This is a genomic window from Novosphingobium sp. 18050, from assembly GCF_902706195.1.
In the GTDB taxonomy this organism is placed as follows: Bacteria; Pseudomonadota; Alphaproteobacteria; order Sphingomonadales; family Sphingomonadaceae; genus Novosphingobium.
Genome location: NZ_CACSJO010000015.1, coordinates 57,672 through 115,342 on the forward strand (window position 1 = coordinate 57,672; position 57,671 = coordinate 115,342).

Sequence of the window (57,671 nt, forward strand, 5' to 3'; positions counted from 1 at the left end):
ACCGCCAGCCAGGCGATGCCGAACAGGCCGGTTACGAAGAAGGCCATGCGCCAGTCGAACCACAACACCAGCAGCGGCACCAGCAGCGGGGTGATGATGGCGCCGACGTTGGCCCCGGCGTTGAATACGCCGATGGCGAAAGCGCGCTCCTTCTGGGGGAACCAGTCGGTCACGGCGCGGATGCCGGCAGGGAAGTTACCCGATTCGCCGATACCCAGGCCAAAGCGCGCCAGTGCGAACGACACCATGCCGGTGGCGAAGCCGTGCGCCATATGGCTGACGGTCCAGATCACGATGGCGATCGTGTAACCCAGTCTTGCGCCCAGCGCGTCGACCACCTTGCCGAATGACAGGTACCCGATCGCGTAGGCGACCTGGAACCAAAACACGATGCCCGCAAAGTCGGTTTCGGACCAATGGAACTCGGCGGCGAGCGTGGGCTTCAGAACGCCGATCATCTGGCGGTCGATATAGTTGATCGCGGTGGCCGCAAACAGCAGTGCCACGACCACCCAGCGATAGCGGCCTACCTTGACCCCGGCTTTAATCGCGCCGCCTGTTTCCGCATCCATTTCCCAACTCCCGTAACGGCGGCCTTGTTATCCTGCCGTGCTCGTATCTTCTCAGGCAGGCATTGCCGCCACGATGCCGCAAGCGACGGTCCCCTGCCCCTCGAAAGTGGCGAGCACCTGCTCTCCCGGCACCACCGGGTGGACCCCCGTGACCGCACCTGTGGATACCCATGTTCCCCCCGTGCAGTCGATGCCGCGGGCAGCAAGATTGCCGAGCAGGAATCGTACCGCGCCCAGCGGCCCGTCGAGCATGGCGGCGGTGGTGTTCTCCCCCGCGACAGTCCCGTCGATCTCGAGGCGAACGACGACACTGGCAAAGTCGATTGTCTCCCAGCCGGTGAGCGCCGGCCCGACAACCATCCCGTAGTTGTTGCCATAGTCCGATACCGTCACCGGCGGCCCATCGGCGTTGATGTTCGGATAGGGTGAACTGGCAACTTCGATGCCCAGGTGTACCGCATCAAGAACGGCGCGCGTGGCGTCATCGTCCTGCGGAACGGTGCCGTCCCACCCGGCAGCGACGTGCAACAGGAATTCCGCCTCTGCGGCCGCAAAGCCTTCTGCGAAAACCGGCATCGCAGGCGCTTCACCCACGCTTACCGTCACCACGCTGTCCGTGAAAATTGGCCCCGCGAGGCGGTTGCTGGCCAAGCGCTCATCGTCAGGCGGGTTGATCTTGCCGACCTTCCATCCCGCGATCTCGCGGCCGTCCAGGGCGATGGCGAAGTCCTGGATCGTATAGCCACCGCCCAGATCGGCGGGTGCCTCGCCGGGGTAGGACGCCAGCGCACGCTTTTCGCGGCGGGCCGCTACGAAAGCCTCGGCCACTGCTCTTGCCTTATCAGTCAAACCAATCCCCATACTCAACCGCATCGGCGTTCCGCCCTGCTCCTGCGTCCGCTATGGACACCGGTGTCAAAACAGAACCCGATCGCTTCCCGCAAAACTTTCAGAGATCGCTCTCCGGATGGATCACCGCAGGCGAAGCTCGCCGGACTATCCCGAAGGCGGGAATCGGGTCTATTGCTGGACCCGATACATGCACGCCCCAAAGAATGGTAACCGGTGTCATCTTGCCTTTTGCCTCCCCCGAAGGCAAGCCGGAAAATCGCGGACGACGCGAGGTCAAAAGGACGCCGTATGGCAAAAGGGCAGAAACCTACCATCAACGACGTCGCGCGCCTTTCGGGTGTGTCGAAGAAGACGGTGAGCCGGGTCATCAACAAATCGCCGCTGCTAAACCAGGCCACGCGCGAGAAGGTCGAATCGGTCATTGCCGAACTGGAATACGTTCCCAACCCTCAGGCCCGCGCGCTGGCTCTGCGGCGCAATTTCCTGATCGGCCTGATCCACGACAACCCGAACGCCCAGATGGTGCTCGGGGTGCAGGAGGGCATTCTCGACACCATTCGCAACACCGAATTCGCGTTGGTCGTTCGTCCGGTGGACCGCCATTCGCCTTCGATGGTCGAGGATATTCGGGGCTTTATCGAGCAGCAGCGGCTCTACGGCGTGATGCTGCTGCCGCCGATTTCCGAGAACGACGAACTGGCGCAGGCCTGCCGCGATCTGGGCTGCACAGTGGTACGCATGGGCTCGGCCCGCCTCGATGACGACGCCCATCTAGTGGCCTCGAATGACCGGCAGGCGGTTAGCGACGCCGTCGCCTGGCTGGCGGAGATGGGGCACAAGCGCATCGGCTTCGTCGCGGGGCCTGAGGGGTTCCTCTCGGCCCGCGAACGCGAACTCGGCTTTGCCGAGGGCATGGCGCGCGCCGGACTGAAGCCCGACGCGAAAATCGCGGCACGCGGCAACTACCGTTTCGAATCGGGCCTCGCCGCCGGGCAGAAACTGCTCTCGGCCAAGTCCCCGCCCTCCGCGATCTTCTCCAGCAACGATGAAATGGCCGCCGGCGTGCTTCACGCTGCGCGCGAACGGGGCATGAGCGTGCCCGAAGACCTGTCGATCATCGGCTTCGACGATACCGCGATTGCTGCGCATATCTGGCCTCCCCTGACCACCGTACGCTGGCCGATCCGCGCCATGGCAGCCACGGCCGCCGCCAAGCTGACGCGCCCGGAAACGGCAGCGTCCGAACCTTCGTTCTTCCTCTCGGATCTCGTCCGCCGCGCCTCCGCCATCGAATACCTGCCCTGAATCCTTGTCCCGTCAGGCAAAGAAAGCCGATCACCATCCAGAGCGTTGACACCGGTTACCTAATGCGGATACCAAGACCGCCGAGAGCTTAACGGGAGAGTTCCAAGTGTTCTGCAAGACCTATCACGCCACCCATCCGGACATGATGGAATGCGTCTCCAACGAGGAACTGCGCGACCGCTACCTCGTCACAGGCATGTTCAAGGACGGTGAAGTCAACCTCAACTACTCGCACAACGAGCGTTTCATCATCGGCGGCGCGGTTCCGGGTGCGACCCCGCTCCCCCTGCCGCTGCAGACCGTTCCGAAGAGCGCGGAGGGCAAGTCCTTCTTCGAGCGCCGGGAAGCTGGCATCACCAACATCGGCGGACCGGGCGCGATCACCGTCGACGGCCAGCGCTTCGAGATGAAGAACAAGGAATGCCTCTACGTGCCGATGGGCACTAATGAGGTAATTTTCGAAGGCCAGGGCGCACGTTTCTACATCGCATCGGTCCCCGCTCACAAGGCGCTGCCGATCAAGCACATCACGCTGGACCAGGCCAACCCGCTGGCGCGCGGCGACCTTGCCAATTCGAACCAGCGCACGATCTACCAGCTGGTCATCCCCGGCGTCTGCGAAAGCGCCCAGCTTCTGCTCGGCCTGACCGTGCTGGAAGAAGGCTCGGTATGGAACACCATGCCCCCGCACCTTCACGATCGTCGCAGCGAGATCTACCTCTACTTCGAACTGCCCGAAGAGAACGACCGTATCTTCCACTATATGGGAGAGCCGGACCAGATGCGCCACATCATCATCGCCAACGAAGAGGCCGTCATCAGCCCGCCGTGGTCGATCCACATGGGTTCGGGCACCAAGAAGTACGCGTTCATCTGGGCCATGGGCGGGGAAAACCTCGACTATACCGACATGAACGTCCTCGACATCTGCCAGCTGCAGTAGTTCGATGGCAATCTCCTTCAGCCTCGAAGGCAAGTCTGCCCTGGTCACCGGTGCCAACACCGGGATCGGGCAGGCCATTGCCGTGGCGCTCGCACAGGCAGGCGCCGACGTTGCGGTAGCCGGCCGGTCCGAGCCGACCGAAACGCTCGACCTGATCGCGCAGACCGGCCGCAAGGCCGTCAACATCAAGGCCGACTTCTCCAGCATCGAACCCGTTCAGCGCGTCATCGAAGAGGCCGTCGCCGGTCTCGGCAAGCTGGACGTACTCGTCAATAACGCCGGCATCATCCGGCGCGACGATTTGCTCCAGTTCTCCGAAGAGGACTGGGACGCGGTAATGGACACCAACCTCAAGACGCTGTTCTTCCTGAGCCAGGCCGCCGCAAAGGGCATGGTCGAACAGGGCTGCGGCAAAATCGTCAACATCGCCTCGCTGCTCACCTTTCAGGGCGGCATCCGGGTGCCCAGCTATGCCGCGGCCAAGTCCGGCGTCAGCGGCGTAACCAAGGCGATGGCCAACGAACTCGCGCCCAGGGGCGTGCAGGTCAACGCAATCGCGCCGGGCTATATCTCGACCAACAACACGGCCGCGCTGCAAGGCGACGAAACGCGCAATCGCCAGATTCTGGAGCGTATCCCGACCGGGCGCTGGGGCAACCCGGATGACATCGCCGGCGCGGCGGTGTTCCTGGCCTCCCCCGCCTCAAACTACGTGACGGGCCACGTTCTGGCCGTCGACGGCGGCTGGCTGGCGCGCTGAGATGACCGGGCATGTCCTGTGCTTCGGCGAAGTGCTGCTCCGCTTCGCCACCCCCGCCGCCCGCCTCACCGTACAGTGCGATGCACTGGACATGGTGGTGGGCGGCGCCGAAGCGAATGTCGGCGCGGGCCTCGCCTCGCTCGGGCACGACGTCAGGATGCTGACCCGGCTGCCGTCCAGCCCGCTCGGCGACAAGGCCCGCGCGGCGCTGGGCGCAGCCGGTGTGGATACCGCCCACATCGGCCGCGCGGCAGGCCGCATGGGGCTCTACTTTCTGGAGAGCGGCGCAGGGCTCAGGCCATCGTCGATCACCTATGATCGCGCGGGCAGCGTGTTCGCAAATTCCGCGCCGGAGGATTTCGACTTCGCCTCCGCGCTTGAGGGCGCCCGGCTGCTGCACCTTTCCGGCATCACCCCGGCGCTCGGTCCCGGCGGCGTGGCGCTCGCGCAGGCCGCCGTTGCTGCGGCCAATGCTGCAGGCGTACCGATCTGCTTCGACGGCAATTACCGCGCACTGTTATGGGATGCGTGGGACAGCGATCCACGCAACATCCTGACCGACCTGATGCAATCGGCCACGGTCATGATCGGCAACCACCGCGACATATCGCTGCTCTTGGGCAAGGCTTTCTCCGGCGACGGTTCCGACCGCCGCCGCGAAGCTGCACTGGCGGCTTTCGAGGCTTTCCCCAAGCTACAACTGATCGCCTCGACCGCACGGCATATCGTCAATGCGGGGCATCACAGCATTGCCGCGCGGATCGACGCACGGGATGCAGCCCACCAGACCGCCGAAGTCGACGTGACCGGTATCGTCGACCGCATAGGCACCGGTGATGCTTTTGCTGCAGGCGTGCTGCACAAGTGGCTCGAAGGTGCGGACATCGTTTCGACGGCGCAGGCGGGGCTCGCATACACGGTTCTCAAACATACCCAACCCGGCGACATGTGTCTGATTGGGCTTGTAGAACTGGAAGCCTTTTCCGCCAGCGGAGGCGACGTAAGACGATAGGTGCCAAGGGCAGAATGCCCACTCCCTACCCCTTGTCGCAAGCGGAAGGGTAGCAGGATTTGGCACCTTGCCGTCTCGCCGCAGCCGGCTGGGTTTTCGAGCACCGCACTCGAATGGGAGGAGAGTACCATGAACGGCACCGACGCCAGGATCACCCGGCGCGCCCTCGTCAAATCCGCTGCCGCGCTGGCCGCCGCCGCGCCGGTGCCGCTCATGGCGCGCAGCGCCAAACTGCCGCGCGTCGGCCGCTACACCGGCACCGCCGAACACGGCGTCCACGCCTTCAAGGGCATCCGCTACGGCCGCGCAGCACGGTTCGCCCGTCCTGTGGCCGAGCCATGGGACGGCCCTTCTCTCAACGCCGACAAGTTCGGTGCGATCTGTCCGCAGCGCAGCATGGGCGAGGAAGCGCAATCGGAACACTGCCTGTTCCTCAACGTCTGGACAACCGACGCTAACCCGCGCGCGGGCCGGGCGGTGATGGTCTATTTCCACGGCGGCGCCTACACCACCGGATCGGTCACCGACCCGCTGACCCACGGCGCGAACCTCGCCGCCGAAGGCGATGTGGTGGTCGTGACGGTCAACCACCGACTCAATGCGCTGGGCTATGCTTGGCTCAAGCCTTTCGGCGCGCGCTATGCCGATAGCGGGAACCTCGGCCAACTGGACCTGATCCTGGCCCTGCAATGGGTGCGCGATCACATTGCAGCATTCGGCGGCGATCCCGCGCGGGTCATGGTCTTTGGTCAGTCGGGCGGCGGTGCCAAGATCGCCACCTTGATGGCCATGCCCGCCGCAAAGGGCCTGTTTCATTCCGCCGCGACGATGAGCGGGCAGCAGGTGCAGGCGAGCGGCCCGGCCCATGCATGGAGCCGCACGCAGGCATTGATGGCCGCGCTCAAACTGAAGCGGGACGATGTCGAAGGTTTGCGCACCATGTCGGTCGATCGCCTGATGGAAGGCTTGGACGCAAGCGATCCGGTGATGGGCGGCGGGCTCTATTTTGGCCCCGTTCTCGACATGACCAACCTGCCACGGCATCCCTTCTGGCCGGATGCTGCGCAGCAATCCTTGGCTGTTCCAATGATCCTGGGCAACGTGCGTGAAGAGACCCGCGCCTTCCTGAACCCGCGCGGGCCCAAACTGCAGGGACTTTCGTGGGAGAACCTTGCTTCCCGCGTCTTGCCCGAGATCAAGATCGACCTCGATCCCGTCTGGGTGATTGAGCAATATCGTAGCCACGAACCAAATTGGTCACCTGAGCAGATTTACTACGCCGCAACCACCGCCGGTCGTTCGTGGCCAGGACAAGTTATAGAAGCGGACGAACGCGCTGCTGCGGGGGCTTCAGCTACGTGGGTCTATCAGCTCGACCGCAGTTCGCCATTGGACGCTTTGCGGGGGGCTGCGCACACCGATGACATTCCCTATGTCTTCGGCACACTGGATGCGCCGGGCAGTTTTTCCGGGGTGGACGAGGCAGCGCGAAAGCTCAGTGGGGCGATGATGCGGGCCTTCACCGGCCTTGCAAAAACTGGACGACCCGGCCTGCCCGAATGGTCCGCCTATTGCCTGCCCGACCGCGCGACGATGGTGTTCGACGATACCGTGCGCGTCGAAAATGACCCCCGCCGCTGGCAGCGCGAGCTTTGGGCGACGGCACCCTACGTCCAGCCGGGAACCTGACTTTCTGGCTGACGCGAAGCGACGAGAGCAACCGGGCGCGAAGAATTGCCCGCTGGCGAGTGCGGGGTAACGCCAAGGAAAAACGCGTAAGCCGAAAGGATCATCGGGTCGGCGTCGGGGCGTCCTGTGCAAGGACGCGAGGGGGGTGGCCTTTGATGCGAACGGCCGGATAGCGGCTACGACAGCCCGGCTCGGTCCTGACGGATCGGTTCGAAACGGCAACGCGGACTCGCAAAAGCCGCCGCTTCGAAAAGGGCATCCGCGAAGCCCCCTCTTCGTGGGAGGCGGGCCAATTGCGGAAGACCTGAGTGATTTCCCCAATGAAGGGGAATCGAAGAACCGATCCGGTCGGACGCTGGTGGCGTGGTCCACGGCTTGCGCTCGCGTCCGGCCCACGGCGCCGACCCGATACACCGCCAACCCTTGTACGTCAGATCAGCGGATGGTGCGTCATATAACCTATACGGTTATATTTGTCAAGCCCACCGCTCATTCACTTCACCTTGGGCGGGTTGGGGTAAGCGATCATCAGCGCCAGTGGCTCCGCCCCTTTTTGCCAGATGCCGACTACCGCACCGCGATAGAGATAAGCCGCCATCCCCGGCCGGAGCGCGGCACGCTGGCCATCCGAGACGACTTCCCCCTCCCCGGCCGTGACGTAATAAATCTCGTCATGGTCGATGGGATGTTCGCCGATTGCCGCGCCCTTGTGCAGGACGCGGCGGCGAAATTCCATTGCGCGCGGTGCAGGCGCAGCATCGGAGATGCGATAGGCGGTGCTCATGCCGATCTCACCATGCGGAGGCGCTTCCTCGCGCACGGTGTCACGCTCGTCGATCACCGCCATCGGCGGGGCAGGTACCGCCGCCAACGGGGCCGGCGCTGCCGCCGCGAGCAACAGCACCGCGATCACTTCGCCGTCTCCTGCCGCATGGCCTTGTCGCGCTCGGAAAGTTTTTCCTGCGCGCCGGCCTTCTGGCCCGGATAACGACCAGACTTCGGCGTCATCGCCGCCATGTTCCAGTCCTTCTCGACAAAGGCCGCCCGGGTCGCTGCGGGGTGCGGATAACCGCCGACGACCTTCTCATCGTCGATAATCGCGCCGCGTCCTTCGGCCACGAAAAACAGCACGCGGATATCGTCGGGCGCACGGTCCCATGGCCGCGCGCCGACCGAAGCCATCAGGTCGGTTTCGAGATCGGCGGCGGGCCGGATGGCGAACCCGTCCAGCGATGCGAGCGGTGCGGTTTTCTCGATCAATTTCGCCTTGGTAACCCCGTAACGGCCGAACATCGGCCCCGGATTGCCCCATTTGTCGACCGCGATATTATCCCGCCCGTAATAGGCAAGGTCCCCGTCGCCGCCCAGCGCCAGGAACGGCAGGCCCGGCGCAGTGGAATTGCCCGCGCGCATCACATTGCCAACCGCCGTGATCTCGCCGGTGACGTAATCGTGCCCTGCCCATTCTAGGCTCATGAGGTTGTAGTGCACCGCGCGTTCGCCCGGATCGTAGATCATGTTGTTGATCATCAGCGCCTGCGCCCCGCCCTTTATCAGCGGCGAACGCTCCATATTGTGCGCCCAGAGGTTGCGGTAGAAAGTGATGGCGGTGGCGTTGTCGTGGATCAGCGAACCCTTGGAATGCTCACCTTTGGGGTGGCTCGCGTCGGCGAGGCCTTCTGCGAGCAGGTTTTCGCGGAACAGCACGTCGTGGCTGGTGGCCTGGCGCCAATCCTTGACCGTCTTGCCTTCGAAGCGAGGGCCCGAGGCGGACATGTTCTCGTCGATCGCCCAGAAGAAACTGCAATGATCGATCAGCACGTTGTGCGCGGCGACGGTGGAAAAGGCATCGGCCTCCCAGCCCGAAAGCTTGGGCTGCCCGTCCACCCCGGTCATCACCCGCAAGTGGCTGATGATGACGTCGTGGCCCTTCAGGTCGATGCCGCCGCGAATGATCGTCACGCCCGGCGAAGGCGCTGTCTGGCCGGCGATCGTGAGGTAAGGTTCGGATATTTCCAGCACCGACCGCTCAAGGTCGATCACGCCGCCCACCTCGAAGACGACGATGCGCTTGCCCTTGGCCTCGATAGCTTCCTTGAACGAGCCGGGACCGTCCTTCGCCAGAGTGGTGACGCGAATGATTCGCCCCCCTTCGCCGCCGCGAGTCGGCTCGACTGAAGCGGTGGCGGCGACCGCCGCCGGCGCAGCAAATGCTGCGTGCGGCACGGCCGAGAACATGAGAACTGTAGGAAGGAACTGGCCTGCCAGCCTGCGAATTTTCACTTTGCATCTCCCAATGGCAGTGGTTCTTGACAGGGCGTTCTCCCTGCGGCAACTATTCATGACACCGGTTACCAAAGCTCGCAAGGATGAACTTGGGAACGGTCGGGCGATCTTGGAGGGTCGTCCGCGATGCCCCGCAAGGGGCAAGGGAGTTGTGTTGCCGGATAGGATGCGTAGCCATTGCGCGCATCATTGACACCGGTATCATTCGGTCCGTAGAGGCCGTGGAGGGGATGTTACGATGCGCCATACCATTTCTAGAATTTCGCTTGTGAAGATTGCCCTGTTCGCAGGCAGCGCGCTGGCAATGCCGCAAGTCGGCTTCGCACAGGACTCCGCTGAAACCACCGCCGCGGAGACCCCCTCGGAAGCCACGCCGCAGGACATCATCGTCACCGGCTTTCGCCAGTCGCTGGAGGCCGCGCTCAACGTGAAGCGCACTTCGGTCGCGGCGGTCGATGCGATCGTGGCCGAGGACATGGCGAAGTTCCCCGACCAGAACCTCGCGGAATCGCTCCAGCGCATTCCCGGTATCTCGATCCAGAAGGACGGCGGCGAAGGCCGCTCGATCACCGTGCGCGGCCTGGGTGCGCAGTTCACCCGCGTGCGCGTGAACGGGCTGGAGACGATCGCCACCAGCTCGGACGGCGCTTCGGCCAACCGCGACCGCTCGTTCGATTTCAACGTCTTCGCCTCGGAACTGTTCAGCAGCCTGGTGGTCCACAAGACCGCCGAGGCCACGCTGGACGAGGGGTCGCTGGGCGCGGTGGTAGACCTCAACACCGGCAACCCGCTGGCGGGCAAGACCGGCCTCAGCGCCGTTCTCAACGTCCAGGGTTCGTATAACGACCTGTCCGACAACGTCGGCCCGCGCATTGCCGGCCTGCTTTCGTGGAAGAACGATGCGGGCACGCTGGGCGTCAACGTCTCGGCCGCCTATTCGCACACCGATACGATCGAGAACGGCAACAACTCGGTGCGCTGGTCGCAGGCCTACTTCAACTCGGTCGGCGGCACGCCCTGCTTCTATTCCAACGTCGGTGCGACCGGCGGTACTCCGGTCAGTTCGGGCGGCGGTTACCGTCCGTCCGAGGCGTGCGACGCGGCCTCGCTTTCCTTCCACCCGCGCATCCCGCGCTATGGCGTGATCGAGCATGACCGCCGTCGCCTGGGGCTGACCGGCTCGATCCAGTTCGAACCCACCGACCGTACCAAGATCTCTGTCGACGGCCTGTTCTCCTCGTTCAAGGAAGACCGCGCCGAGCAGTGGCTCGAAGTCCTTTCCCGCTCGAACGAGCGCCGCTTCGATGTCGTCAACCCGACCTATGACGACAAGGGCAACATGGTCAGCGCGACCTTCAACAATGCCTACGTGCGTACCGAAAGCTACTTGCGCAAATCCGAGACCAAGTTCCACCAGATCGGCGCGACCTGGGATCAGGAAGTGGGCGATACTTTCCGCTTCACCGTGCTGGGCGGCATGTCGCAGTCGAAGGCCGACATCCCGGTCGAAACGACCATCGCCTATGACAACCGCAACGCGAACGGATTCAGCTACGACTATTCGAACATGAAGTCGCCAGTGCTCAGCTATGATCTGGACGTGACCAACCCGGCGAACTTCCAGCTTGCCGAAATCCGCGACCGTCCGTCCTATGTGCGCAACCGCTTCAAGACCGGGCAACTGCGTACCGAGTGGGACCTGACGGAAGGATTCACCGTCAAGGCCGGCGCGATGTGGCGTCGCTACGATTTCCGCACCCAGCTTTTCCAGCGTGACACCGCCGCCTGCGGCGCCAACGGTACGCGCGACCTGATCCTGGGCGCGGTCACCTGCTCGTCCAGCGTATACGGTCTGCCGGTGACTTCGGGCATTTCCGATCTGGTCAACCTTGGCGATGCCGGGCAGTCGGGCGGCACCACCAGTTCGTGGATCGTGGGCAACATCGCCAACGCTGCGGACTATACCAATCTTTACGGGCGTACTGCGGTCGAAGACCTCGGCTCCAACCGCAAAGTGCGCGAGACGACTTCGGGCGGCTATGTGCAGTTCGACGTCAAGGGTGATATCTTCGGCCTCGAATATGCGGGCAATGCCGGTATGCGCTATGCGCACACCAAGCAGTCCTCAACCGGTTACACCGCCGGTATAGCCGCAACTGTCGAGCGCAGCTACGACGACTGGCTGCCTTCAATGAACCTGGCGTTCTATCCGCGCCACGACGTGATCCTGCGCGGAGCGGTGGCCAAGGTCATCACCCGTCCTTCGCTGGGCAACCTCAATCCGGGCGGTTCGGTCGACGGGTTCAACTACCGCGTCACCTTCGGCAACCCGTTCCTCGATCCCTATCGCGCGACCAACTTCGACGTCTCGGCCGAGTGGTACTTCGCCCCGCAGTCGCTGTTCTCGGTGGCAGGGTTCATCAAGAAGATCGATAGCTTCCCGGTCGCCGGCACTTATGTCGCCACGCTGCCTCAGCTTGGACTCGACCGTTCGGTTCTCGGCGCAAGTACTCCGGCCTACATCAATTACGATCCCAACCAGGAATACGTGGTATCCTCTCAGGTCAATGGACAGGGCGCCACGCTCAAGGGTGTCGAAGTGGCCTTGCAGCTGCCGTTCACCTTCCTGCCCGGCCTACTCAGCCACACCGGCTTCCAGGGTAACGCCACCTTCATCAAGAGCGACGCCGACTATACGATTACCGGCCCCGCGACTTCGGCCTGCACCCGCAATGCCACGACCGGCGCCTGCGCCCTCACCGGCGTTACGGCGGTTTACAACCAGACGCTGCTAGGCGTGTCGAAGAAGGCCTGGAACGCGACGCTCTACTACGATGACGGCAAGTTCAGCATTCGCGGTTCGGTAAGCTATCGCGGGCCCTTCGTGGACGGCACCAGCGCCACCGGCAACGTCTTCGAAGGCTACGGCTCGTATACCAGCGTCGATGCGGCGATCCGCTACAAGGCGACGGAATGGCTGGAACTGTCGATCGACGGCAACAACCTGACCGACGAGTATCGCTATCGCTTCAACGATGCCGACGCGACCCGTAACTACGAGAACAACCACTTCGGCCGCACCATCCTGTTCGGTGCGCGCGCGAAGATCTGAGTAAGCGGCAACGCGGGAGACGGCCTTGGATTTCGATCGCAGAACCCTGATCGCCGGCTCCCTTGCTGCCGGAGCCCTGAGCAAGGGGCTCATCACGAGCGCGGCGGCGCAGACAGCGCCGCCAGGCAGCCCCGGGGCCCTCCCCCCGGGGCTGCCACAGCCTACCGAGACGATCGACCTGTGGCCCAAAGGGGCGCCGGGCATGCCGCGTGCCACACTTACGGAGAAGGTGAACGAGCGCTCCACCGACGCGCTAGTCACTGACCGCGCGGTCTACGGCGTTACCCGCCCACGTATGGCAGTATTCCGTCCCGACCGGCCCAACGGCGCCGCAGTGATGATCACGCCGGGCGGCGGCTACAAATGGATCGTGGTAGACAAGGAAGGCTATGAAATCGCCCGTTGGCTGGCGGCGCGCGGCTTCACCGCTTTCGTCCTGTTCTACCGCCTGCCCGGCGAAGGCTGGGCCAGCGGTCCCGACACGCCACTGGCGGACGCGCAGCGCGCCATGCGCCTGATCCGCCACCGCGCCCGCGAATTCGCCATCGATCCGGAACGCGTCGCGGCGATGGGCTTTTCCGCCGGGGGACACGTCTGCGCCGACCTTGGCGCGCGCTTTGCGGCGAACGTCTATGCCCCCGTCGACGCAGCGGATAAGCTCTCCGCCAAGCCGGTCTGCGCCGCGCCGATATACCCGGTGGTCAGCATGGACCCGGCCATTGCCCATCCCGGCTCGCGTATATTGCTGCTCGGCCCCTCGCCCACCCCGGCGCTGGAAGCCGCGCACTCGCCTGAACGCAATGTACCGGCAGACGCACCGCCGCATTTCCTCGTCCATGCCGAGGACGACGACGTGGTTCCCGCCGAGAATACCTTGCGCCTGCGCGCCGCGCTCAGCGCGCGCGGTCTGCCGGTGGAAACGCATCTTTTCGCCAACGGCGGCCACGGCTTCGGTCTTCGCCGCGCCATCGGCAAACCGGCTGAGGTCTGGCCGGACTTATGGCGTAACTGGGCCCGGACGGTAGGGCTGGGATAGAACTTCGCCGGGAACCTTCGGGCCAGACAGGGCCGGTCCGGTTCAAACAGTACAGATGCCCGTTTCCGCTACGATCGCGTCGAATTCACCCGGCCACGCGGCGCGCCATTCCGCGCGCTGGGCCTCGCTGGCCCATGACCCGTCGATGCCGTTGAGCATCATGGCGCGAAGGTCCGCCACGCCGAACCCAAGGTGCGTGTACATCAGTTCCCACGCGCCCGCGGGGCTGACGTGGTGCAGCGTCGGATCGTCGGTATTGGGGTGCATTTTCAGCCCCAGTTCGGCCATCCGGCGGATCGGATGGTCGAGCGCCCAGCGATCCGGGTCGAGCGTGCGCAAGTAATACGAATTGGTCGGGACGATGGTGAACAGCAGTTCGCGCTGCGCATAGCTGCGGGCAAGGTCGGGATTGTCGACGATGGTATAGCCGTGGTCCACCCGGTCCACCCCGATGTCGTCTACGACCGTGGCCACATTGGTCCAGGGCATACCGAATTCACCCGCATGGGCGGTGGCGCGCAAGCCGTGCCGCTTGGCAAGGGCATAGGCCGGGGCGAACATCTCGGGCGGGCCGTCCGGCTCGCGGTAGTCGATGCCGATGCCGGCCACCAGCGGATCGCGATGGGCGACCACCTGCTCTACCATCGCCAGTGCATCGGCGGCGGGGGCCTCCCGGTCGATGGAGGGGATCAGCAGCGAGCCGATGCCGAAATCAGCCAGTGCCGCGCGCATGCCGGAGAGGATGCCGGCAACCGCCGCATCATAAGGCAGCCCGGCGTCGCGGATCGTCGCCGTGGGGTTCCAGAAGAACTCGGTGTGGCGGATGCCTCCGGCGGCGGCGTCCTCCAGATATTCGTAGGCGATCCTGTGGAAGTCCTCGGGCTCCAGCAGCAGATGCGCTTCCAGTGCCCGCAGTACGCGCAGGACGCCGACCGGCTTGGAGCCGCGGTGGTAGAACCCCTCCACATCCTCGCGGCTCAGCGGCGCGGCGTGCTTCTCTGCCAGATCGAGGAAGGTATCCCGGCGCACCGCGCCCAGCAGGTGGCAGTGAAGCTCCACTTTGGGAATGCGCTCGAAGAAACTGCGCTGGCTATCCGTCAACGTCCGGGCAAGCGGGGACGACGGAACATATCCAATGGAGACTGGTCCAATGGAAGCTGGGGTCTGGTCTGACATAAAAGTCCTGGAAAGATCGCGCGCGCCGCGCTCAATGCGCGGTGGCGGCGCCGTAGAAATAGTAGCCGAGTGGCAGGGTCAGGATGAACAGGCCCAGCGGAATCTCCCGCCAGCGGCCCGCCAGCACCTGAACGATCACGTGAACAAGCAGACCGCCCGCGATGCCGGTGCCGAAGCTGTTCGAGATCAGCGTCAGCAGCATCATCGCCATCGCCGGGAACAGGTCGACGATATCGTCGCCTTTGGCATTGCGGATCGTGCCGAGCATGGAAATGCCGATGAGGATCAGCGCGGGCGCGGTCGCCTCGCGCGGGATCGCCATCGCCAGCGGCATCAGCAGCAGGGTCAGCAGGAACAGTCCGGCGGCAGTCAGCGGCGTCAGGCCGGTACGTCCGCCCGCTTCCACACCGGCTGCGGATTCCACCAGCGCGGTTCCGCCCGGCACGCCGACCAGCGGGCCCAGCGTGGCGGCCAGCGAGTCCACCAGGAACGGACGCTCGATGCCGGGAAGGTTGCCCTGATCGTCGGTCAGCCCGGCCTTGGCACCGATCGCCAGCGTGGTGCCGAGGGTGGAAAAGAACTCCGCTGCGAAGAAAGTGAACATGTAGGGCAGCGCCACCAGGGTGAACGCGCCCAGCAGGTCGACCTTGCCTGTCACCGGCATGGGAGAATGCGGCAGCGACAGGCCGCCGGTAAAGCTGGTGATGCCAAGCGGCACGCCGACCAGCGCCGCCACGACGATCCCGACCAGCACTGCGCCGGGCACACGCCGGGCCTGCAGGGCGATGGCGACGGCAAGGCCGATAAGGGCCACGACCGGCCCCGGCTGGCTGAAATCACCCAGCGCCAGCGCATGGCGCTTCACGTCCACCGACACCAGCCCCGCATCGCGGCAGCCGAGCATGGCGATGAACAGCCCGATCGAGGCGCCAAGGCCCAGCTTGATCTGCGGCGGGATCATGCGCACGACCATCTCGCGCGCGCCCGTCAGGGTGAGGATGACAAAAGCGATCCCCGACATCATCGCGATGCCAAGGCCCGTCTGCCAGGGGATATGCTCTACCTGCGCCAGCGTGACACCCAGGATCGCCGATCCACCGATCCCGGGGCCGACGATGAACGGTAGGTTGGCGTAAAGCGCCATGGCAATGCTGCCCACCGCCATCACAATGATAACCCCGGCAGTGACGGCCGCGCGGTCCATGCCGCCGCTGGCCAGCAGCGAAGGGATGACGACGATGAGATAAGCGGCCGCCAGGAACGTGGTCATGCCCGCGATCATCTCGCGCGGGATGCTCGTCCCCCGTGCGTAGATCGCGAAGCGGCGTTCCAGCAGGCTTTGCGTCGGAACGGTCACTTTCGCGCCTGCGCCACGAAGCCGGCGAGGAAGCGTTCCTCATCGATGGCGCGCACGATGTGGACGGGGCGTTCGCCTGCCTTGGGCGCCATTTCCTCGGTCCAGACCTGCGGTTCGCCGTAGTGCATGCCCGGCATCGTATCGACGTCCATCCGCACGACGAGGTCTTCGGTGACCAGCGAACGGTCGATGGCGACGGCAACGGTCACCTCGTCCCAGAACGGCTGGCCGAGGCGGGCATAGGTCTTCAGGTATTTCGCCACCGGGGTTCCGGCGCTGGCGATGCTGTCGACCACCTCGGGCGTTGCCTTGACCTTCGAGCTGACGTTGCCGACCAGCGTGATCGACTTCCACGGCGCAGTCAGGACGATGTGCGCCGCTTCGGGATCGAACAGGAAGTTGAAGTCCGTCGAATAGTCGGTGTTGGAAGTGGTGCGGGCGAAGGCCGTGTCCAGTTTTCCTGGTTCTATCACGATTTCCTTCGCCAGCTGCGCTATGTCCGGTGCGACCCGAAGAGCCAGCGCAATATTGGTGAGCGGCCCGGCAGAGACGATCGTCACTTTGCCGGGATGGGCGCGAACCGCCGCGATCAACGCGTCGACCGCGCCGTTGGGACGAGCCGAGATGCGCGGCGTGCCTTCGGGCATCGGCGGCACAAGGTCAGGCTCATCGGGATGATAGGTACGGCCCGGGCGCGGCGCATTCCACGCACCCTTGAACGGAATGCGGCCGTAGCGCGCCTCCCAGTTCGCCATTTCCGCCTGCGTGCGCAGCAGCGGCATCGAGGCGCCCTTGTGCACCGGAACGTCGGGGCGCCCTGCGATTTCGAGGAAGCGCAGCAGGTGCTGCGTCTCTTCGGTCATCCAGGCATCGCCGGTGACGACGCCGACGCCGATCAGGTTAACCCGCTTGTCCCGCAGCAGCGGGATCATCGACTGGATATTGCTCTGCCCCGGGCCGAGGAAATCGTTGTCAAAAAAGATCATGACCCGATCGTCTTCGGCGGCCAGCGCCTCGGGCACCGATCCCAGCAACGCCGCGCCTGCAAGCAGTATGGTCAGCAGTTTTTTCATGCGCGAACGTTCCCTAGTTTCCCGGTTTTCCGCTGGAACGGAGGCGATCCGCAAGGGACCGCCTCCATCGTCCAAGATCAGAGCTTGGCGGTCACGCTGGCGAAAAGATAGCGACCAAGCGAATCGTACATCCCGGCATAGAATGCGCCGTTCGACGTCTGCCCGCTGGTGCTGGCAGTGATCGGGGGATCGCGGTCGAAGACGTTGCTGACGCCAAGGCGCAGCGTGTACGAACCGGACACATCGAACGAAGCGGCCAGATCGAAGTAATTCACCGCCTTCAGCTTGTAGTCGTAGGGCTGATAGGTGCCGGCGAGGAACGTCGCGCTGCTCGACTTGTCGTTGTGGGTGCTGCCAATGTAGCGCCAGGTGCCGGCAAGGTGGACATTGCCGCCGGGCGAAGTCCAGTTGACTTCGGCGCGGTGGCGCCAGGTCGGGATCGGCTGTCCGCAGGTGACGCCGAAGTAGCCGTCGCAGCGATAGGCCTGGGTGCCCGGCACGATCTGCACTTCATACTTGTTGGTGCGCGTGCCCGAGAAGTTGAAGCCCACGGTGCCCAGATCCGCCTTCACAAGATCGCCAAGGTCCTGCTTCGCGCTGGCCGAGAAGTCGATGCCAGTGGTCTGGAGGTAACCGGCGTTGAGGTTCGTGGTCAGAACGTAGCCGCTGGTCACCAGCGAACCGGTGGCCGGATTGCGCTGGATCTGGTCGCAGAAGGTGCCCGCATTGATGCACTGGCTCAGCGTGATCGTGGCCGGCAAGGTGGTGATGAGATCGTCCACCTTGATGTCGAAATAATCGACCGACAGCGTCAGGCCGCGCAGGAACGGCGGGGCGATCTGCACGCCGAACGACTTGGTGTTCGACTTTTCCGGCTTCAGGTTAGGGTTGCCGCCAACCAGCGCACCGGAAAGCTGCCCTGCCGCAGGCTCGATCGCGCCGTACTGCGTGGCGGTGACGCCGGACTGGGCGCACTGCGTGAACGTCGCGGTCGGGCTGGCGCCTTCGCACGGATCGGTCAGGCGCGCGGTGGTGACGCGCTGCGGACCGAACAGCTCGACCAGGTTGGGCGCGCGGACGGAGTGCTGGAAACTGCCCCGGAAGCGGATCGCGTCGACCGGCGACCACTCGGCCCCCGCCTTCCAAGCGAAGGTGTCGCCAGCAGTGCTGTAATGCGAATAACGCGCGCCGCCTTCAACGGCGAGGCTCTTGAAGAAAGGACGATCCTCGACCAGCGGCACGCGGACTTCGCCATAAAGTTCCTTGACGTCGAACGAGCCCGAGATCGGGTATTCGCCGCCCGAGTTACCCGCCACGTCGCGGCTCGAGTAGTGGGTATCCGGCGTGAAACCGATCCGCTCCTTGCGGTATTCGGTGCCCAGCGCGACGCTGATCGGGTTGCTGGCGAAGGGGCTGGACACGCCGATATCGCCGGTGACCGATCCGCTCACGATCGTTTCTTCGGTAAAACCGGTGCGGGTGAAAGTGCCCTGTACGTAGTTCAGCGCATCGGCGGTGACGCCGGTGGTCGAGAAGATGTTGAGCGGGACGCAGCCGTCCGCCGCGTTCTCGCAGACGATCTGGCCGCTGCTGTTGGTCACTGCACGCAGCGAATTGGCGAAGCTGGCGAGCGAAATGTCGCCGGTCAGGCGCGAGCTGTAGTTGGTGCGGCCATACTGTGCATAGGCGTCGTAGCGCCAGCCGGGCGCGATCTCGCCGCGCACGCCGCCCACCGCGCGGTAGGAGGTGTGCTTGGTGTAGTCATGGCGCGAACCGCCGGGCGCATTGCGCAGCGACACGTTGACGGTGGCGCTCTGCGCGTCGGTCAGGCCGACCGAGGTGCACATGAGATTCTTCTGCTGGGCCGACAGGAACGGGTTCGAGCAGTTGATGCTCTCCGGCACAGTGAACACGCCGGTGGGCGACAGGCGGATATCGGCCTTGTCGCGCATGTACATCAGTTCGCCGTAGAGTTCGACGGCCGGGGAAACCTCGAAATGGGCAAGCAGGTCGGCGTTGATACGCTCGTCCGGCGCCTGCAGGTCGTAGGTGTTGCCGTTGTTGAAGCCGTCCGACGTGCGGTAGGTGCGGAAGGTGTTACCGGTGGTGGGATCCAGCGTATAGCTGCCGCGCGTCGCGCCGGTCGCGGGGTTGGTCAGCTGGAACTGCGCCGGATAAGTCGTCGAGGACAGCGAGCAGGAATAGCCTGCCGCCGTAGCATTGAGGTTGCAGGTCGAAAAATCACGCTCAGACGTGCCGACGCCCTCGATGTGGCGATAGTTCACGAAAGCAGTGACGTTGCCCCGGCCATCGGCGAAGTTGTGGCCGGCGGTGACGGAGAAGCTCTGCTGCAGGCCGCCCACGGTGTTGCCGGTGGGATAGTCCTGCCCGGCCGCTGCTGCCACCGATGAGATCGAATTGTTGTTGTCGTGCTGGAAGACGCCGGAACTGGCATCGAACTGCACGCCTTCGAAGTTCTTCTTCAGCTCGAAGTTGACCACGCCTGCCAGCGCGTCAGAACCGTAGACCGCCGAAGCGCCGCCGGTGACCACGTCGATGCGCTCGACCAGGGCGGAGGGCACGTTGTTGATGTCGGCGGCCTGCGCTGCCGAACGCGCGGGATCGCCCTGCATCAGGCGGCGGCCGTTGATAAGCACAAGCGTGCGCTGGTTGCCGAGATTGCGCAGGTTGATCGTCGCGGTGCCGCTGGCACCGACGGCGCCGCCCCGGTTGCCGCCGCCCTGGTCCGCATAGACCTGCGGCAGGGTGTTCAGCATGTCCTCAAGGCGGGTGACGCCGCGCTGGGCCAGGTCTTCGCTGTTCACCGTCGTGATCGGGCTCACGCTCGTCGCGTTGGGGACGCGGATGCGCGATCCGGTGACAACGATATCATTACCGCCAGTGGGGCCGGCTTGGGGAGCGTCGGCTTCCTGCGCAAAGGCGATGGCCGGCGACAGGGCCAGCAGCGAAGCAGTCAGCAGCGATGCGTGACGAAGGCTGCGCGATGCCCGGCCTTTGGATGGAACCTGATGCGGTGAACGTGCGGCAACGGCAGACGACAGCATGGAAAACCCCCTTGAGAAATCTCGCAGCCCGCCAGGTTCATCCACTATCCTTGTGTTTCAAGCGCCACGGATTTTCCGCGTTGGTGCGCCGAAAGCCGATCAGGTTCGCCTCATACGACCCGAATGGCAGGACAGGAACGAGGCTATGTCGGGCGTTCTATCAATGGAAACTCTTTATATTTATCATTTCATAAAATTGCCTTATGAACGTTGCAACTCCGTCAGGGAATTCTCCGCATGCCCTCCAGACAGCTGCCCGCCGGCCGCATGCCGCTGTCCATCCGGCAGTTGCGCTTTTTCGTGGCTTTGAGCCAGAGCGGCAACTTCAGCCGGGCGGCAGAAACCATGGCCGTGTCCCAGCCCGCACTCAGTGCCGCGATCCGGCAGATCGAACATTTGCTCGATACCCGCCTGTTCGACCGCACCACCCATAGCGTCGTCCTGACAGAGGCCGGGCAGTCCCTGCTCCCCCACGCATGGCGTCTGCTGACGACGGCCGACAACGCCTTCCAGGACATGAGCGATACCTTGCAGCGCAGCCGGGCGACGGTGCGTATCGGCTCGGTGCCCTCGGCCCTTCCCGCCACGGCGCAGATCGTTGCGGGGATCGATCAGGACGCCCACCGTGTGAACCTGCATCTGACGGACGGCACCAGCGACGCTCTTATCGCACAGCTGCGTCGCGGCGCGCTGGACATGGCGGTCTGCGTCGCCAGCCTGATCGAGGAGGGGCTGGTCTCCACCCCGCTGATTGAGGATGAGATGACACTGGTGCTATCGCGCGAACACCCGCTGGCCGACGCCGCGCATTTGCCGTGGAGCGCCCTTGCCGCGATGGAAGTGGTACACTTCACCAGCGGCAGCATCGGAGAGATCAGCGCCGCCGCCATGCGCGAAAACAACATCGTCCATTCGCGCCGCTACCGGGTCGATCACATGGAATCGCTGTTTGGTCTTGTGGAAAGCGGCCTTGCGGCGGGCGTCATGCCGCGCCTTTACGTGCGTGGCCACGATCACGAAGCGCTGGCGGTGGTCCCGCTGACCCAACCCTCCATCCGGCGCAACGTGGTGTTGCTGCAAGGCTCACGCCTGGCGGACGAACACCCTTCTGCAAGCGAGATCGCAGCGTATCTGGCCAAGGGCCTGCCCGGTGGGCTGGCGGCCGTATGGTCGGGCAACCGCGTGCGGCGCTGCTAGGACCGGCAAGGTTTCCCCTCATACTGGTGCCGGTTGACCACATAGGCCCGGCCGTTCCAGCGCTCTACCGGAAAGCAGAAGCCGGGGCCGCCGATTTCGATGTCGGGCCATCCGCCCGCGCCTTTGGTCGCGAGGAAAGTAGCGATCCCCTCGCTTTCAGTGATCAGTTTCCAGGTGCCGTCCGCCTGTTTGCTGAGGAGCTTGAAGCCCGTGCCCGTATTGCCGAAGCAGTAAGTGCTGCCTTCCGTAAGGACGACTTCGGGGCGACCATCTCCGTTGAGGTCCTTTACTGTCTCGACAGCCCCGGCAGCATAGCTGGCCGTCCCCGGATCACCGCAAGCGCGCCATTTCCCGCCCTGCAGCTTGAACCCGCCCGCGCGGAAAACGGCCGTCTTTTCGGCAGGTGACAAGCCAGCTTGCGCCAGCGCCGACGGGGCGAGCAGGGCAAGACCAGCGGCGATGGCAAAAGGATAACGCATGAATGGTTACATACACCAAGCCGAACAACTGGAGCATAGCGACAAATACCCAAGGCAATAGCCGGTATACGCGGGCTTACTGTGCAGCGGCGGAACGGTCGGAACTATGGGCTGAACAGCTACTTGTCCGCCCTTATGGTGCGTTCTTGCCGGGCGGCCCGTCCGACTCGCGGCGTATCACCTCGAAACCCATCTGCTTGTGCAGCGGCGCGGCGCCCCCGCCTTCGCGGCGCGCGCGGATATCGCTGACCAGCAGTTCCACCGCCTCTCGTGACATATCGGCGATGGGCTGGCGGATCGTGGTGAGTTCGGGCCAGATCGTGGTCGCCTGGGGGGCATCGTCGAAGCCCACCACCGAGAGGTCGCGCGGCACATCCAGCCCCCGGCGATGCGCGACCGAAACCGCAGCGGCCGCCATGTCGTCGTTACTGGCGAAAATCGCGCTGGGCGCAGCGGGAAGATCCATCAACCGGCGCGCGGCGTCCAGCCCCGAGCGATAGGTAAACAGCCCCGGCACCACGAGGTCGTCGTCCGCAGCAAGCCCTGCTTCCTCCAGCGCATCGAGATAGCCCCGCCGCCGCAGCGCGCTGGCGGTCTGATCGGGGCTTCCCTCGATGAAGCCGATCCGGCGGTGGCCGAGCGCGGCAAGATGGCGTGTCATGGCGCGGGCAGCAGCGCGGTCGTCGATGTTGACCGAGGCCAGCGATAGCGGCGGCTGCCCCGAAGCGACGACGACGCCGGGCAAGTCCGCCTCTTCCAGCATGGCGTGTATCTCTCCCGCATCACACAGCGGCGGTGGCAGGATCAGGCCGTCGATCCCGCTGGCGATCATGCGCCGGATAGCGGCGACGCGCTCCTCGGGCGTCTCGCAGAGATGAACCACCAGTTGCACGTTCAACCGGCTCGCCCGGTCGAGGCTGCCGACCAGGAATTCGTTGAGATAGCCCGCGCTGGGGTTGCTATAGAGCAGCCCGATGCGGATTTCGCCCGCACCGGCAAGATTGCGGGCGGCGATGCTGGGCGCATAGTTCAGCGCCTTGATCGCCGCATCGACCAGATCGCGCGTCTCCGGCCGGACATTCGCCTTGCCGTTCATCACCCGGGAAACGGTCATCAGAGAAACGCCCGCATGCTGCGCAACATCGGCGATGGTGATCCCGGCGCGCGAACGGCGCGCGGACTTCGGCTTCCTCGGCTCTGCGTCGCTCACGTTCGTGCCGTCCTCCTGCCTTGCCGTCGATTTTTGCTGCTACCCTTCAAGAGCAGGACCAGCAAGCGGCCCGTCAGGGTCGAGGCGACGGGCGCGCCCTTATTTCCAAGTCGAGCACCTGGCGCGCGCCCGGTGCGAGCGATACGCCGCCCGCCTCCGCGAAGTCGGCGCGGTTAAGCGCGTCCGGCATCTGGCTGGTGGGTTCGAGGCAGATGAAATCCTCCCCCGGCGGCGCGAAAACGTGCAGGAACCCTGCACTGCGCGAATGGAGAGATATCGCCGGGCCCCAATCCACCTCGCCGCGCCAGCCGAAATAGCAGTTGTCGATCAGCCGCTCCGCATCGAGGATATGCCCTTGTACAAAATCGCCAAACGCCCCGGCGGGGAGAGCGCGCACCGGGATCGTCGCTTCGTCGTTCTCCCAGACACCGGTAGCCGCGAACGCCAGCCTTTCAGTACCCCCGCGCACGATATAGGGATGCTGGCCCAGCCCGGACGGCATCGCCTGTGCCGAAGTATTGACTAGTTCGAGCGAGACTTTCAGCCCTCCCTCCGTAAGCGCGAAGTGCTGCGTCGCGGACCAATTCCATGGCCAGTGTTCGTCCGCCAGATGCGAACAGGTGATCGCGGCGCTAGTCAAATCCGCTTCGATCACGTCCCATCGCTTGACCCAGCCCAGACCGTGCAGCGGATGCTCGAAACCGGCAAAGTTGGACGGCAACACATACCCGGCACCGGCAAACGTGAAACGTCCCCCGGCGATGCGGTTGGCATAGGGCACCAGCGGGAAGGACGCCGTTTCCAGCACGTTGGTCACGCCCTGCGGCGTTGGCCGCAGGACGGGGCGGCCGTCCACATCGAAACGCCCGATCGCCCCGCCCAGCCAGGGCAGGAGTTCCAGTTCGCAGCCACCCCGGCGCAGGACAAGCGTATCGCTCATCCCGCCATTTCCTCCAACGTGCGGCCGCGTGTCTCATGCACCATCGCGCGCACGAAAAAGAACGAAAGGAACGCGCTTGCCGCGTAGAAGCCGTAAGTTACCATCAGGCCCAGCCCCGCCGCCATGGCCGGAAAGCTGACCGAAATGCCGAAGTTGGCGATCCATTGCGCAAAACCCGAGACGGCCAGCGCCGAGCCCCGGATCTGGTTGGGGAACATCTCCCCCAGCATCACCCACATCACCGGTCCCCAGCTCAGGTTGAAGAACACGACGTAGGCGTTGGCGGCGATCAGGGCAACGACGCCCACGTTGTCCGAGAGGACAAGGTGCCCGTCCGCGAATGTGCCGGTACCGAAGCAGGCGGCCATCGTTCCCAGCGTCACCGCCATGCCCGCCGAGCCGACGAGCAGCAGCGGCTTGCGGCCCAGTCTGTCGATCAGTGCCACCGTCACGAAGCAGGCGAGGATCGAAAGCGTGCCCGACAGGATGTTGATGAGCAGCGCGTCGCTTTCGCTGAAGCCCACCGACTGCCACAGCACCGCGCCGTAATAAAAGACGATGTTGATGCCCACCAGCTGCTGGAACACGGCGATGCCGATGCCCGCCCATACCAGCCTGCGCAGGCGTCCGGTCGCAGGATCGACGAGGTCGGCGAAGCGCGGGCGGTGGTGGTCGGCGGCAAGGCTCGCCCGGATTTCCGCGACCAGCGCAGCGGCGCGCGCCGGGCCGAAGATGCGCGTCAGGATCGCCAGTGCCTCGCCGTCGCGGCCGCGCGCGACCAGATAGCGCGGGCTTTCCGGGATCATCATCAGCGCGAAAAGATAGATCAGCGCCGGGATCACCTGCATCCAGAACATCCAGCGCCATGCAGGGAGGTCGAACCACAAGGGATCGGTGCTGCTGCCCGCGTTCCGGGCCAGCAGGTAATTGGCGACGAAGGCCCCGGTCAGCCCGGTGATGATCATGATCTGCTGCAGGCTGGACAGGCGTCCCCGGATCGAGGCGGGGGTCACCTCGCTGATATAGACCGGTGCCAACACGCTAGCCGCGCCGACGCCGACCCCGCCGATGAAGCGGGCGACGATGAAAACCAGCGAACTGCCCGCCGCGCCCGCGCCGATGGCGCTGACCACGAACAGCGCCGCGCCAATCATCATGACACTGCGCCGCCCAATGAGGTCCGCCAGCCTTGCGGCCACAAAAGCGCCCACCGCGCAGCCCAGCAGGATCGCACCGACGTTCAGCCCGGTGCCCAGCTTGGACAGGCCGAACGCGCTTTCCAGCCCGTCCTGCGTGCCGTTGATGACGCCGCTGTCATAGCCGAACATGAAGCCGCCGATCGTCGCCACGACCACGATCATGGCGACGAAGGCAAGGTTCACCCTGCCCTCTTCGCCTCCTTCCCGCGCATCACTCATCCCATCGATCCTCTTGTTGTTTTTTTCGGGTCAGGTGGAGGCCGTCAGCGCCAGCCGGCGTCGACGAAGTATTCGTGCCCGGTACACATGCGCGCATCGTCCGAGGCCAGGAACAGGGCCAGCGCCGCCACATCGTCCGGCTGCACGCGGCTTTTCAGGCACTGCGCATCCAGAATTTCGCGCTCACCCTCGGGGGTGTACCATTTCTCCTGACGCGGGGTCTGGACGTTGCCCGGCACGATCGCGCAGACGCGGATGCCCTTGCCGCCCAGTTCGCGGGCCATCGCGCGGGTCATGCCCTCGATCCCGGCCTTGGCGGTTTGATAGAGCGAGAGCTGGTCGAGTGCGAGGTGCCAGCTGATCGATCCGAAGTTCAGTATCACCCCGCCGCCGGCGCTTTCCATGAACGGCACGCTGGCCTGCGCAGCGAAGAACAGGTGGCGCAGGTTCACCGCCATGCGCTCGTCCCAGTATTCTGGCGTGACTTCGGCAATGGCGTGGCGATCGTCGTTGGCGGCGTTGTTCACCAGTACCTGAAGGCCACCTAACTGCACATGGGCGGCCTCTACCTGCGCCTTGACGAACGCCAGATCGGTCAGATCGCCGCAGACGAAGCGCGGGGTGAAGTCCACCTCGCCGTCCAGCTTTGCGACCAGCGCCCGCGAAGGTTCGTCCGCGATATCGACGAACAGGACTCTCGCCCCCTGCCGGGCAAAGGCCTCCACCAGCGCCGCGCCGATGCCCGAGCCGCCGCCCGAAACGAACACGCCCTTACCGGAGAGCGAGGGGTAGCTTGCCATCTGCGAAACACTCATGCCCGGCCGCCAAGCAGACCCCGAGCGGCAAGACTGCGATAGAGCGCCGAGATGCCCGTCTCCCATGCCGGCGCATCGCGCGATGTTGCCACGGTGTTGACCAGCGTGCCCAGCCGCTCGCTGGAGATCGTCACCACATCGCCGACCTTGTGGGTGAAGCCGCGCCCCTGCGTATCGCGGTCCTGCGTCGGCGCGAACAGGGTGCCCAGGAACAGCACGATGCCGTCCGGATACTGATGCTCGCTGAACGCCTGGCGCAGCAGATCCAGCGGCGGGCGGCTGATTTCGGCCATGCGGCTTTCGCCTTCGAGCAGGAAGCCTTCCGGCCCTTCGATGCGCAGCAGGACTTTCGCATTCTCGACTTCAGCCATCGTGTAGCCGGCATCGAACAGGCGCACAAAGGGGCCGATCGCGCAGCTTGCGTTGTTGTCCTTGGCCTTGCCCAGCAGCAGCGCCGAGCGGCCTTCGAAATCGCGCAAGTTGACGTCGTTGCCCAGCGCCGCGCCGACGGCGTTGCCGTGCCGGTCCGAGAGGATGACGATCTCCGGCTCGGGGTTGTTCCAATGGGAATCCGAACGCACGCCGATCACCGCGCCCGACCCCACGGTGGAAAGCACCGGCGACTTGGTGAAGATCTCCGCGTCCGGCCCAATGGCCACTTCGAGGTACTGCGACCACATGCCATCCTCGATCAAGGCCGCCTTCAGCGCAGCCGCCTCCGCCGATCCGGGCACCACCGAGCGGATCGAGCCGCCGATACGCTCCTCCAGCCCGCCGCGCACCGCCTGCGCCTGATCGGCGTCGCCGCGCGCGCGCTCCTCGATCACGCGCTCCAGCGCGGAGACGGCGAACGTGACGCCGGCCGCCTTGATGCATTGCAGGTCGACCGGGCTGAGCAGCGCGGCGCGGGCCAGCACATCCTCGGCAGACCCCAGCGCGCTGCCCTGCGCCGGATCGAAGGCGCGCCGATCGACAAGATCGGCCACGGTCGGCGCCGCGCCCGACATCTCATGCACCATACCGCCTGCGAGCAGCACCGGCACCGGCCCCTCCCCCAGATCGAGGCGGCCAAGGAACGTGCCCTCTCGCCAGTCCGGCGGGAGCATCGAAACTATCGCGGTCATCTGCTGGTCCTTCAAAGCGCGCGGAAGGTGAAATTGCGGAAACGGGCGCTGCCCTTGCCGGCGCAATAGAGCCCCGGCCGCAGCATCAGGAAACCGCCGCGCACATTGTGGTGATAGCCCGATACTTCCATGCCGCGGTCGAAGCGCTTCCACGTCCTGCCGCCATCGCCGCTGGTGTGGAACGAGACGATGTGCCGGTCATTGCGCACCCGCATCAGCATCCGGCGCCCATGCGGGTTGGCCGGGCGGCCCCGCTCCATGCCATATTGGTGAGTGACGAACTTCTCGCCGTCGAAGCCCAGCCCGCAGTAGAGGTGCTGGTCGTAGAACAGCAGCAGGCCCGCCGTGGTGCCGGGGTCGATCTCGATGTCGCACTGAAATTCATAGGCCTGATCTCCGGCCACCAGCAGCAGCGGCGCGGAATCGACAGGCGCCTTGCCGCTGGCGGCCAGATGCAGGCACTTGTCCGAAACCCGCGCGCGGGCGGCCTCATCGGCGGAGGGCTTGAAGAAGTTCCAGCGCTTGCCCAGTTCAAGCGTGGTGAAATCGTCGGACAGCGCGATACCCTGCGGCCCGGACTTTTGCCCGCCTTTGGGCGCCGCGATCGGCTGCGACAGATCGCCGCCGTCCATCCGGAACCAGCCGTCCGCCGTCCAGGTGATCGGGTCGAGCAGGGTCTGACGCCCCAGTGTCCAGAAATCACGCTCATAGCCGTGGTAGACCGACCACCAATCTCCGCCCGGCCCTTCGAACAGCGTGGCATGGCCGCGCGACCACCACTTTTCGGCAAGATCGACAGTGCGCACGATCGGGTTGTGCGGGCAGTTTTCCCAAGGCCCGTGGATCGATCTGGAACGCGCCGCGATTACCATGTGCCCGGTCGGCGGACCGGCAGTGCCGCCCACCGCCGTGATGAGGTAATAGTACGCGCCGTGACGCACGATCTTGGGGCCTTCGGGGGAGAAACCCTCCACGTCCCAGTCATCCGGGTAATGCCAGGGATCGTAAACGTGCTCCACCTTGCCCACGGTGGAAAGCCCGTCCTCGCTCAGGCGAATGCGGTCGCCGCCCGACAGGAACAGCCAGCGCGATCCGTCTTCGCCCACGGCATGGCCGGGGTCGATGTGGTCGGGCAGCCCCAGGTCGACCGGGTCGCTCCACGGGCCTTCGATCCGGTCCGCCCAGATCACGTAGTTGGCGTTGGGGCTGGCCTTGGCGGGGAAATAGATGAAGTAGCGCCCGCCGTGCCTGCAGATATCCGGCGCCCACACCGCGCCGACGTTCTTCGTCAGAGCCGCCGTGATCGGCTGCCAGTTCAGCAGATCGCGCGAGTGCCAGATCACCAGCCCCGGATAGGAATCGAAGGTCGAGAAGGTCATGTAATAGTCCTTCCCGTCGCGCATGATCGAGGGGTCGGGGTGATCGCCGGCCATCAGCGGGTTGAGGAACCGGCCGTCCCCAAGGTCCGCCATGCGCTGATTGTCGAAGCTCCGGCGGTAGGGCGGCGGGGCCTTGCCGGTACTACCGCCGGTCCCGGCATTGCTGCCTGCGCCAACCCGCGCTGACGCAGGCGCAGCCGCGCCCAGTGCAGTCAGCGATACGGCTCCCAATGCTGCGGACAGCGCCTCGCGGCGATCGATTTTCACGCGTCTCTCTCCACATTGTTGTCTATTTTGTGGTAACGCTATCACCAATGATACCGGTGTCAACGGAATTGATCTGTTCGGTTTCGATCGCAAACAATCTTGCCGCCCGACTTGATCGCCGCGCCGCAGTCCATAGACAGGGACGATGGACGAAACCCCCGCCAAACCCCGCGCGAACGATCCCACCATCGAGGACGTGGCAGCGGCGGCGGGCGTTTCGATCCGCACCGTCTCGCGTGTGCTCAACAAGTCCCCCAAGGTGAATGCCCAGACACGCGAACGGATCGAGGATGCCATCGCGCAGCTGAACTTCCGCCCCAGCCTGCGCGCGCGCGCCTTTGCAATGCGGCGCTCGTTCCTGATCGGGCTGGTGCACAATGACCGCAATGCGCTGGTGCTCGATTCCATCCAGCGCGGCATCGTCACGCTGACCTCCGCGCGCGGCTATGAACTGATCGTCCACGCCGCGCCGCTGGAGGCCGAGGCCGCCATCCGCGACCTGGTGGACTTTGCCGAAAGGTCGCGGGTGGACGGGCTGGTGATCCTGCCGCCGATCTCGGGCGTGCCCGGCCTCGCCGCCGCGCTGGAGAACGCGCAGGTTCCCGCCGTGGCGCTGTCCTCCGTGCCGATCGAGGGGTTCGCGGGCGTCATCCTCAGCGAGGAGCGGACCGCAGGCGCGCAGGTGGCGCGCCATCTGCTGGACCTGGGCCACCGGCGGCTGGCGATCATTAATGGTCCGGCCGACACCGCATCGGCCATGGAACGCCGCACCGGATTTCTGGCGGAGGCCGCGCGTCATGGCGGGGTCAGCGTTGCCGAGGCTGCAGGCGATTACGGCTTCGCATCCGGGGTGAGCGCTGCCGAGCAGTTGCTCGGCGCTGCCCAGCGGCCCACCGGGATCTTCGCCGCCAACGACATCATGGCGGCGGGCGTGCTCAAGGTCGCCGCCAGCCGGGGCATCGCGGTGCCCGGTGATCTGTCGGTCGTTGGCTTCGACGGCAGCCTGCTGACGAAGATGCTGACGCCCGCGCTGACCTCGGTATTGCGCCCCTTTGCCGAGATGGCGGCGGCAGCGGCCGACCAGTTGATCGCCCGCATCGAGGGACTTGCCGCGCCCCTGCCCTTTCAGGCGACATTGCAGATCGTCGCGGCGGAATCGACCGGACCGGCACCGCAGTAACCGGCCCGCCCAACTCCTGTTTTCAGGCCGGAAGCGGCTCCAGCCGTCCAGCCTCCAGCGCGGCAAGCCCGCCTTCCACGGCGCGCAGGAAGGGGGCATCCTCGCCCAGATCTCCGAAGATTTCCCGCATACCGATGACACGGCGCCAGTCGCCTGCGCGCTCCAGCAGCGGTCCGGCCAGAGGATCGGTGATGCTGCCCCCGCTGCGCGCTGCGCGGTCAAGGAAGCGCAGCCATGCCGCGATCGGCAGCGCCAGCCGGTCCACCGGACGCCCGGCGACCAGCGCATCGCGCGTGGTATCGAGCAGGCGGTACGGCAGCTTCTGCGACCCGTCCCAAGCGATCTGCGACAGCAGGTGCCGGATCGCCGGATTGGCGAACCGCGCCAACACGTCGGCGATGTAGGCTGACAGGTCCAGCCCCGGCGGCGCGTTGACCGAAGGCGCGATGTCCTCGCGCATCAGCCGCTCGGCAAACGCGGCAAGATTCCGGTCGGCCATCGCCTCGGCCACGGTTTCGAAACCCAGCCCCAGCCCGATATAGGCCAGCGAGGAATGTGCGCCGTTGAGGAGGCGCAGCTTGGCCGTCTCGAACGGGCGCACCTCGTTCGCGAAAGTCACCCCGGCGCATTCCAGCGCGGGACGCTCCCCGGCGAAGCGGTCCTCGATCACCCACTGCGTGAAGCGTTCGCGCTGGATCGGCCAGGCGTCTTCAAGCCCGGTCACGGTCGCGATGCGGGCGCGCAGGGCGTCGTCGGTGGCGGGGGTGATGGAATCGACCATCGCGTTGGGAAAGCGCACTTCGCCTGCGATCCAGCGGGCGGTTTCCGGGTCGATTCCCTCGGCCAGCGCGGTGGTCGCGGCTTCCAGCTTGCGGCCGTTGTCGGTCAGGTTGTCGCACGAAAGCACGGTGACGCCGGGCAGGCCCGCAAGGCGCCGCGCCCGCAGCCCATGAACCAGCCAGCCGGTGAAAGAGCCGGGCGTCCAATCGCCGGACCTGGCGGCATCGAGATCGGCGCGGATCGCCGGATGGGCAAAATCGAGCATGCCGTCAGCGCCGAGGCAATAGCCCTTCTCGGTCACCGTAGAACTGACGATGCGCGTATCGGGATGCCCCAGCGCGGCCAGGATCGCGCCGGGTTCGTCGCGTGTCAGCACCCGGCCGATGCTGCCGATGACGCGAAATTCGGTCTGCTCCTCCAGCAGCGCCAGCGTGTAGAGCCCATCCTGCGGGTTCAACGCATCGGCAACCCCGCGCGAATTGAGGCTGACGCCGGTGATGCCCCAGCGCGGATCATGGCCCAGCAGGGTATCGAACGCCGCCGCCTGATGCGCCCGGTGAAACGCGCCCGGCCCGAAATGCACCACGCCGCCGCGCATCGCCGCCCGGTCGTACTGCGGACGAACGACGGCGGCGGGCAGCGCCGCCAGTGTGTCTTGCAAAAGCCGCGTCATGCCGGTTCCGCCACGCGCGCCGGGGTGTTCAGACCGTAAGCCTTGCGCACCAGACCGGTGGTCAGTTCCTGCGCCAGTTCCGCCGCTTCCCAGTCCGCAAGACGATGCTCGGCAACGAGGCGGGCGAGGAAACCGCAGTCGATGCGCCGGGCCACATCGTGGCGCGCCGGGATCGACAGGAAGGCGCGGGTATCGTCGTTGAAGCCCACAGTGTTGTAGAATCCGGCGCTTTCCGTGGTCATCTCGCGGAAACGGCGCATCCCCTCCGGGCTATCGTGGAACCACCACGCCGGACCCAGCTTGAGGCACGGATAATGCCCGGCCAGCGGCGCCAGTTCGCGCGCATAAGTCGTCTCATCAAGGGTGAAGAGGATCACCTTGAGGTCCGCTTCATTGCCAAACAGGTCCAGCATCGGGCGCAGCGCTTCGACATATTCGGTGCCGCGCGGGATGTCGGCGCCCTTGTCGCGGCCATGGCTGGCGAACAGGCGGGCGTTGTGGTTGCGCGTGGCGCCGGGGTGGATCTGCATGGCCATGCCGTCCTCCAGGCTCATGCGCGCCATTTCGGTGAGCATCTGCGCGCGGAACAGTTCCGCCTCATCGGCGTCCGCCTTTCCGCTCATCACCTTGCCGAACAGCGCCTCGCATTCCGCCTTGGAGAGATTGGCGGTGCGCGGCGTCAGGAAACCGTGGTCGGTCGCCGTGGCGCCCATCGCGCGGAAATCGGCGCGGCGCTGGCGATGCGCGGCGAGGTAGCCGGTCCAGCTCGCCACGTCCTCGCCCGAAAGCGCAGCGAAGCGGGCCATGTCGCGCGTGAAGGAATCGTGCTCGGGGTCGATCACGGAATCGGGGCGATAAGTGGTCACCACCGCGCCCGCCTTGCCCCAATCCGAAGCGCGGATCGCCTTGTGATGCTTCAGATCATCGCCCGCGCCTTCGGTGGTGGCGAGCAGTTCGATGTTGAAGCGCTCGAACAGCGCGCGCGGACGGAATACAGGCGAAGCCAGCGCATCGCCGATCACGTCGAAGTAATAATCCGCCGTGCCTTCATCCAGCGTGACCTCAATCCCGAAGACTTCCGCGAAGACATGGTCCAGCCACATGCTGGACGGCGTGCCCCGGAACAGCTTCCAGTTCGCGGCGAACAGGCGCCATGCCGCGCGCGGGTCGGTATCGGGCATCTCTCCGCCGCGCCGGGGCACGCCCAGCGCATCGAGCGAAATGCCCTGCGAATAAAGCATGCGGAACAGGTAATGATCCGGCGCCAGCAGCAGTTCGGTCGCATTCGACCACGCGGCGTCGCTGGCGAACCACTCCGGGTCGGTATGGCCATGCGGACTGATGATCGGCGCGCCGGCCACTTGCGTATAGAGTTCGCGGGCGATGGCGCGCGTGGTCGGATCGGCGGGAAACAGGCGGTCGGGGTGAAGCGAGAGCTGTGGCATCGACGGGAGACTCCTTGGCGCATGGCCTTTCACGAGGCTCGATTACCGAGTTGTGCCAGCGCTGGCAATGATGTATTCGGCGACCATGCCCAAAAGCCTTGCCAATACCGCCGCACGCACCACAGACGCCGTCAGGATCGCAGCGGAGGACGATGTCGCCGTCGCCCTGCGCGCGCTCGAATCGGGTGAAGACGTGCTGGTGGGCGGGCACACGGTGCGTCTGCGTGATGCGATCGGCGCGGGGCACAAGTTTGCCGTGGCCCCCATCGCGAAGGGCGCGCCGGTGCGCCGCTACCGCGCGCCGATCGGCGTGGCCACGCGGGCCATCGCGGTGGGCGAGCATGTCCACACGCACAATGTCGCCACCGCGCTTGTCGGCGAGCACGCCTATGCCTTTGCCGGGCCGCAAGCCGGAACCGATGGGCAGGCACCCTCCCCCGCCCCCGAGCGCAGTTTTCGCGGTTATGTCCGGCCTGACGGCACTGTCGGCACCCGCAACGAGCTATGGATCCTGCCCACGGTCGGCTGCGTGGGGCGGTTGGGTGAGCGGCTGGCGCAGCGCGCGGGCGATGCGCCCGGTGTCGACGGGGTGCACGCTTTCAACCACCCGTTTGGCTGCTCGCAGCTCGGCGCCGATCTTGACGGCACGGCGGCGATCATCGCCTCGCTCGCGCTCAATCCCAATGCCGGCGGGGTGCTGCTGCTGGGGCTGGGCTGCGAATCCAACCAGCTCGATGCCCTGCTGGAGCGGATCCCGCCCGAACGCCGCGCCCGCCTGCGCATACTGCGTGCCCAGTCGGAAGGCGATGAATTCGCCGCCGGGGAGGCCCTGATCGCCGAACTGATGGGCCTGATGGCCGGCGACCGGCGCGAGGACGTGCCGCTCTCCAAACTGCGCCTCGGCGTGAAGTGCGGCGGCTCAGACGCGATGAGCGGGCTGACCGCCAACCCCCTGATCGGGCTGATGGCCGATGCCGTTACGCAGGCTGGGGGCGCGGCGATCCTCACCGAAATCCCCGAGGTGTTCGGCGCGGAAACCCTGCTGCTTGAGCGCGCGGCCAATCAGGAGGTGTTCGACAAACTCTCCGAACTGGTGAACGCCTTCAAACGCTACTTCCTCGACCACGGCGAGCCGGTTTCGGAGAACCCCAGCCCCGGCAACATCGCCGGCGGCATCACCACGCTGGAGGAAAAGTCGCTCGGCGCGGTGCAGAAGGGCGGACTTGCGCCGATCAACGACGTTATCGGTTATGGCGAACGGATCTCGCTCAGCCAGTCGCCCGGCGGGCTGACCGTGCTGGAGGGGCCGGGCAACGACGCGGTTTCCACCACCGCGCTGGCAGCGGCGGGGGCGACCATCACCCTGTTCTCGACCGGGCGCGGTACGCCGCTGGGCAGCCCGGTGCCCACGGTGAAGATCGCCTCGAACCACTCGCTGGCGGAGCGCAAGCCCGGCTGGATAGACTTCGACGCGGCGCTGGTGCTGGACATCGGCATGGAAACTGCGGCGGCTGCTCTGCTGGACCGCATCGTCGCCATCGCCAGCGGCGAACCGGCGCGCAACGAAAGCAACGACGAACGTGCCATCGGGATCTGGAAACGCGGCGTCACGCTTTAAGGCTCCCCCCCCCCTGGCGATCAGGCGAGGACCGGCTGCATCACCGCATCGCGAGGCCTGCCAGCGCATTCGCGTCCACGGTGAACTTGAAGCCCAGCACCCAGGCGTTCGGGATATCACTCGTCCGGAACGGGACTGAGGACTGGTCGGGGTGGACGATGTACTGGACGTTGGGCGACAGGCGGATCGCCGGGCCCATCTGCGCGCCGTAAGCCAGTTCCATCATGTACTGATGCCGCGCGATCCCGTCCGTGCCCCCGGCAAATACGCGCGCGGTGCGCATGCGCTCCATCGCCAGATCGCTGAAACGCTGGTCGTTGACCACGAAGCCCAGCGTATCCTTGTCACGCCCCGCGAACGTGCCGGTCTGGACAAGGCCGAGTTCCAGAAAGTGGCTTTCCTCGACCCGGCCCGACAGGTTCGCCATCGCCACGCCGAACAGGCTGAGGCCGCGCTGGCTCATCGGGTCCGGGCGGGTCAGCATCTGGTCGAAGCGGAAATAGATGCCCGAGCGGCCGTGACGGGTCTGCGCCGTACGGCCCGACACGGCGGCGATCCCGCCCCGGTCATCGCGCAGCGGATCGGCATAGTCGCCCCGATCGAACCACCCGCCCAGAATGTAGTGGCGGGGCAGGCGGTCGTTGGTGAAGTCGGTGCCGTAGCCCATTTCCCACGGCACGATGACGCCGGTTGCGTTCTTCGTACTGAGATTGAAGCCGTCGTCGGTAGCGCGCTTGCGGTCCGGGTTGACCTCATAAACGCCGGCATGGAGCCAGACCTTCGGCGTCAGGTTCACTTTGGCGTGGGCCATCCAGCTGGACGCAGGAAAATACGTGAAGTTGCTGTTCTTGAAAACGAAAGTCGGGTTCCCGCAAGCCGAATTGCTCTGGAAATTGCAGTAGAGCGGCGAGTTCAGGAAATGGATATTCGCCTGACTGCGGCCCACCTCGATGTCCAGCGCGCCGTTCAGCAGCTTCTGCTGCCACGTCAGGATCGCCAGATGGGTGTTCTGGGTGCCATAGATTTCCTGGACCGAGGTGTTGTTGCCGATGGCGATGGCGGCAAGGTTCTGGCCGTGACGGTTGGTGACGGCGGCATGGATCGCACCGCCCTTGATCCCGGCGATCCTGTCCATGTCGAAATCGGCGCCGACGTAGACCTGCCCGGCATAGGCCGCGTCTCGCCGCACTCCGCCCGAAACGTTGGTCGCAGCCTCGCCGGTGTAGCTGAGCGAGACGGTGATGCCCTCGTCCGCCAGCGGTTGCCAGTTCGGCGCTGCGGCTTCGACTGGCGCAGCGGCGTCATCATCGCGGGCAAGCGCAGGCGCGGCGAAAGAGGCGGCGGCGCCCAGGCAGCAGGCCGCGCGCAGAAGAAGATCCTGCATACAAAACTCCCAGTACATGCGGTCCGGCAGCGCCGGCCGTTATCCTTCAGGCGGCGGCGATTTCAGCCCGCTCTGGAACTTGCGCGATCGGGCGCTTCAGCAGCCCCACCACCAGCGCCGTCACCACGGTTCCGGCCACGATCGCGGCGCCATAGGCCAGCAGGTGCGTCACCGCGCCGGGGATCGGCAGGACGAACACGCCGCCATGCGGCACGCGCAGTTCCACGCCGCTGCCCATCGAGATCGCCCCGGCTACTGCTGACCCGGCCATCAGCGCCGGGATCACACGGAAGGGATCGCGCGCTGCGAAGGGGATCGCACCCTCGGTCACGAAGGCGAGGCCCAGCACGGCGGCCGCGCCGCTCGCCTCCAGTTCCTCGGTGGTGAAACGGTTGCGGAACAGGCGGGTCGCCAGCGCAAGGCCCAGCGGCGGCACCATGCCCGCCGCCATGGTCGCGGCCATCGGCGTGTATACCTCGCTCGCGATCAGGCCGACCGAGAATGCGTAACCCGCTTTGTTTACCGGGCCGCCCATGTCGAAAGCGGACATCGCGCCCAGGATCAGCCCCAATACGATGGCGCTCGATCCCTGCATGGAACGCAGCGCTTCCGTCAGGGTCGCAAGCAGCGCGGCGACCGGCGTGCCGACCGCATAGATCATCAGCAGACCCGTCAGCAGCGAGCCGAGCAGCGGCAGGATCAGCACGGGCTTCAGGCCCTGCAGGTTCTTGGGCAACCGGATCAGGCGATTGAGCCAGTGGACGCCGTACCCCGCGATGAAGCCCGCGACGATGCCGCCAAGGAAGCCCGCGCCGATGTTGGCTGCCAGCATGCCGCCGATCATGCCCGGCGCGATGCCCGGCCGGTCGGCGATGGAAAAGGCGATGTAGCCTGCCAGAGCCGGAACGATCAGCGCAAAGCCGCCGCTCGCGCCGATCTGGAACAGCGCATGGGCAAGAGTACCCTTGGCCGCGTCCTCATTGGCGTGAATGCCGCCCAGTGCGAAGGCCAGTGCGATCAGTAGCCCGCCCGCTACCACGAACGGCAGCATGAAGGACACGCCGGTCATCAGGTGCTTGTAGGGGCCCACCCGTTCCTCGCGGTCCCCCTTGGCGGCGCCGGAGGCCTGACCACCCTGCACTTTCGCCTCGGCCAGAGCCCGCTCGATCAGCTTCGCGCCGCCGGTGATGGCGGGCTTGGTGTTGCTGGCGAAGACGCGCTTGCCGGCAAAACGGCCGCGATCGACCTCGCGGTCAGCGGCGATGATGACCACGTCGGCTGCAGCTATTTCCGCGTCCGTCAGCTCGTTGCCTGCGCCGACCGAGCCCTGCGTCTCCACCCGGATCGGGTAGCCGAGCTGGCGCGCGCCTTCTTGAAGGCCCTCTGCAGCCATAAACGTATGCGCGATGCCGGTCGTGACGGCGACGATGCTGGGCGCGCTGGAGGAGGGTAGCGCGCCAGCATCGCCGCCGGCACCGTCCAGCACTGCGGCCGGATCGGAGAGCACCGCATCGACATCGACGCGGCGGTAGGGTTTGCCCTTCATGACGCCGTCGTCGGCCGTTTCCGGCGCGACGAACAGCAGCACGTCATCGGGCGAAAGGGTTTCGGGAGCGAGCGGGTTCAGCACGCCGAGATCGGTGTGAACTTCGACCTCGATCTCGCGCCCGGCAGCCTGCGCCGCCTTGCGCAGGGCCTCACCGGCAAGGACGCCGGTAACCCCGGATGCACCGGCCTGGACGATGGCGAAAATCCTGCTCACTTTTCTTCTCCCGCCAGAACCGTGTCGATAAGGACGCTGTCTGCCAGCGCCTGCACGGCCTCTTTTTTCGGTAAGTGCGGCCCCACGCGGCCCAGTTTGCCGACCGCGAAGGCGGTGGACAGGCGCGCGATCCGCTCCAGCGTGCCGCCTTCGGCAAGCGCAGCGGCGATGCCCGCCACCATCGCGTCGCCCGCGCCCACGGTGCTGGCGACGTCGGCGGCGGCAAGCCTTGCGGTCAGCGCGCCCTCACCGGACAGGAAGAACGCGCCCTCCTCGCCCAGCGACACCGCGACAAGGCTTACCCCGCGGCCATGCAGGTCCGCCGCCACGCGGTGAACCTCGGCCATGGTTTCCACCGGTGCGCCCAGCCATTCGGAAAGCTCGTGGCGGTTGGGCTTGACGATATCGGGCAGCGCGTCACCCTCAAGCGCAGCGCGAAACGGGGCGCCGCTGCTGTCGAGCAGGACCATCGCGCCGGCGGTGCGAACACGGCCCTCGATCCGGGCGTAGATATCATGCGGGAAACCGGGGGGCAGACTGCCGGCAAGGACCACCAGCGTGTCCGGCCCGGCCTCCTCGACGACGGCGGCGATCACCGCCTCGATCTGATAGGGATCGGCGGGGGTGCCATCCATATTGACGTCGGTGGTGCCATCGTCGTCCACCAGCTTGAGGTTGACGCGGGTTTCCCCGGCGCGGCGGATGAAACGATCCGCGATGCCCTTGCCCGCGAACAGCGCCTCGAACGTAGCGGCGTTGTCGGTGCCCAGCAGTCCGTGGACCGACACATCGGTGCCCCAGTCAGCAAGGCAGCTTGCCACGTTGACGCCCTTGCCGCCCGCATCCTGCCGCGCCGAAACCGCGCGGTGGACGGCGCCGGGGACGAGGTGGTCCAGCGTGACGGTCTGGTCGATCGCCGGGTTGAAGGTGACGGTAACGACGCGCATCACGCCGCCTCCTCGTTCAGCGCGCGCACTTCGGCGGCGGTTCCGGCCTCCAGCGCCTTCGCCGCCAGCGCGGTCATGTCGGCAAGGCTGGCGCTGCGTATGCGCGCTTTGACCGCCGGAATGTCGCGCGGGGTCATCGACAGTTCGCTGACCCCAAGCCCGGTAAGCAGCGCCGCGCCGAAGGGATCGCCGGCAATGCCGCCGCACACGCCGACCCAGCGGTCATGCCGCGCTGCGCCTGCCACCGTCATCGCGATCAGGCGCAGGACGGCGGGGTGCAGGCTGTCGGCCTCGCTGGCAAGTTCCGGGTTCTGCCGGTCGATGGCGAGGGCGTACTGCGTCAGGTCGTTGGTGCCTATGGAGAAAAAGTCGGCATGCTCGGCCAGAACATGCGACTGCACGGCGGCAGCGGGAACCTCGATCATGATGCCGATGGGCACCACCGGGGCATCGAGTTCGGCGCGGATGCTCTCGCAGATTTCGCGAAGGGTCAGCAGTTCGGTGACCGAGGTAATCATCGGGAACATGATCGAAAGGTCGCCACCGTCCTTCGCCGCGCGGTAAAGCGCACGAAGCTGCGGCTCCAGCAGGTCGGGGCGGCGCAGCAGAAGCCGCGCACCGCGCACGCCAAGGAACGGGTTCTCCTCACGCGGCAGGTCCAGGTGCGGGACCTGCTTGTCGCCGCCAATGTCGAGCGCGCGCACGATCAGCGGACGCTCGGTGCCCAATGCCTCGATCATCTCACGGTAGATCGCATATTGCTCGTCTTCGGTCGGGCTGTCGCCGCGTTCGAGGAACAGGAACTCGGTGCGCATCAGGCCCACGCCCTCACCGCCCTGCGCCAGCGCGAAGGAGACCTGATCGGGGCGGTTTACGTTTGCGCCGATCGCCACTTCATGACCGTCGACGGTGCGCGCGGGCTTCGAGCGTTCGGATTCCTCCTCCGCCCGTTTGCGCGCGATTTCGTCGATCCAGCCCCGCGCGGAGGCGAGGTCTGCGTCCGAAGGGTTGAGCCAGATGCGCCCGCCGTCTCCGTCGACGATGGCGGTGGCTCCGGCCGCCAGCGAGAGCAGGTCAGTGCCGCCCGCGACCATCGATGGTAGCCCCAGGGTACGGGCAAGGATCGCGCTGTGCGAAGTCGGCCCGCCCAGCGCGGTCGCGATCCCCGCCACCTTTTCGATGTCGAGCGTCGCGGTATCGGAAGGCGAAAGGTCGGCGGCAACGAGGATGCACGGCTCGTCCGGCAGGTCCGAAAGCGTGCCGATGCCAAGGCCCGGATCGATATGCGACAGCACCCGGCGGCCGATATCTTGGAAATCCGCCGCGCGGGCCGCCAGCACCGGGTTGCCCAGCGCCGAAAGCTGACCCGCCATGCGCTCAACCGCCTGATGCCACGACCAAGCGACGCCGTGGCTCTCCACCATGATCTGGCAGGTCAGGGTGATAAGGTCGGTATCGTCCAGCAGCGCGGCCTGCGCCTTGAAGATCGCGGCTTCCGAAGCACCGAGACGGCGCGTTGTATCATCGACCAGCGCCTTCATTTGCGCGCGCGTGCGCACCAACGCATCGTCGAGCAGCGCCCCGCCCGCGGCAAGATCGACCGGCTGATCGGGCACCACAAGCTGGGTCGCGGCAAGGACATGGACTTTGCCGATGGCAAGGCCGGGGCTGGCCCCGACGCCTGCGATCATCGCGGTGTCGCCGTCCGGCTTCCACCCGCGCACAGGGGCCTTGGCCTTTTCGGCCGCGCGCGCGGCATCGGCCTTCTCCCGCGCGGAAAGCCGGGTCACCGCTTGGACGAACTGGTCCAGCGCACCCTTCGCACCCTCGCCCGAAGCGGAGATCGTTAGCGTATCCCCCGCCTTCAGCCCCAGTTGCAGCAGCGCGACCATGCTGCGCGGATCGGCCATTTCCTCGCCGTGACGCACGCGAAGTGGCACGCTTGCGGCCTTGGCCGCCTCGCTCCACACGGTGGCCGGGCGGGCGTGGAGGCCGGTGGGATAATCGACGGTCCAGCTGACCTGCTCGGCCAGATCCTGCGCAGGCTTTGCCGAGGAAGGACGCGGCGCATCCTCGAGCAGGGCACTTGAAATCAGCGCCTTATCGGCCGTTGTGAACAAACTTTCGAGCCGCACCTCGTCCTGGATCAGCCGGGTAAGACGGCGCAGGATGGCGATGTGGCTGTCCGAACTGGCGGCGATACCGACCACCAGATGAGCGCGCTGGCCGGGGTTCCACTCCACACCTTCGCGCAGTTGCAGCACGACGATGCCGTCCTTGCGCACCAGCCCTTTGTCCTCGCCCAACCCGTGCGGGATCGCCACGCCGGAGCCGAGGTACGTGTTCGCCACGGCCTCGCGCCGGATCATGCTTTCCTCATAACCCGGCCCGACGCAGCCAGCAGCGACGAGCAACTGCCCGGCCTGGCGAATCGCGTCGTCCTTGTTGGCGGCATGGGCATCGATCCGCACAAGATCGTCCAATCCCAGCGGATTGCGGGCATCTGCGAACATGAAACAGCCTCTCCAGTCTTTGTTCTCTCGCCTTAGAAAACGTTTTCTCACAAAATTGTCAAGGGTCTTGCGTTGACGCCCTCAATTCCAGCATAAGCGGCCAAACGGTGCGCAGTTCCCAATGCACTTGATGGAGAACGATTTCCCGATGGCTGTCGGAATCAAGGATGTCGCGAAAGTAGCGCAGGTTTCCCCGGCCACGGTTTCACGGGTTCTGGCGGGCCGTGCGGTCGATCCGGCGATGCAGGAACGGGTGATGGCGGCGGTCAAATCCACTGGATACCGCCCCAATCTGGCAGCGCGGCGACTGCGTTCGCGCCACAGCAACACCATCGGCCTGATCGTCGCCGATATCCGCAATCCGTTCTTCACCGCCGTTTCGCGCGCGATCGAGGACATCGCCTATACACGCGGCCTGCGCGTCATCCTGTGCAACACCGACGAAGACCCCGAGCGCGAGGCGATGTACCTGCAACTGATGCAGGAGGAACGCGTCACCGGCGTAGTGCTGGCCCCGTCGCGCGCAGGCTCAGAAACCGCCGGACGGTTCAGCACCGACTTCCCGATGGTCCTGATCGACCGCGCCGTGCCGGGAGCAACGCGCGACTGCGTGGTACTCGACAACGAGGCGATGGCGGCAGGTCTGGTCACCCACCTTCACGAGCAGGGCCATGCCCGCATCGCCGGCCTGTTCGGCGCACTGAGCGCCACGGGCGTCCAGCGCCGCATCGGCTTCGAGCGCGCCGCTGCTGCGCTGGGCGTCGAGACGCAGGCGCTGTCGGTCCCCCACGGCGTGGGCGAGGCGGAAAAGGCCGCAGTCGCCGCGATGTCCGGGCCTTGCCCGCCCACCGCCCTGCTCGCCAGCAACGGCGTGATGCTGATGGCGGTGCTGCGTGCGCTCCATGCCCTCGGCCTCTCGGTGCCGGGCGACGTTGCGCTTGTCGGCTTCGACAAGGAGGACTGGATGGAGTTCGTCGGCGGTGGCCTCACCGTGATCGAGCAGCCGGTGGAGGAGATCGGCCGCGCCGCGATGTCCATGCTGTTCGAACGTATCGACCACCCCGATGCCGCCGCGCGCCGGGTGGTGCTGGCCGGACGGCTCGTCGCCCGCGCATCCAGTTCGCCGCCCCGCGCGACAAGCCTGCAAATTCAGGAGATAAACCCATGAAACCACCGATCGGCCGTGACACGAAGCTGTGCATGTCGCTCTCGGCCCGGCCCGGCAATGCTGGCTCGATGCTGCACAACCGGCTCTACGAACTGCTGGGGCTGGACTATGTCTACAAGTCGTTCAGCACCGCCGACCTGCCCGCCGCGATCGGCGGCATCCGGGCGCTGGGCATTCGCGGCTGCGCGGTTTCGATGCCGTTCAAGGAAGCGGTGATCCCGCTGATCGACGCCATGGAACCCTCTGCCAGCGCGATCGACAGCGTGAATACGATCGTCAACGATGACGGCCGGCTGACCGGATACAACACCGACTTCGTGGCCGTCCGCGACCTCCTCGTCCAGCGTTCGATCGACCCGGCCCTGCCCTTCGTGGTGCGCGGCAGCGGCGGCATGGCCAAGGCAGTGGTCGCCGCGCTGCGCGATTGCGGCTTCCGCGAAGGCGTTGTCGTCGCCCGCAACCGCGAGGCAGGGCAGGCGCTGGCGGAGCAGTACGGCTATGCATGGCAGGCCGAAGTTCCCGTGCAGGGCGCGCCGCTGCTTATCAACGTCACCCCGCTGGGCATGGCCGGTGCGGACGAAGCCGCGATGAGCTTCGACGACACGCAGATCGCCGCTTGCGAGGTCGCTTTCGACGTGGTCGCCCAGCCCGCCATCACTCCTTTCATCCTCGCAGCGGACAAGGTTGGAAAGACGATCATTTCAGGCGCGGAGGTCATCGTGCTTCAGGCGGTGGAACAGTTCGTGCTCTACACCGGCATCCGCCCGGAGCCGGAGATGATCCGCGATGCCGTGCTCGTAGCGCACGGCCCGCAGGTTGCGGAGCGGCTGATCCTGTAAAATACCTCGTGAAATTGCTCATGTAATCGGTTGTATCCGTCAAAGCGGCTCGCGGGGGCTTCCGAATCCGCCCCCAAACCGCTTATGTCGTGCGCGTCCGCGGCGAAACGTCGCATCCCCAATGAGAGTATGCCAAGGATGAAGCGCCTTACCCTGACCCGGTTCATGATCGAGGAACAGCGTCGCTCCGGCGTCCTGCGGCCCGAACTTCGCCTGCTGATCGAGACGGTCGCGCGCGCCTGCAAGACTATCAGCCACTCCATCGGCAAGGGTGCGCTGGGTGAAGTGCTGGGCAGCCTCGGCAGCGAGAACGTGCAGGGCGAGGTCCAGAAGAAGCTGGACGTGATCGCCAACGAACTGCTCCTCGAAGCGAACGAATGGGGCGGCCACCTCGCCGCCATGGCGTCCGAGGAAATGGAGACGATCCACCGCATCCCCAACCGTTATCCCAAGGGCGAATACCTGCTGCTGTTCGATCCCATCGACGGGTCCAGCAACATCGACGTCGGCCTTTCGGTGGGCACGATCTTCTCGGTCCTGCGCGCGCCTGCAAGCGCCTCGGGCCGCGAGATCACCGAGGAGGATTTCATGCAGCCGGGCGCCACGCAGGTCGCATCGGGCTATGCGATCTACGGCCCGCAGACGCTGCTGGTGCTGACGCTGGGCACCGGCGTCTACGAGTTCACTCTCGACCGCGAAGTCGGCGCCTGGAAGATGACCGACGGGCCGCTGAAGATCCCGGCGGGTAACTGCGAATTCGCCATCAACATGGCCCGTCACAAGCAATGGTCGCCCGCGATCACGCGCTATATCGACGAGCGTATGGAGGGTGAAACCGGCCCCTGCGCCAAGGACTACAACATGCGCTGGACCGGCTCGATGGTAGCCGACGTGCACCGTATCCTGAAGCGCGGCGGCGTGTTCCTCTACCCGGCAGACCACCGCACCCCCGGCAAGGCGCGCCTTCGCCTGATGTACGAAGCCAACCCGATGGCCATGCTCATCGAGCAGGCCGGCGGCGCCGCCAACAACGGCTTGGACCGTATCCTCGACATCCTCCCTACCGGCCTGCACGAACGCGTGGGCGTGGTACTGGGCGACAAGACCGAGGTCGAGACCGTCGCGGCCTACGGCCACGAAGCCATGGATACCGTCGGACACTGATGCACGGGCATCTCCGGCGCCATGCGATAGAGCGGGTGCCGGAGATGCCAAACGCCGAACATACCGGGTTCCAGCGCGCGATCGCCCGGTTCAGCCCGCGAACAAAGCAATCACGGACTCCAGTTCGCCGCGAATGGCCTTTTCCGGCGGTCTCGTGGCAGGGTCGGCACAGCTCCTGATAAGCGAAGCGGTGAAACCCGAGAACAGCGCCGCCTCGACCATGCCCACGGCCCGATCAGGCCCCAACAGCCCCTGCAAAGTTCGCCGCGATGCGCGCCCTCGCAGATAGCGCAGCTGCAGGCCGAATTGACGCAGTGACGCATCGCGCGCCACCGCGATGAACAGTTCGTTGCTGCCCCGCGCGCTGGTGCCGGTGCATAGCAGATCTACGATACCGTTCACCACGTCCTGCGCATCGTGGGTCACCGCTGCGCCAGTGCCTGCCTGCATACGTTCGAGGTTGGCGCTGTAGAGCCCCTCGAACGCCGCCTCGATCAGCGCCGACTTGGTTTTGAACTTGTGCGAAACCATGCCCAGCGTCAGCCCCGCGCGCTCGGCGACCATGCGATGGGTCAGGCTGGCAACGCCGCTTGTACCGATCAATTCGGCGGCCGCAGTAACGATTTGCGCCGCCATGGGATCGCGTTGAGGGAGCGTAGGCATGGAGCGCATGGCCTCCTCACGCGCGAATTCACGCCACGGCGCGGGCGGTACCGGCTTGCGGCAGAACAACGCGCCCAGCGTGCGCGCCGTCTCGTCCAGCCCAGCACGGTCAACCAGCCGGCGCCAGCGGATCATATGCAGGAAGCTCTCGTTTTCAAACATGCGGTCCGCGATCCCGGCGAACTCCCCCAAAGCGAATCGCTCACCCACCTCCTGCCAGAACCCGGCCCAAAGCTGCTCCCACTCGCGCCCGACCGCATCGAAAAGGGCATTTTCTCCGGCAAGAAGCCCGCATTCGCGCCAGGCGAACGCAAGGTCACGCTGACGGATCGCCCAGTCGTCGACTGCCTCGGCAAAGAAACCGGCAAATGCCTCAGGACGGCCCGGCAGCCCCTCCGCCTCCTCCAGCATTTCCTTGCACCAGCCCTTTGCCCGGACCAGCTGCGCCTGCTGTGCCGCTGCCAACAAGTGTTCCATAGATTCAAAGTGATGATAGATGGAAGATACCGGAACTCCGGCCGCAACGCTGATCCGGCGGGCTGAAATCGCCGCACCGCCCTGTTCCTCCCATTGCCCCTGAACCGTGGCGACAAGTCGATCATATGACGAAGGCATCACGCTTTCCCGAGATTTCGCAAACGGCGGCGCACCCGATTGCTACGCAACGCCTAGCAGACCACCGCGACACAATCGAGCAATAGTGTACACCCCTTGCCCGCATTCAAATCGGACCATAGTGTCACCATAGCTACATACAACCGTTCTAGCCGCCCCTCATCCAATCGGGGGAAACATCGTGAAACTGCATATGTCCACCTTCTTGCGTTCGACCGCGCTTGCTGGCGCCTTTGCCGCCACCTTCGCCAATAGCGCTCTTGCCCATGCAAACGAGGAAGAGAACGTCGGCGAAGACATCGTCGTCACTGGTTCGATCGTGTCGGCCCAGCAGGATTCGATTTCGGCCAAGCGCCGCGCAGACAACCTTTCGGACATTGCCGCCTCCGACGCAGTGGGCCGCTTCCCCGACCAGAACGCCGCCGCCGCGCTTTCGCGCCTTCCGGCCGTTGCCGTGCAGCGCGATCAGGGTCAGGAGCGCTACATCCAGGTGCGCGGCGCCCCCAACCGCTGGACTTCGGTGAGCATCGACGGCGTGCCCATGGTCGGCGTCGACGAAGGCGGCGATACCCGCGCCTTCCGCTTCGACGCGATCCCCGCCGTGCTGCTCTCGCAGATGGTGGTCAACAAGTCGCTCACCTCCAACCTGCAAGCCGACGCCGTCGTCGCCACGATCGACCTCAAGACCTATTCGCCGATGGAGCAGAAGGGCCTGCACGTCTCGGGCGATGCGGGTTACGGCTTCATGGACCTGGGCAAGGGCGAACAACGCCAAGGTTCGCTACGCCTTTCATGGTCGAACGACACGTTCGGTTTCGTCGTCGGCGGATCGCACTACCGCCGCAAGCAGTTGACCGACAACCGCGAAGTCGGCGCCTACGACGCCAAGGGACCGACCGAATTCGACGTTCGCCAGTACGAGATCGAACGCTGGAACAACGGCCTTTTCGCCGGCGTCGAATACCAGCCGGAAGAAGGCAAGCGCATCTATGCAAAGGCGATCTTCTCGGAATTCAACGATAACGAGCAGCGCAATCAGTACGAATTCCGCCTCGACCGCGCGGCCAGCGGAACCCGCACACAGGACAGCGGCAACCTGACCGGCGTGCCCCTGCGCGGCAGCTTCAACTTTGGCGAATACCGCAACCGCAACTACATCGGCACCATCGGCGGCGACTACGAAGGCGACGACGGCTTCAACGCCTCGTTCAAGTTCAACTATGCGCGCACCGAAAACAGTACGTTCCTGCCGCTCGTACAGGCATCGACCAGCGGCGCCAACAACCTCAACTTCACATATGACAACAGCGACCCGCGCTTCCCCATCGTCGATGTCGCGGGCACGTTTAACCAGGCGAGCCTCAGCAATGCCGGCGCCTATGTTTTGCTCGGCCGCCAGAAGACGATTTCCGACAGCTACACCGTCAAGCTCGACCTGTCGAAGCAGATGGGCGACCTGACCCTGTCCGCCGGCGGCCTCTATGTGGACCGCGACATCAGCGGCAATGCGCTGTCGATCTCTAACATGGCGATGCTCGCCAACGGGGCCGCTGTAGGTCAGCCGTTCAACATCAACAGCTACGTCACCGACAAGGCCTGGGACACGGGTTTCCCGCTGGGCGTCCAGCTCAACTATGTCGACAACGTGGCGATGCGCCGCGACATCGACAGCCTGCTGGGCCGCCTGCAGACGGCGGGCCTCTACAACCCGGACCTCGACGTGCCCGGCACCGACCGCTACTTCCAGCGCGAGCAGACACTGGCCGGCTACGCCATGGCCCGCCTCGAAACCGGCAAGCTGACGGCAGTGGGCGGCGTGCGCGTCGAGAATTACGTGCTCGACAATTCCGGCTCGGTGCTGGCCAGCGGCACGTATACCGGGCTTGATCGCCGCACCAGCAAGACCGACTTCTTCCCCAGCCTCAACCTGAAGTTCGATGCGACCGACAACCTCGTCCTGCGCCTTGCCGGCCAGCGCGGCGTGTCCCGCCCGGCTTATGGAGCGATCCGCGTCGGTGCCTCGATCAACGATAGCAACAATCCCGGCACGGTCGGCGGCGGCAACCCCTTCCTCAAGCCGGAATACACCTGGGGGGCGGATGCCAGCATTGAATATTACCTTCCCGGGAACGGCATGATTTCGGTCGCAGGTTTCAGCCGCTGGGTCGACAACGTGCTGTACCAGACGCAGGCTGCGGTCGGTTCCGACTTCTACAACTTCGGCGGCGTCGACCGTTCGAACTACCTGCTTTCCGGCACTTACAACGGCAAGAGCGGCAAGCTCTACGGCGTCGAGTTCAACGTGCTCAAGCAGTTCGACTTCCTGCCGGGCGCGCTGGACGGCCTGGGCTTTCAGGGCAACCTGACCCTGCTCGACGGCCAGTTCGACACCCCCACCGAGCAGAACATTGCCTTCCAGGGCATGTCGGACACCATCGCTAATGCCTCTGTCTTCTACGAAAAGTACGGCGTTTCCGCCCGCGTCAGTTACCAGTGGCGCTCGGACTGGCTGGACACATTGGGGGGCATGGGCAGCGGCGAATATCGCAAGGGCTACGAGAACGTCGACGTCTCGCTGCGCTATGCGCTGACCGAGAACTTCACTCTGTTCGCCGATCTGGCCAATCTGACGAACGAAAAGTACATCGCCTATCAGGGCACCACCGCGACCCCGACGGAAGTCGAGCAGATCGGTGCGCGCTACCTGTTCGGCGTCCGCTTCAGCTACTGATAGGGAGGACCTGAAAATGAAAAAGACCACCTGCACCGCACTTATCGCCGCAACCCTCGTGCTCGGAGCCTCACCGGCCTCGGCGCGCGAGTTGGCCGTCCTCACCCGGATTGACGACCGGACCGTCGAACTTACCCGCGAGGATACCGCCCCCGTCACGGTGTGGATCAGCGCCGATACCCTGCTCGACAAGGGCGACACGCGGTTCGCCGCCGCCAGCAAGGACGGCAAGCTCACCCTGCCGATCCCGGTGACGGAGCGCCGCTACGTCATCCTCGAAGGTAAGGGTGCGCACCGCACTGTCGTCGCAGAGCGCGTGCTCCCGCTCCAGCAGGGCAGCAACTTCCGCGACATTGGCGGCTATGTCACCAAGAGCGGCAAGACGGTGAAGTGGGACAAGGCATTCCGTTCCGGCGCAATGCCGCTCCTGACCGAGGCGGACTATGCCCTGCTCGGCCAGCTCGGCATCGGCAACGTCGTCGACCTGCGCTCGCTGGAAGAGCGTGAGGTAGCGCCCGACCTGCTCGACGACCGCACAGGCGCGCTGTTCATCGCCAACGATTATTCGATGAAGCCGCTCATGGCGAATTTCGGCAAGGGTGACGGCGAAAACGTCTACAAGGGCATGGAGAAGATGCTGGTCCCCCAGTACCGCTCCATCTTCCGCCGCCTGATCGCCGACGAAGGCGCCGTGGTGTACCACTGCTCGGCCGGGCAGGACCGCACTGGCATGGCCACCGCGCTGCTCTACGACGTGCTGGGCGTAGACCGCGACACCATCGTCAAGGACTATCACCTCTCGACCGCGCTGCGCCGTACAGAGTGGGAGATGCCCAAGGTCGATCCCAAGGACTATCCAAGCAACTTCATCGTCCAGTATTACTTCAAGGGCGGCAAGGACAAGCCGCATAGTGCCGAGCCCCTGTTCACGCCGAGCGGCGCTTCGCACCTCGTGCAATTCTTCGCTTATATCGACAAGGAATACGGCGGCTCGGAAGGCTACCTGAAGCAGCAACTGGGCTTCACCGATCAGGACATCGCCAAGCTGCGGGCGACCATGCTCGACTGATCCTGCGTGTTTCTCGCGGTGCTGCCGAAGGCCTTCGCTTTCGCAGCACCGTCAGAAGCGGCGGGACAGGCCGAAATACACTTCCACGTCCGGCGCGTCGCGGTCCAGTCCCGCATTGGCGCCCACATCGAACTGCAGGTTCTTCCCCGGCTGCCAGGCCAGCGACAGTCCCGAGAGGTGCTGCACCTGGTGTCCCTGCGGGTCGTGGTCGGCCATGACCTGATACTCGGCCGTCGCCGTCAGCGTCTCCGCCAGTTGCAGGGATGCGCCAACCACCTCGCTGAATGCCAGATGTCGGCCACTGCCGTCTTCGTCCACGGCGGCATCAATCTCGGTCGTGGCCTCAATATTCAACTTGTCGGACAGTTCGTAGGAAAGCGGCACGAGCGCCCCGACGCTCCAGTCCCCGGCGCCGATCGGCTCCCGTCCGACAGGCAATGTCACGAACGGCATTACCGCAACCGAAAAGCCGGAGCCGTCCGGGTCTGCCAGATTACGGCGAAGGGCCAGCGTCACGTCGCCCGTGCCGCTGCGATGCTGGACACTGCCCGCCGCACTGTCCCGTACGCGCGAGAACCCCAAGGCAGTCCAGCCGACCTGGACTTCGGCATGGTCTGCCACCCCGTAGCGGACCAGAAAGTCGCCTGCGAGGAAAGTGTCGTCACGTTCCCCTGCACTACGCTCCAGCGTCCAGTCGCCAATACCGGCTTCCACATAGACCTGCCCCGGCGAAACCGTACAGGCGGGCGTCCCCATACCCGGCCGGTCGGAGCAGAATTCACGCTCCTGCGCGCTAGCCGCCATGGGCGACAATGCAAGGGCTCCGAAAACGACTATGCCAATCCGCATCATATCTCCCTCCCCGGTACGCCAGGGAGTATGTCCCGGACATCCGGCAAGTTCCCACTCGACGCCAGAAACACGCGTTTTTGGGACATCCGGCCCTTACTGACCATCCAGCGGGCAGGATCGTCGCCTTTTGGCAAGACGAATTCGCGCAAACGCACCGGCACAAGCGGCTCCGGCAAATGCTCTGCGTCACTGCCGCGACAATTGGACGGGCCAAGATTGTCTCTATCGCCCTAACCGTTTATGCTGCGCCGCAGCAAGGAAAGCGAGCGACCGCCCATGACTGCACCGCGCCTTCACAAACTGGACCTCGCCCTTCAGGGCGGCGGTGCCCACGGCGCCTTTACCTGGGGCGTCATAGAACGTTTGCTCGAAGAAGATGGCATCTGGATCACGGCGATAAGCGGGGCAAGCGCCGGCGCTATCAACGCTGCCGTTATGGCAAGCGGCCTTGCCACTGGCGGGCGGCAGGGAGCAAGCCGGGCGCTATGGGCCTTCTGGAAAGCCCTCAGCCGTTCGAGCCGAGACGCCGGCCCCCTCATCCCGATGATCGAAGCGTTCCCGCTGTCGTTCGAGGCGGTTGCAAGCTGGTGGTCCAACGCATTCGGCACTTTCACGCTGCCCAACACCCCCGAACTGGGCAGCGCGGCGCAAAAACTGCTGCGCGATCTTCTCGAACAGCACGTGGACTTCGATGCCCTGTGTTCCGACAAGGCCCCGCGCCTGTTCATCTCGGCGACGGACGTGCGGACCGGCGGCGCGCGCATCTTCCGCAACGAGGAGATGTCCGTCGACGTCCTGCTCGCCTCAGCCTGCCTGCCCCTTATGTTCCCGCCGGTCACGATCGACGGCGCCACCTATTGGGACGGCGGCTATAGCGCCAATCCGCCGATCCTCTCACTGGTCCAGGAAAGCCCCAGCGACGACCTGCTGCTGGTGACGATAAACCCGGCATCGCGCGAAATAACGCCCCGCACATCGGGCGACATCTCCAACCGGCTCACCGAACTGAATTTCAGTCAGACGCTGGTCAAGGATCTGCGCGGACTGGTGCTGTTGCAGAGCGCGGTCGGCCGCCGCCTGCAGTTCGGCAATGGCCTGCTCGCAAAGGTCAAACGACTGCGCATCCATGAAATTCATGACGAACCGACGCTGTCCGCCATGCACCCGCGATCGAAGATGATCCCGGTGTGGAAACTGCTCATCCATCTGCACGCCAAAGGCCGCGACGCCGCTGCGAACTGGGTGGCTAACGAGGGCAATCCGCTCGGCAAGTCGAGCACAGCCCATCTCGCCGAGCGCTACGGGCCGAAATAGCGGAAGACACCTGTACCCCACCGACCCATAAAAACGCAGTTGCGTTTTAGTGTTGTAGAAAACGAATTCCATCATGCAAAACGTGCACTTGTGACGCACCGCAGCATCCGCCAAAAGGACCTCGCCTTTCAGGCATCCTCTCCCAAAACTTTCAAAGCCGGCCCTTGTGGCCGGCTTTTCTTTTGCCCCCAACGCGGCGCAGGTAGGAGGATCATCACGTTCAGGACCGGCTAGGGCGAACTGCTGCTTTCTCGGCAAGCGGTGGTGACGTGCGACGATAAAATGGTACGACGCCTTCCGGTTCACTCACGAATGAAAGGTCGACGATGACCATCGAACGGCATATGCGCGTATACGAGGCTCCCGGCGGAACTTACGAGGCCATGGCGGTCTACGATCCGACCGCGGCCGAGCAGCCCGGCCTTCTGTTCTTCCCTAACTTCCTCGGCACCAAGGAATGGGATTTTGCCAAGGCAGAAAAGGTCGCGGCGCTAGGCTTCAAGGTACTCGTCGTCGACTTTTACGGCCAGGGCAAGCGCGGCACCGACATGGAATCGGGCGGCAAGCTGCTGCAGGAACTGACCGCCGACCGCGCGTTGATGCGTGACAAGCTGCTGGCGCACCACGCCGAACTGTTCAAGCTGCCCGGCGTCAAGGCCGGCCGCGTGGCTGCGGTGGGCTTCTGCGCGGGCGGTAAATGCGTCCTCGACCTTTCGCGGGCCGGTGTCGATCTGGCGGGCGTGGTCAACCACGGCGTCTACGACGCGCCCGAATTCGCCAATGCCCCGATGGTCGCCAAGCTGCTGGTCTGCCACGGATGGAACGATCCGCTCTGCTCGCCAGAAGCGACCGTCGATCTCGCTGCCGAACTGACCGAGGCGGGTGTCGACTGGCAGCTCATCGCCTATGGCCACACCGGCCACGGCTTCACTGCCGACAACAACCCGCTCAACCCGGAAAAGACCTTCGGCTTCCAGCCCGATACCAACCGCCGCAGCTGGCAGGCCATGGTGAACTTCTTCGAAGAGAGCTTCTAAAACGCCATCGCCCGGCCTGTCATGGACCTACGACCGTTCCTGACGCACCGGGGATGTGGATAAGGCCTGCACCTGTCCTCATCCCCTGCTAAGGCCTTTCCCATGCGCTTCATCCACACCGCCGACTGGCAGCTCGGCAAGCCCTTCGGCCGCTTCGATGCGGTCACCCGCGCCGCGCTCACCGAGGCGCGCTTCGACGCCATCGACGCCATCGGCCGGGCCGCCGCGCAGCACGGCGCGGGCCACGTCATCGTCGCTGGCGACGTGTTCGACACCGAAGGACCTGACGATCGCACCATCGTCCAGGCGGTGACGCGCATGGCACGCCACGACTGCCGCTGGTGGCTGCTTCCCGGCAACCACGATTTCGCCCGCAACGGCGGTCTGTGGGACCGCGTTCGTCGGCGCGGCGCGGCCAATGTCACCGTGCTGGCCGAGGCGCTCCCCCACGAAATCGAGGACGGCGCCTGGCTGCTGCCCGCCCCCCTAATCCACCGCCACACCCTCGACGATCCGACCGAGGCGTTCGACCGGATGGACACCCCCGGCGCAAGACTGCGCATCGGCGTGGGACACGGCTCGATCCGCGATTTCGGCACGCAGGGCGAGGCCAAGAACCTTATCGCACCCGACCGCGCCCGCCGCTCCAACCTCGACTATCTGGCGCTGGGCGACTGGCACGGCATGCTCACGGTGGACGCGCGCACATGGTATTCCGGCACGCCCGAGACCGACCGTTTCGGCCGCGACGAACCGGGGCACTGCCTCCTCGTCGATGTGCAACCGCGCGCGGCCCCGATAGTCACTCCCTTGCGCACCGGGCGCTTCCAGTGGCTGACACGCGACTGGACGGTAGCGGATGCGGTAGGCTTTTCCGCCCTGTGCGGCGACCTGCTGGCAGGCTGCGAACCTGCTGCCACGCTGCTCCAGCTCTCGCTGGCGGGGATCGTGCCGCTGACCGACCGCGTGGCGATGCTGCGCCGGATCGAGGACGATCTCATGCATCAACTGCGGCATCTCGACGTGCGGGACGCCGATGTCGTCGCCCGCCCTTCGGAAGAAGATCTCGCCGCGCTGTCGACCGAGGGGATGCTGGGCCGCGCCGGGGCCATGCTGCGTGAACGGGTCGAAGCGGGCGGCGCCGATGCACCGCGCGCGCGGCGTGCGCTGGAGCGCCTTTTCGTCGAAGCCCTGCGTGAAGAAACGCTTACCGGAGAGAATGCGGCATGAGCCTTTTGCTGCGCCGCATCGCGCTGGAAAACTTCCGCAAGTTTCGCGCCCCGCATGAGATCGCCGGGCTGACGGACGGGCTTAACATCGTGATCGAACCGAACGAAACCGGCAAGTCCACTCTGCTTGAAGCCGTGCGCGCCGGACTATTCCTCAAGCACAATTCGAAGACCCAGCTCATCACCTCATTCCAGCCTCACGGCGACGAGGTAGGCCCGGAAATCGCGCTCGATTTCGAGGTCGACGGTGCGGCTTACGCTTTGAAGAAGCGGTTCATCAGCCGCTCCATGGCCGAACTGTCCGGCCCACGCGGGCGCAGTCAGGGGTCTGAAGCGGAAGACGCGCTGCAGCGGCTGCTCGGCTTCGAACAGGGGCGCGGGTTCGATACCGGGATGGCCGGCGCGCTTGGCATGCTCTGGGTTTCGCAGATGGACGGCCTTTCGGTAACCCCGCCGGGCGAGCGCGTGCGCGACCTGATCGGCGTCACGCTGCAGGGCGAGGCCGGGACCATCCTTGGCAGCGCCGCCTTCGAACGCGTGCGTGGTCGGATTGAGGGGCAATTTCGCGAATACCTCACCGCAACCGGACGACCGACCGGGCGCTACACGGCAGCGCAGCAGCGCGCCGCCGCAGCAACTGCCGCACTGACCGAGGCAGAGCAGAGGGAAGCCGCGCTGGAAGCGGCTTTTGACGACCTGGCGAAAGTGCGTGCCCAGCTCGCTACCTTGCGCCGTGAACTGGAAGACGATCACGACGCTGAGGAACGCGCTGCCCTGCTTGCGCGGCTCGATACCGCCCGCAGCGCCGCCCAGCAGCTGGCCACGCGGCAGGCCGAAGCCATCAGCGCGACCGGGCGTCTTGCCGCATTGGAAGACCTCGCAGCCCGCAATAGTCAGGCGCTCACCCGGCAGGCCGCTGCGCAGACACGGCGCGACAAGGCGCGGATCGAGCGCAGCGCCCTGTCCCAACGCCTTGACGAAGCGCGGGACAAGGCGGCTCAGGCCGGCGAAGCGCTGACGTCAGCGCGTGCCGCACGCAGCGATGCCCGCGCCGCGCTGGCCGAAGCGCGCACCCGCAATGCGGCCCGCCAGCGCCGCGAGGCGGTTGCCGCCGCGCACGAACGCCATGCCCGTATTCTGGCGCTGGAGGCCGAGCGGGAAGCGCTGGGCGATAGCGCCGCGCACCGCGTGCCCACCGAAGTCCTCGCCGATCTGGAAGCGGGCGAGCGCGAGGCAATCCGCCACCGCACTCTGCTGGAGGCGGACGGCACCCACGTGGAACTGGTCGGCCCGGCCGCCCAACTCACCCGTGACGGCGCTCCGATGACACCCGGCGAATGGACGCTGACGCGCGAAACCCGCATCGGCTTGCCGGGCGGTGGTGAACTCGTGCTGCGTCCCTCGCAGGCGCTGGCCGGGGCGCAGGCTGCACTCGAAAAGGCAGCCGCGCGGCAGGCTGCGCTGCTGGCACAGTGGCAATTGGAAAGCCTTGCCCAGGGCCATGCCCGCAACGAGGCCGCCCGCGAAGCGCAGCGCAGCGCCGAAACGCTCGCCGCGCGCATCGCCGCCGCCGCCCCGGTCGACCGCGATCTGGGCCTGCCCGCGGGAGCCGATGCGCTCAAGGTCTTCGTCGCCGCGCACCCCCTGACGGACGCGGACGAAAGCGCCGAGACGCGGCCCGTCGCAGACCTCGAACAGGTGGCCGAGACGTGCGAAACCGCATATGCCCGCGCAGAAGCCTTCCTGAAGCAGGCCGACGACGACCTGCGCGCGGCTGAAAAGGCCGAAACCCCGCTCGCCATCGACGAGCAGACCGCGCTCAACGACCTTGCCGGCATTACCGATGAACTGACCCGGCTTGCCGCACATTCCGATTTCGCGGCGCTCGATACCGCGCTTCCCGCCGCGCGCGAAGCGGGGGCGACTGCGTCGGTCGAACTGGAAAAGGCCCGCATCAATGCACAGGCCTTCGACGAAGACGCCCTGCGTCGCCGCATTGCCACGCTCGCCGCGCGCCGCAAGGCCGCCGAAGACAGCCGCGGCGAATTGACCTCCCGCATCGCCGCGCTCGAAGCAAAAGTGGAGAGCGAAGGCGGCAAGGGCCTTGCCGAACACGCCGCCGCCGCACGCGAGGAGGACCTTGCCGCACGCGCCGCTCTGGCCCGCATCGAGGAGGAGGCCGAAACCCTGCGCCTTCTGCGCGACACTCTTGGCGAAGCGCAGATCGAAACGGCGCGCACCATCACCGGCCCCGTGGCGGCACGCGCAGCACGTTATGTCGGGCGCATCCTGCCCGGCGGTGAACCCGCTTTCGGCGAGGATCTGGGCCTTGCGGCAATCCGGCGCGGCGGCACGGAGGAGGCTTGCGAGCAGCTTTCGCGCGGCACGCAGGAACAGCTCGCCATCCTCACCCGCCTCGCTTTCGCCGATATGTTGCTGGAGGAAGGCCGCCCGGTCTCGCTGATCCTCGACGACCCGCTAGTCTATGCCGACGATACCCGTCTGGACGCCATGATCGAGCTGATCGTCGAAGCCTCGCAGCGCATGCAGGTGATCCTGCTGACCTGCCGCGAACGTGCCTTCCGCCACGTTCCGGGCAACCGCATCCGGCTCTGAGGCGCGCCATACGTCTGGCTTTCACTTCATATCCTTGCGCCCGCTGACGGCCCGGCTATCGTGGGCGAATGAACCATGCCCCTCTCGCCGCCCTGACGCTCCTCCTGTCTCCGGCGCCGGCGCTCGCCGCGCTTTCGGCGCCTGAACAGATCATCGTCACCGCGTCCGACGAAGGGCAGGCGCGCGACCTTGCGCTACTCGAAAAACTGGTCGCGCAGAATAGCGGCACCCGCAATGTCGAGGGCGTGCGGAAAGTCCGCGACATGGTGGCGCCCGAATTCGAAAGCCTCGGCTTCACGGTGAAATGGGTGCCGATGGACGCGGTCAACCGTGCTGGCCATCTGATCGCAGTGCACAAGGGCAAGCCGGGGACTACCCGCATGTTGCTCATCGGCCACCTCGACACGGTTTTCGAACCTGGCTCGCCCTTCCACATCGCAAAGCGGGAGGGCGACAAGCTGCACGGCCCCGGCGCGGCGGACGACAAGGGCGGGATCGTCGTGATGCTGGCAGCGCTGCGGGCAATGAAGTCAGCCGGAACCCTGCGCGGCGCCAACGTCGAGGTCGTGTTGACCGGGGACGAGGAAGCGGCGGGCGAGCCGATCGATATCGCGCGGGCGGACCTGATCGCAGCGGGCGAGCGCGCCGATGTCGCGCTCGACTTCGAAGGACTTGTGATCGCGGACGGGCTGGACAATGGCTCGGTCGCACGGCGTTCAGCGGGCGACTACACCATCACAGCCAGCGGCCAGACGGCACACTCCAGCGGTATCTTCTCGGCAGAGACAGGCTACGGCGCGGTTTATGAACTGGCGCGGATAATCAACAGCTTCCGCGAGGAACTGCCCGAGCCCAACCTCACCTTCAACATCGGCATCGTCGGCGGCGGCGCGACGGCCGCGCTCAGCCCCGACGAGGCTGAGATCAAGGCGACGGGCAAGACCAACATCATCCCGCCGGTCGCCATCGCCAAAGGCGACTTTCGCGGGTTGACGCCGGAGCAGG

43 protein-coding genes (2 of these 43 cut by a window edge) are annotated in these 57,671 nt (G+C 65.5%); 20 read left to right on the plus strand and 23 right to left on the minus strand.

Annotation, left to right across the window (positions count from 1 at the left end; all coding sequences use genetic code 11):
* On the minus strand, nucleotides 1-572 hold the beginning of the coding sequence (locus GVL61_RS15220) for an MFS transporter (RefSeq protein ID WP_159981508.1). Its footprint begins 727 nt before the window's first position; the window shows 572 of its 1,299 coding nt (coding positions 1-572); it begins with the start codon at nucleotides 570-572; the stop codon falls past the left edge of the window.
* Nucleotides 573-623: 51 nt separating this feature from the next.
* Nucleotides 624-1,433, minus strand: a complete 810-nt coding sequence (locus GVL61_RS15225) for a 2-keto-4-pentenoate hydratase (protein WP_200844801.1) — start codon at nucleotides 1,431-1,433, stop codon at nucleotides 624-626.
* 279 nt (nucleotides 1,434-1,712) lie between these two features.
* On the opposite strand from GVL61_RS15225, the gene GVL61_RS15230 reads away from it, so the two are divergent.
* The 5 genes from GVL61_RS15230 (at nucleotide 1,713) to GVL61_RS15250 (ending at nucleotide 7,133) form a co-directional block, all read left to right on the plus strand.
* Nucleotides 1,713-2,729 (plus strand): LacI family DNA-binding transcriptional regulator, encoded by a 1,017-nt coding sequence (locus tag GVL61_RS15230; protein ID WP_159981510.1) that lies wholly within the window; start codon nucleotides 1,713-1,715, stop codon nucleotides 2,727-2,729.
* Between the two features lie 106 nt (nucleotides 2,730-2,835).
* Nucleotides 2,836-3,672, plus strand: coding sequence for a 5-dehydro-4-deoxy-D-glucuronate isomerase (kduI, locus tag GVL61_RS15235; RefSeq protein WP_159981511.1), 837 nt, complete (start codon nucleotides 2,836-2,838; stop codon nucleotides 3,670-3,672).
* A 4-nt stretch (nucleotides 3,673-3,676) separates the two neighbouring features.
* Nucleotides 3,677-4,432: a 2-dehydro-3-deoxy-D-gluconate 5-dehydrogenase KduD gene (gene kduD / locus GVL61_RS15240; RefSeq protein ID WP_159981512.1), complete on the plus strand. Its 756-nt coding sequence runs from the start codon at nucleotides 3,677-3,679 to the stop codon at nucleotides 4,430-4,432.
* A 1-nt stretch (nucleotide 4,433) separates the two neighbouring features.
* Nucleotides 4,434-5,444, plus strand: coding sequence for a sugar kinase (locus tag GVL61_RS15245; protein ID WP_159981513.1), 1,011 nt, complete (start codon nucleotides 4,434-4,436; stop codon nucleotides 5,442-5,444).
* A 129-nt stretch (nucleotides 5,445-5,573) separates the two neighbouring features.
* Complete coding sequence (locus GVL61_RS15250) at nucleotides 5,574-7,133, plus strand: carboxylesterase/lipase family protein (protein WP_159981514.1); 1,560 nt, start codon at nucleotides 5,574-5,576, stop codon at nucleotides 7,131-7,133.
* A 493-nt stretch (nucleotides 7,134-7,626) separates the two neighbouring features.
* Here the strand turns inward: GVL61_RS15250 and GVL61_RS15255 are convergent, their stop codons facing one another.
* Nucleotides 7,627-8,046, minus strand: a complete 420-nt coding sequence (locus tag GVL61_RS15255) for a cupin domain-containing protein (protein ID WP_159981515.1) — start codon at nucleotides 8,044-8,046, stop codon at nucleotides 7,627-7,629.
* Nucleotides 8,043-9,416, minus strand: coding sequence for a polysaccharide lyase family 1 protein (locus tag GVL61_RS15260; protein WP_159981516.1), 1,374 nt, complete (start codon nucleotides 9,414-9,416; stop codon nucleotides 8,043-8,045). The genes GVL61_RS15255 and GVL61_RS15260 overlap by 4 nt, the downstream gene beginning before the upstream one ends.
* A 241-nt stretch (nucleotides 9,417-9,657) precedes the next feature.
* Between GVL61_RS15260 and GVL61_RS15265 the strand changes: the two genes are divergently transcribed.
* Both GVL61_RS15265 and GVL61_RS15270 read left to right on the plus strand, forming a co-directional pair.
* Complete coding sequence (locus GVL61_RS15265) at nucleotides 9,658-12,531, plus strand: TonB-dependent receptor (RefSeq protein ID WP_159981517.1); 2,874 nt, start codon at nucleotides 9,658-9,660, stop codon at nucleotides 12,529-12,531.
* A 25-nt stretch (nucleotides 12,532-12,556) separates the two neighbouring features.
* Nucleotides 12,557-13,567 carry an alpha/beta hydrolase gene (locus GVL61_RS15270; RefSeq protein WP_159981518.1) on the plus strand — a complete coding sequence of 337 codons (1,011 nt, stop codon included), beginning with the start codon at nucleotides 12,557-12,559 and terminating at the stop codon, nucleotides 13,565-13,567.
* Between the two features lie 42 nt (nucleotides 13,568-13,609).
* On the opposite strand, the gene GVL61_RS15275 is transcribed toward GVL61_RS15270, so the two are convergent.
* From GVL61_RS15275 to GVL61_RS15290, 4 genes are all read right to left on the minus strand, one after another.
* The gene (locus tag GVL61_RS15275; RefSeq protein WP_200844800.1) at nucleotides 13,610-14,668 is read right to left on the minus strand and encodes an adenosine deaminase; all 1,059 of its coding nucleotides are present in this window, start codon (nucleotides 14,666-14,668) and stop codon (nucleotides 13,610-13,612) included.
* Nucleotides 14,669-14,774: 106 nt separating this feature from the next.
* The gene (locus GVL61_RS15280) at nucleotides 14,775-16,100 is read right to left on the minus strand and encodes an NCS2 family permease (protein WP_200844799.1); all 1,326 of its coding nucleotides are present in this window, start codon (nucleotides 16,098-16,100) and stop codon (nucleotides 14,775-14,777) included.
* The gene (locus GVL61_RS15285; protein WP_159981520.1) at nucleotides 16,097-17,173 is read right to left on the minus strand and encodes a nucleoside hydrolase; all 1,077 of its coding nucleotides are present in this window, start codon (nucleotides 17,171-17,173) and stop codon (nucleotides 16,097-16,099) included. Before GVL61_RS15285 ends, GVL61_RS15280 begins: the two co-directional genes overlap by 4 nt.
* 77 nt (nucleotides 17,174-17,250) lie before the next feature.
* A complete protein-coding gene (locus GVL61_RS15290; RefSeq protein ID WP_159981521.1) occupies nucleotides 17,251-20,238 on the minus strand; it encodes a TonB-dependent receptor in 2,988 nt (995 codons plus the stop codon).
* 237 nt (nucleotides 20,239-20,475) lie between these two features.
* On the opposite strand from GVL61_RS15290, the gene GVL61_RS15295 reads away from it, so the two are divergent.
* Nucleotides 20,476-21,435 (plus strand): LysR family transcriptional regulator, encoded by a 960-nt coding sequence (locus GVL61_RS15295; protein WP_159981522.1) that lies wholly within the window; start codon nucleotides 20,476-20,478, stop codon nucleotides 21,433-21,435.
* On the opposite strand, the gene GVL61_RS15300 is transcribed toward GVL61_RS15295, so the two are convergent.
* The 7 genes from GVL61_RS15300 to GVL61_RS15330 all read right to left on the minus strand — a co-directional run bounded on the left by GVL61_RS15300 (nucleotide 21,432) and on the right by GVL61_RS15330 (nucleotide 29,067).
* A complete protein-coding gene (locus GVL61_RS15300) occupies nucleotides 21,432-21,914 on the minus strand; it encodes a hypothetical protein (protein WP_159981523.1) in 483 nt (160 codons plus the stop codon). The two genes, GVL61_RS15295 and GVL61_RS15300, sit on opposite strands and share 4 nt — an antisense overlap.
* A 133-nt stretch (nucleotides 21,915-22,047) precedes the next feature.
* Nucleotides 22,048-23,124 (minus strand): LacI family DNA-binding transcriptional regulator, encoded by a 1,077-nt coding sequence (locus tag GVL61_RS15305; protein ID WP_235037719.1) that lies wholly within the window; start codon nucleotides 23,122-23,124, stop codon nucleotides 22,048-22,050.
* A 73-nt stretch (nucleotides 23,125-23,197) separates the two neighbouring features.
* Nucleotides 23,198-24,064: an aldose 1-epimerase gene (locus GVL61_RS15310; RefSeq protein WP_159981524.1), complete on the minus strand. Its 867-nt coding sequence runs from the start codon at nucleotides 24,062-24,064 to the stop codon at nucleotides 23,198-23,200.
* Nucleotides 24,061-25,491 (minus strand): sugar porter family MFS transporter, encoded by a 1,431-nt coding sequence (locus tag GVL61_RS15315; protein ID WP_304621350.1) that lies wholly within the window; start codon nucleotides 25,489-25,491, stop codon nucleotides 24,061-24,063. The genes GVL61_RS15310 and GVL61_RS15315 overlap by 4 nt, the downstream gene beginning before the upstream one ends.
* Nucleotides 25,492-25,526: 35 nt before the next feature.
* Nucleotides 25,527-26,297: an SDR family NAD(P)-dependent oxidoreductase gene (locus GVL61_RS15320; RefSeq protein ID WP_159981526.1), complete on the minus strand. Its 771-nt coding sequence runs from the start codon at nucleotides 26,295-26,297 to the stop codon at nucleotides 25,527-25,529.
* On the minus strand, nucleotides 26,294-27,421 hold the full coding sequence (locus GVL61_RS15325; protein ID WP_159981527.1) for a fumarylacetoacetate hydrolase family protein: 1,128 nt from the start codon (nucleotides 27,419-27,421) through the stop codon (nucleotides 26,294-26,296). The genes GVL61_RS15320 and GVL61_RS15325 overlap by 4 nt, the downstream gene beginning before the upstream one ends.
* Before the next feature lie 11 nt (nucleotides 27,422-27,432).
* Nucleotides 27,433-29,067 carry a family 43 glycosylhydrolase gene (locus tag GVL61_RS15330; protein ID WP_200844798.1) on the minus strand — a complete coding sequence of 545 codons (1,635 nt, stop codon included), beginning with the start codon at nucleotides 29,065-29,067 and terminating at the stop codon, nucleotides 27,433-27,435.
* A gap of 145 nt (nucleotides 29,068-29,212) precedes the next feature.
* Here GVL61_RS15330 and GVL61_RS15335 point away from each other — a divergent pair, with 145 nt between their 5' ends.
* Entirely contained in the window at nucleotides 29,213-30,247 is a 1,035-nt protein-coding gene (locus GVL61_RS15335) for a LacI family DNA-binding transcriptional regulator (protein WP_159981528.1), read from the plus strand.
* A 22-nt stretch (nucleotides 30,248-30,269) separates the two neighbouring features.
* Here GVL61_RS15335 and GVL61_RS15340 read toward each other — a convergent pair whose 3' ends face one another.
* Both GVL61_RS15340 and uxaC read right to left on the minus strand, forming a co-directional pair.
* Nucleotides 30,270-31,700, minus strand: coding sequence for a mannitol dehydrogenase family protein (locus GVL61_RS15340; RefSeq protein WP_159981529.1), 1,431 nt, complete (start codon nucleotides 31,698-31,700; stop codon nucleotides 30,270-30,272).
* Nucleotides 31,697-33,145 carry a glucuronate isomerase gene (gene uxaC, locus GVL61_RS15345; protein ID WP_159981530.1) on the minus strand — a complete coding sequence of 483 codons (1,449 nt, stop codon included), beginning with the start codon at nucleotides 33,143-33,145 and terminating at the stop codon, nucleotides 31,697-31,699. The genes GVL61_RS15340 and uxaC overlap by 4 nt, the downstream gene beginning before the upstream one ends.
* Nucleotides 33,146-33,230: 85 nt before the next feature.
* Between uxaC and GVL61_RS15350 the strand changes: the two genes are divergently transcribed.
* On the plus strand, nucleotides 33,231-34,763 hold the full coding sequence (locus tag GVL61_RS15350) for a UxaA family hydrolase (RefSeq protein ID WP_159981531.1): 1,533 nt from the start codon (nucleotides 33,231-33,233) through the stop codon (nucleotides 34,761-34,763).
* Between the two features lie 40 nt (nucleotides 34,764-34,803).
* On the opposite strand, the gene GVL61_RS15355 is transcribed toward GVL61_RS15350, so the two are convergent.
* Genes GVL61_RS15355 through ptsP form a run of 4 tightly spaced genes read right to left on the minus strand, consistent with a single transcriptional unit; the run spans nucleotide 34,804 to nucleotide 41,369 of the window.
* Nucleotides 34,804-36,147, minus strand: coding sequence for a carbohydrate porin (locus GVL61_RS15355; protein ID WP_159981532.1), 1,344 nt, complete (start codon nucleotides 36,145-36,147; stop codon nucleotides 34,804-34,806).
* 46 nt (nucleotides 36,148-36,193) lie between these two features.
* Nucleotides 36,194-37,909: a fructose-specific PTS transporter subunit EIIC gene (locus GVL61_RS15360; protein ID WP_159981533.1), complete on the minus strand. Its 1,716-nt coding sequence runs from the start codon at nucleotides 37,907-37,909 to the stop codon at nucleotides 36,194-36,196.
* Nucleotides 37,906-38,856, minus strand: coding sequence for a 1-phosphofructokinase (gene pfkB / locus GVL61_RS15365; RefSeq protein ID WP_159981534.1), 951 nt, complete (start codon nucleotides 38,854-38,856; stop codon nucleotides 37,906-37,908). The genes GVL61_RS15360 and pfkB overlap by 4 nt, the downstream gene beginning before the upstream one ends.
* The gene (gene ptsP / locus GVL61_RS15370; protein ID WP_159981535.1) at nucleotides 38,856-41,369 is read right to left on the minus strand and encodes a phosphoenolpyruvate--protein phosphotransferase; all 2,514 of its coding nucleotides are present in this window, start codon (nucleotides 41,367-41,369) and stop codon (nucleotides 38,856-38,858) included. The genes pfkB and ptsP overlap by 1 nt, the downstream gene beginning before the upstream one ends.
* 148 nt (nucleotides 41,370-41,517) lie before the next feature.
* Between ptsP and GVL61_RS15375 the strand changes: the two genes are divergently transcribed.
* The 3 genes from GVL61_RS15375 to GVL61_RS15385 all read left to right on the plus strand — a co-directional run bounded on the left by GVL61_RS15375 (nucleotide 41,518) and on the right by GVL61_RS15385 (nucleotide 44,540).
* Complete coding sequence (locus GVL61_RS15375; protein WP_159981536.1) at nucleotides 41,518-42,537, plus strand: LacI family DNA-binding transcriptional regulator; 1,020 nt, start codon at nucleotides 41,518-41,520, stop codon at nucleotides 42,535-42,537.
* Nucleotides 42,534-43,376, plus strand: coding sequence for a shikimate 5-dehydrogenase (locus GVL61_RS15380; RefSeq protein WP_159981537.1), 843 nt, complete (start codon nucleotides 42,534-42,536; stop codon nucleotides 43,374-43,376). The genes GVL61_RS15375 and GVL61_RS15380 overlap by 4 nt, the downstream gene beginning before the upstream one ends.
* Before the next feature lie 138 nt (nucleotides 43,377-43,514).
* Complete coding sequence (locus GVL61_RS15385) at nucleotides 43,515-44,540, plus strand: class 1 fructose-bisphosphatase (protein ID WP_159981538.1); 1,026 nt, start codon at nucleotides 43,515-43,517, stop codon at nucleotides 44,538-44,540.
* Between the two features lie 90 nt (nucleotides 44,541-44,630).
* Here the strand turns inward: GVL61_RS15385 and GVL61_RS15390 are convergent, their stop codons facing one another.
* Nucleotides 44,631-45,818 carry a TetR family transcriptional regulator gene (locus GVL61_RS15390; protein WP_159981539.1) on the minus strand — a complete coding sequence of 396 codons (1,188 nt, stop codon included), beginning with the start codon at nucleotides 45,816-45,818 and terminating at the stop codon, nucleotides 44,631-44,633.
* Nucleotides 45,819-45,999: 181 nt separating this feature from the next.
* Here GVL61_RS15390 and GVL61_RS15395 point away from each other — a divergent pair, with 181 nt between their 5' ends.
* Complete coding sequence (locus GVL61_RS15395) at nucleotides 46,000-48,549, plus strand: TonB-dependent receptor (protein WP_235037720.1); 2,550 nt, start codon at nucleotides 46,000-46,002, stop codon at nucleotides 48,547-48,549.
* A gap of 16 nt (nucleotides 48,550-48,565) precedes the next feature.
* On the plus strand, nucleotides 48,566-49,618 hold the full coding sequence (locus tag GVL61_RS15400) for a tyrosine-protein phosphatase (RefSeq protein ID WP_159981540.1): 1,053 nt from the start codon (nucleotides 48,566-48,568) through the stop codon (nucleotides 49,616-49,618).
* Between the two features lie 51 nt (nucleotides 49,619-49,669).
* On the opposite strand, the gene GVL61_RS15405 is transcribed toward GVL61_RS15400, so the two are convergent.
* Nucleotides 49,670-50,467, minus strand: a complete 798-nt coding sequence (locus GVL61_RS15405) for a transporter (RefSeq protein WP_368667124.1) — start codon at nucleotides 50,465-50,467, stop codon at nucleotides 49,670-49,672.
* A gap of 279 nt (nucleotides 50,468-50,746) precedes the next feature.
* Here GVL61_RS15405 and GVL61_RS15410 point away from each other — a divergent pair, with 279 nt between their 5' ends.
* The 5 genes from GVL61_RS15410 to GVL61_RS15430 form a co-directional block, all read left to right on the plus strand.
* Nucleotides 50,747-51,784: a patatin-like phospholipase family protein gene (locus tag GVL61_RS15410; protein WP_159981542.1), complete on the plus strand. Its 1,038-nt coding sequence runs from the start codon at nucleotides 50,747-50,749 to the stop codon at nucleotides 51,782-51,784.
* A 326-nt stretch (nucleotides 51,785-52,110) separates the two neighbouring features.
* Complete coding sequence (locus GVL61_RS15415) at nucleotides 52,111-52,821, plus strand: dienelactone hydrolase family protein (protein ID WP_159981543.1); 711 nt, start codon at nucleotides 52,111-52,113, stop codon at nucleotides 52,819-52,821.
* A gap of 102 nt (nucleotides 52,822-52,923) precedes the next feature.
* Nucleotides 52,924-54,051 (plus strand): DNA repair exonuclease, encoded by a 1,128-nt coding sequence (locus GVL61_RS15420; protein WP_159981544.1) that lies wholly within the window; start codon nucleotides 52,924-52,926, stop codon nucleotides 54,049-54,051.
* Nucleotides 54,048-56,666, plus strand: coding sequence for an AAA family ATPase (locus GVL61_RS15425; RefSeq protein WP_159981545.1), 2,619 nt, complete (start codon nucleotides 54,048-54,050; stop codon nucleotides 56,664-56,666). The genes GVL61_RS15420 and GVL61_RS15425 overlap by 4 nt, the downstream gene beginning before the upstream one ends.
* Before the next feature lie 68 nt (nucleotides 56,667-56,734).
* Nucleotides 56,735-57,671: the 5' portion of a M20/M25/M40 family metallo-hydrolase gene (locus tag GVL61_RS15430; protein ID WP_159981546.1), read on the plus strand. Its footprint extends 371 nt past the window's final position; the window shows 937 of its 1,308 coding nt (coding positions 1-937); the start codon lies at nucleotides 56,735-56,737; its stop codon lies beyond the right edge, outside the window.

Excerpts from the sequence above, each read along its gene's own strand:
- GVL61_RS15225 (WP_200844801.1), bottom strand. The coding sequence starts at position 1,433 with ATGGGGATTGGTTTGACTGATAAGGCAAGAGCAGTGGCCGAGGCTTTC.
- GVL61_RS15230 (WP_159981510.1), top strand. The coding sequence starts at position 1,713 with ATGGCAAAAGGGCAGAAACCTACCATCAACGACGTCGCGCGCCTTTCG.
- kduD (WP_159981512.1), top strand. The coding sequence starts at position 3,677 with ATGGCAATCTCCTTCAGCCTCGAAGGCAAGTCTGCCCTGGTCACCGGT.
- GVL61_RS15245 (WP_159981513.1), top strand. The coding sequence starts at position 4,434 with ATGACCGGGCATGTCCTGTGCTTCGGCGAAGTGCTGCTCCGCTTCGCC.
- GVL61_RS15250 (WP_159981514.1), top strand. The coding sequence starts at position 5,574 with ATGAACGGCACCGACGCCAGGATCACCCGGCGCGCCCTCGTCAAATCC.
- GVL61_RS15265 (WP_159981517.1), top strand. The coding sequence starts at position 9,658 with ATGCGCCATACCATTTCTAGAATTTCGCTTGTGAAGATTGCCCTGTTC.
- GVL61_RS15285 (WP_159981520.1), bottom strand. The coding sequence starts at position 17,173 with ATGAAAAAACTGCTGACCATACTGCTTGCAGGCGCGGCGTTGCTGGGA.
- GVL61_RS15290 (WP_159981521.1), bottom strand. The coding sequence starts at position 20,238 with ATGCTGTCGTCTGCCGTTGCCGCACGTTCACCGCATCAGGTTCCATCC.
- GVL61_RS15295 (WP_159981522.1), top strand. The coding sequence starts at position 20,476 with ATGCCCTCCAGACAGCTGCCCGCCGGCCGCATGCCGCTGTCCATCCGG.
- GVL61_RS15300 (WP_159981523.1), bottom strand. The coding sequence starts at position 21,914 with ATGCGTTATCCTTTTGCCATCGCCGCTGGTCTTGCCCTGCTCGCCCCG.
- GVL61_RS15310 (WP_159981524.1), bottom strand. The coding sequence starts at position 24,064 with ATGAGCGATACGCTTGTCCTGCGCCGGGGTGGCTGCGAACTGGAACTC.
- GVL61_RS15320 (WP_159981526.1), bottom strand. The coding sequence starts at position 26,297 with ATGAGTGTTTCGCAGATGGCAAGCTACCCCTCGCTCTCCGGTAAGGGC.
- GVL61_RS15325 (WP_159981527.1), bottom strand. The coding sequence starts at position 27,421 with ATGACCGCGATAGTTTCGATGCTCCCGCCGGACTGGCGAGAGGGCACG.
- GVL61_RS15335 (WP_159981528.1), top strand. The coding sequence starts at position 29,213 with ATGGACGAAACCCCCGCCAAACCCCGCGCGAACGATCCCACCATCGAG.
- GVL61_RS15340 (WP_159981529.1), bottom strand. The coding sequence starts at position 31,700 with ATGACGCGGCTTTTGCAAGACACACTGGCGGCGCTGCCCGCCGCCGTC.
- uxaC (WP_159981530.1), bottom strand. The coding sequence starts at position 33,145 with ATGCCACAGCTCTCGCTTCACCCCGACCGCCTGTTTCCCGCCGATCCG.
- GVL61_RS15350 (WP_159981531.1), top strand. The coding sequence starts at position 33,231 with ATGCCCAAAAGCCTTGCCAATACCGCCGCACGCACCACAGACGCCGTC.
- GVL61_RS15355 (WP_159981532.1), bottom strand. The coding sequence starts at position 36,147 with ATGCAGGATCTTCTTCTGCGCGCGGCCTGCTGCCTGGGCGCCGCCGCC.
- pfkB (WP_159981534.1), bottom strand. The coding sequence starts at position 38,856 with ATGCGCGTCGTTACCGTCACCTTCAACCCGGCGATCGACCAGACCGTC.
- ptsP (WP_159981535.1), bottom strand. The coding sequence starts at position 41,369 with ATGTTCGCAGATGCCCGCAATCCGCTGGGATTGGACGATCTTGTGCGG.
- GVL61_RS15375 (WP_159981536.1), top strand. The coding sequence starts at position 41,518 with ATGGCTGTCGGAATCAAGGATGTCGCGAAAGTAGCGCAGGTTTCCCCG.
- GVL61_RS15380 (WP_159981537.1), top strand. The coding sequence starts at position 42,534 with ATGAAACCACCGATCGGCCGTGACACGAAGCTGTGCATGTCGCTCTCG.
- GVL61_RS15385 (WP_159981538.1), top strand. The coding sequence starts at position 43,515 with ATGAAGCGCCTTACCCTGACCCGGTTCATGATCGAGGAACAGCGTCGC.
- GVL61_RS15390 (WP_159981539.1), bottom strand. The coding sequence starts at position 45,818 with ATGCCTTCGTCATATGATCGACTTGTCGCCACGGTTCAGGGGCAATGG.
- GVL61_RS15400 (WP_159981540.1), top strand. The coding sequence starts at position 48,566 with ATGAAAAAGACCACCTGCACCGCACTTATCGCCGCAACCCTCGTGCTC.
- GVL61_RS15405 (WP_368667124.1), bottom strand. The coding sequence starts at position 50,467 with ATGCGGATTGGCATAGTCGTTTTCGGAGCCCTTGCATTGTCGCCCATG.
- GVL61_RS15410 (WP_159981542.1), top strand. The coding sequence starts at position 50,747 with ATGACTGCACCGCGCCTTCACAAACTGGACCTCGCCCTTCAGGGCGGC.
- GVL61_RS15415 (WP_159981543.1), top strand. The coding sequence starts at position 52,111 with ATGACCATCGAACGGCATATGCGCGTATACGAGGCTCCCGGCGGAACT.
- GVL61_RS15420 (WP_159981544.1), top strand. The coding sequence starts at position 52,924 with ATGCGCTTCATCCACACCGCCGACTGGCAGCTCGGCAAGCCCTTCGGC.
- GVL61_RS15425 (WP_159981545.1), top strand. The coding sequence starts at position 54,048 with ATGAGCCTTTTGCTGCGCCGCATCGCGCTGGAAAACTTCCGCAAGTTT.